Raw genomic sequence first — 55,915 nt, forward strand, 5'->3', positions numbered from 1 at the left:
ATCCTCACCAGCAAGGCTGAAAGCGCCGGCAGGGAAGTGATCGCCGTGGACCCCCGCAACACCTCCCGGACCTGCCCCGCATGCGGGCACACCGCGAAGGAGAACCGGCCCACACAGGAGAAGTTCCACTGCGTTTCGTGCGGCCACCAGGCGCACGCGGACACGGTGGGCGCCCTCAACGTTCTACGGGCCGGGCTGGTCCATCGCGAAGCCGCACCGGCATAGCGAGAAACCCCCTACGAGGGGGAGGAGTCACGGACGTGACCTCATCGGTGGCGGTGGTGCTGCCGGCTGCCCCGCCGTCGAGCGGCTGGTGGGGTTGTTCCGGGAGGATGACACATGGACTACGCCGCGTCCTTCGGAGCCGGTCTGGTCGTCGGCATCATGTACGCGCTGCTCAGGGTGCCCTCTCCCGCTCCGCCGTTCATCTGTCTCGTCGGTCTGGCCGGCATGCTGATCGGCTTCGCCCTGCCGGGGTGGCTGGCATGAGGAGCGAGTCGAAGATCTGGCTGCGGAGCTTCTTCCTGTCCCTCGCCGTGGGTGTGCTGGCCGGTCTCCTGTACTGGGCCATGGGTGTCAGATCCCCGGCCCCGCCGTGGATCGCCTTCATCGGGCTGCTCGGCATCCTCATCGGACAGGGCGCGACCCGCCGACTCCTGGGGCACCTGCGCAAACGTCGCTCCGCCACCGCGGAACACTCTGAGGCCGGCCCGTAGGGATGCCGCCCCGGCGAGACCACGGCGGAGACCGGGAGGCCGGTGACGCGAGGCCCGCGCGGCGACGAGGAGTCACCGTCCCTCGGCGAGCGGGCGGCACGGCAGGGCTCGCTCCGTCGATCCGCGCTCCCCGTCCGGCTCGACCCGGTACAGGCGGGCTCGTGGCGTGCGGCTCACCGCCTCGGTCAGGAGGCCGTCCGTGAAGAGAGCGCCGACGCCGTCCTCCAGCGCCCACCCGGCGGCGAGGGTGCTGGTGGCCACGGCCGCCCGGTAGGAGGAGCGGCGGCCCGGTTCGGTGTCGTAGTGCGGGCAGACTGAGCCGGGCAGCAGACCCAGCCCGTCGGGCAGGAACGTGAGCGGTCCGAAGGAATCGGTGTGCGAGCCCTCGGCCCAGCAGTTGGCGCCGGCGCTGATGCCGCACAGGAGCGTGCCACGGTCGTAGGCCTCACGCAGTAACCGGTCCACTTCGTGCACGCGCCATGCCGCCAGCAGGTTCGCGGTGTTCCCGCCGCCGACGTACACGACGTCCCGGGACAGCAGGAACGTACGCAGGGCGTCGTCGTCGAGTTCTCTTCGGAACAACGGCAGGACACCGGCCTCGCACTCGCGTGAGCGGAACGCGGCGAGAAACCGCTCGACGTAGGCCGAGGCGTCCCCACTGGCGGTGGGGACGAAACACACCTTGGGTCGGGGGGTGCGTGCCTGACCGAGCACCCAGTCGTCCAGCAGGCCGTCGTCGTCCGTGGAGAAGCCGCCGCCGAGGAGAGCCAGCCGACGCGGGGGAACGACAGTCACGGGAACGCCTCCTCAGGCTCACGAGCCCACGAGAGTGTACGGCGCCGCGAACAATGCCGGGCCGTCGGCCGCCTCCGCGATCGCGGGGCACGGACGGCCCCGGACTCATGCTGAGGACGAGTGATGGCTCCGTGGGCTTCGTGGGTGAACCCTGATCCCCCGTCCGCGCGGCTGACGGCAGGGGCGGCGCCGGCTCAATACCGTGACGAACGTGCTGCTGAGCTGTGCATTCGTCAATCTGAAGCCCGGAGTCGGGAAGACCACCAGTGCTGTCTGGCTGGCTCACGCCCTGTACGAACTGGGGATGCCCCCGCTGCTCGTCGACGGCGACCCGGCCGGTTCCGCGCTGCGCTGGAGTGAACTCGCCGGCGGCTTCCCCTTTCCCGTGATCGCCCTTCCGGTGGGCGACGTGCATCACCGCGTCGACGACTTCCTCGGTGGGCGCCGAACGGTGGTGCACGACGCCCCGCAGCTGGAGGACCACGCCCGCATCTCCCGCAGCGTCATGCGCCACGCCAACGAGTGGATCGTGCCCGTCACCCCGGCGCCGATCGAACTGGACCGGATGGCGCCGATCCAGACCGAGATGGCCGACGTACAGTCGCTGCGCACCCGGCCGGCGCGTACCGCCGTGCTGCTCAACCGCACCAACCGCCCCGACGCCACCCGCACCGGTCCCGACGCCGACGCCCGGGAAGTACTCGCGGAACGCGGCTTCGACGTGCTCGACACCCAGATCGCCCGGCTGGACCTGTACTCCCAGTCGTTCGGCGGCCCGGTCCGTGTTCAGGGAACGGCATACATGGACCTCGCCAACGAACTCCTCAAGCGTCAGGAGGCCGAGGCCGCATGAACCAGCGCAAGAACAACTACCGCGCGGCCCTGCAACGCGACCAGGCGGAACCGGCGCCGCGCACCGCCAAGGTGACCACGCTCAACGCGGGATTCGTCCGTGTCACCATCGAGGTCGAACCGGACGCGCTGCGCAACCTGGACCGCTGGACGGCACCGGCGATCGCCCTGCTGGCCACCACCTGCACGACAGCCCTGCACCTGCTGACCGCGTTCACCCCCAGGACACCGTCACCCGGCGCGAACCGCCGCACCTGACGCCGCGTGGCGGTTCCGGACCTACGCGCGGGCCGTGACTGATGTCGCCGAGCGAGGGCGAGGCAGCCGCGATGACCTGTGCTACCGGGACCGCGCGTGCAGGTGCTGTCGTTCCTCCCACCGCCGAGGGTCGGTCTCCAGATCGGCCCGGTCCCAGTCGCCGCACTGCGCGGCGGCCGCGTAGGTGGACTGGAGGAACTCCATCAGGACGGAGTCGGGGTCAGCGCTCGCGCGTACGGCCTCGTAGGGCAGGATGAACTGGCCGTACTCCCCGCTGTAGAACGCGTCGGCCGGGGATACCGGTGACTTCGCGAAGCCGTCCGGTTCCGGATAGCCGTAGGAGTAGAACGCGCCCTCCTCGCCACCGCCCGGCCAGAAACCACAGCTGCTCAGCTCTCGCGAGTAACTCTCGATCATCACCCAGTCGCCACAGCTCGGTATGCCGCCGGGGTGCTGGGGGGCCGGACGTCCGGAGAACCGTGTGCACGCCAGATCCATGGCTCCCCAGAAGAAGTGCACCGGGCTGACCTTGCCGGTGAAGTACGCGCGGAACTCACCCATGACACGGTCGGCCTGGAGCAGTTGTCGCCAGAACAGATGGGCGGCGGTGGCGTCGTAGGAGGCGTGGCGGTGATCCTCGGCGAAGGGGATCGCTCCCTCGACTTCGTTCGGGTGCGGCTGGATGACCGCGTCTATGCCCAGTTCACGCAGCGCACGCATGGTCTCGTCGTAGAACCTGGCCACCGACTTGGGCTCCATGCGCACGGTGCGGGTGGCGCCGCCACTGTCGCGTATCCGCATCTGGTGGTCGACGAAGTCGAACTCGATGTCGAAGGCGCCGAACCGGTGCGGGATCGCGGAGGTCCCCAGTCCGCGCGGAGTGACGTAGAGCGTCGCCTGCCACCAGTGGTTGACGAGGGGAGCGTAGGCGAGACGTACCTTGCCCACGATCTGCGTCCACATGTGCAGGGTGTCCCGGGTTTCGACCCAGTCACTCACCCGCAAGGGCGGCCACGCCTGATCCTTCGACCGTTGAATTGCCATGTCCGTGTCTCCCAGGCCGCTGTCCGGTCTCCGCCTGCCGCAGGGCACCGTCTCCATCATGCGCTCCCGCCTTCGTTCGCGCGCGGTGACTCGGGGCGCCCGGCCTCGGGCGAATGGCGAAGCGTCAGGGTGCCCTTTAGCGTGGAGCTGTCGATCGGCGCCACGGGAGGCTCAGTGGATGATCTCCAGTACAAGATGGTCATGGCGTTGAACGCCGCCGACATCGGCACACCCCTGTGTGAGCAGGTGGCCGGGATCTGCGCCGAGATCGCGGATCAGCACTGCGCTCAGCTCCATGTCGACGCCCGTACGTCCGGTGACGTCGTGCCCGAGATCCCGATGCCGGTGGCGTCGAGGAGCAGGCTGTGACGGGCCACGCGGGTACGGCGAAGGCTGTGGAGGGGGAGTCGCGGTGACCTCGGCCATGCAACCGACCGTCGATGTGCGACGCGCCGACGATCGCTTCAAGACGGAGCTGTCGTGGCTCGACTCGAAGCACTCGTTCTCCTTCTCGCGCCACTTCGATCCCCAGAACACGCATCACGGTGTGCTGTTGGTGAACAACGACGACATCGTCACCGCGGGGACCGGATTCGAGACGCATCCCCACCAGGACATGGAGATCGTCACCTGGGTTTTGCAGGGGTCCTTGGTGCATCAGGACTCCACCGGACACTCCGGACTGATCTATCCCGGCCTGGCTCAACGGATGAGCGCGGGCACGGGAATTCTGCATTCGGAGAAGAACGACTCGTGGCGTCTGGAGGGCGGCAGCACCCATGCCGACCCCGTGCACTTCGTGCAGATGTGGGTGGTCCCGGACGAGGCGGGAATCACGCCCGGCTACGAGCAGGTGGAGATCGAGGACGACGTGCTGAGCGGCGGCCTGACCACGGTCGCCTCCGGCATGGACAAGCACGCCGACTCCTCCGCCATCCGCATCCGGAACAAGTACGCCGCGCTGCACGCCGCACGGATTCCCGCGACCGGTTCCGTCACGCTGCCCGAGGCGCCCTTCCTCCATCTGTTCGTGGCCCGCGGGGACGTCATGCTGGAAGGTGAGGGCGCGCTCGCCGAAGGTGACTCGGTGCGCTTCACGGCGACCGGCGGCCAGAAGGTGTTCGCCGATCAGCCCGCGGAGATCCTCGTATGGGAGATGCACGCCAGTGTCCGGGACTGGTAGCCGGGGCGCGGGACTTCCGGGCCGCAGGGCTCTGCTCGTCGGCGCGGTCGCGGGCGCCACGACCGCGCTCGCGGGCTGCTCGGCGACCGGCGCCGCCACATCGGCGACCATCGCCACGCCGGAGCCGATGGCCAGCAGCACGTCGAATGCCGGGCAGCTGACGCCCGCGGCGGCGTTCGCGAGACTGATGGAGGGCAACGAGCGCTGGGTGAGCGGAGACCTCCAGCACCCTGACCGGGACCCGACCCGGCGTGAGTTCGTGGCCCAGCGGCAGGAGCCGTTCGGGGCGATCCTCTCGTGCATCGACTCCCGGGTGCCGCCCGAGCTCCTTTTCGACACCGGGCTCGGGGACCTCTTCGTGATGCGCACGGGCGGCGAGGCGATCGAGCCGGTGGTCACCGGTTCCGTCGAGTACGGACCCATGACCGGTGGGACCCCGCTCGTCGTCGTTCTCGGTCATCAGCGCTGTGGCGCCGTCGAGGCCGCGTACAAGTCCCTGCGTGACGACAAGCCGCTGCCCGGCAACCTGCAGGCGATCGTCAAGGCTCTGCGGCCGGCCTACGAGGAGACGGTCCGCCGGGGCGGGGACGACCCGGTGGAGACGATGGCCCGGGCCCAGGTCGAGCTGGCCGCGAACGAGCTGCGCTCCAACCAGGATCTCGCCCCGCTCGTGAGCAAGGGCGCCCTCGCCGTGGTCGGTGCCTACTACTCACTCGACACCGGCAAGGTGGAGATCCTGGCCGGCGCCCCGTCCTGACCGACCCCGTTCCCCATCGAGCCTCGTTCCCGATCAACCATCGCTCCCGATCGAGCCGAATCAGGCAAAGAGGGCAATAGGGTCGAAGGGTTGATATCTTCTCCGTGGTCCATCAGGAACGGGAGCAAACTGTGAGTGTTCGTGTCGCGGTGATCTACTACAGCGCCACCGGAAACGTCCACCAGCTCGCCCAATCGGTGGCGAACGGTGCCGCGAGCACCGGAGCGGAGGTGCGGCTGCGGCGCGTTCGCGAGCTCGCGCCCGACACCGCGATCGACGGGAACCCCGCCTGGCGTGCGCACGTGGACGCGACCAAGGACTCCGTGCAGGAGGCGACCCTGGACGACCTCGCCTGGGCGACCGCCTACGCCTTCGGCACGCCGACCCGTTTCGGCAACGCGTCGGCGCAGCTGAAGGAGTTCATCGACAGGACCGGCGGCCAGTGGCAGGCCGGCGTCTTCCACAACAAGCCGGCCACGAGCTTCACCTCGGCCATGAACCGCCATGGCGGGCAGGAGTCGACGGTGCTGTCCTTGAACAACGTCTTCTACCACTGGGGCTGCGTCATCGTGCCGCCCGGTTACACGGATCCGCTGCTCTTCGCGGCGGGCGGCAACCCCTACGGAACCAGCTGGCCGAGCGGTGGCGGGGAAGGCCCCGATGAGGCGACGCTCGCCGCGGCCGAGTACCAGGGCAGGCACCTGGCGGACATCGCGCGACGACTGAGCGACTGAACCGACGACGTCCCGCGCCGGTCACGGTACGGCCGCCCACCGTCCGATGGGGGTCGGCGGACGTGAGACCGAAGCCCCAGCTCACCGGCCCTCTGGGTGCTTCACGGTGCACAGTTAACGTGACCTGAATGGATGCGGTCCGGCGGCGCATCTGATGGTCATCTGTGCCACGCGGAATGGAAACGTGCGGTCCGCCCTGCGGGTGTGCGGTGTTCGTGCACGTCGGTGACCCACCGGCGTGTATGCCCGTAGGAAAGCACGTAATGACACCTCAGACGAAGAAAACGAAGAGAACCATGGGGGTCGGCCTCCGCCGTACCGCCGTGGCGACCGCGGCGGCGATGACGCTCGCCGGTGCCGTGGCCGGAGCGGGAACCGCGTTCGGTTCCGCCGAGGACCCGGCCGCAGACAGCCAGGCGGCGGGGCGGAACTGGCTCCCGGACACCCCGGAGAACTGGCCGCTGGTGGTGGACCACACCCGCACGCCGGCCGAGACCGTCACCCGCGGCCTGAAGCACTACAGCGAGACGTACGACACCGTCGGTGGCCGCCAGCACATGCAGGTGCTCACGGCGGACCTGCGCGACCCGAACCTGCGGGTCGGCATGGTCGAGGCCGGTGACACCATCACCAACCCGGCGGACGAGACCCCGTCGTCGATGGCCCACCGCACCCACGCGGTGGCGGGCGTGAACGGCGACTACTTCGAGATCCACGCCAGTGGCCGTCCGCTCGGCGGCGTCATGGTCGACGGGCACCTGCTGAAGAGCCCGAAGCCGGGCTTCGCCTCCCAGCTCGGCGTCAAGCCCGACGGCAGCCTGGTGATGGGCCCCGAGACCTTCTCGGGCACGATCACCGCGGGCTCCGCGACCCACGCGCTCACCTCGGTGAACACGGTCAACGACCTGACCTCCGGCGGCATCACCGAGGTCACGCCCGACCTCGGCGAGACTCCGGGGCTGGCCAAGCCCTCCACCCTGGTGCTCGGCCACACCACCGACGGCGGCTTCGTCGTCGACAGCGTGCAGAGCGCGGTCACCACCGTGCAGCGCCTCGCCACCGGCCGGCTCGGCCTGCTCGGCGCCGGCGAGGGCGGTCAGTGGCTCGCCGACAACCTGCACGTCGGCGACACGATTGGCCTGACCACTCAACTGTCTCCGGATAACGATGTCACCCAGCTCATCAGCGGTGTCGACACCCTGGTGAAGGACGGCAAGGTCTACAAGGACCCGACCGGCACCCCGCCGGGCGGCGCCAACCCGGAGACGGCCGTCGGCATCACCAAGGACGGCAAGCACGCCATCGTCGTCGCCATCGACGGCCACGGCGGCGCCTCCACCGCCTTCGGCGTGACGGCGGACCAGGCCGCGGGCTACATGGTCGCCCACGGCGCCTACACCGCCATGCTCTTCGACGGCGGCGGCTCCACCGGCATGGTCAGCCGCGCCCCCGGCGCCGACCAGGCCGAGGTCGTCAACACGCCGTCCGACCTGCCCGGCAACACCGAGCGCCCGGTCGCCAACGGCATCTTCTTCTACTCCACCGCCAAGGAAGCCGGCCCCGCCGTCAAGGTCGTGGTCAACGGCGGCAAGACGGTCACCACCGTCGCCGGCGGCTCCATCCCGCTGCCCGTGCACTCCCTCGACCGGTTCGCCAACCCGGCGGCCGGCCAGGTGCACGTCGAGATCTCGCCCGCGTCGCTGGCCTCGTACGAGGACGGCAAGCTCACCCCGCACCGCACGGGTGAGGGCCGGATCAACGCCTTCAACGGCAAGAGCTGGACCTCCGAGAAGCTCGAGGTCGTCAGCAAGCTCCAGACCCTCACGGTCTCGCCCGACAAGGCCGACCTCGACAACGGCGCCACCCAGCAGCTCGCTCTGACCGGCACGGTCAAGGGCGGCGACGAGGTGCAGATCCCCGCCGAGGCCGCCAAGTGGCAGGTCACGCCGGACAAGCTGGGCACCGTCGACTCGCACGGCCTGTTCACCGCGAGCGCCGACAACGGCGGTCTCGCCGAGGTGAGCGCGCAGGTCGCCGGAGCCACCGGCACCACCTCCATCGCCGTGGGCAGCGTCAGCAAGGTCATCGACCCGGTGAGCAGCCTCGACAACTGGCGGCTCAGCAATAACACCACCGGCAAGCCCGCCGCGCTGGTCGCCGACCCCGGCGTCGTCCCGCCGGGCTCCACCGAGTCCGGCTCGCTGCGGCTCGACTACTCGATGCCGGCCGCGTCCGGCGTCAAGCAGCTGGTGCTCTCGCCCCGGGTCACCCTGAAGACCGACACCAACAACGGTCAGGTCCCCACCGCCATCGGCGTGTGGATCAAGGGCGACGGCAACGGCATCGAGCTCGCCGAGAAGTACATCGGCGTCAACGGCTCGTCCACCACGCTCTACCCGACGTTCGTCACCTGGAAGGACTGGCACCTGGCGGTCGCGCAGCTGCCGGCGGGCATGCAGTTCCCGCTGACCATCAGCTTCATCGACTTCCTGGCGATCAGCCCGAGCACCGCCTACAGCGGCTCGCTCAACGTCGCGGGCCTGCAGGCGCTGTACTCGCCGCGACCGGTCACGGCGCCGGAGTACCAGGCGATCCCGCAGAACCCGAAGTGGCTCTCCTTCGAGCAGGACTCCGCGGACTTCGCCAAGCGCGGCACCACGATCCTCACCGGTGACGACGCGCACATGCTCGCCAGTGACCCGGGTTCGGTCAGCAGCAACGTGATGGACTCCATCGCCAAGCGGCTGCCCACCCTGACCCCGCAGGCGCGCCCGGACTCCGCCCAGTTCCTCGGCGACATGCCCGACGACGGCAAGCTGGCGGACCTGCAGTTCGCCAAGTCCAAGATGGACGCCCTCGGCATCCCCGAGCGCGACATCGTCGGCAACCACGAGATCACCCAGGGCGCCGACTCCGAGAACGGCAACTTCAGCGACACGTTCGGTGAGACCCACTACGCCTACACCCAGGGTGCGGCGCGGATGATCGTCACCGACAACTCGCACGGCAGCCTGCAGTCCTCGGACCCGTTCCAGAACCCCGAGGGCGTGCAGTACCCGTGGCTGGTCCAGCAGTTGACGGACACCACGGCCAAGGACGTGCTGGTCATCACCCACATGCCGGCCTACGACCCGCACCCGGCCGCGAACAGCCAGTTCACGGACCGCTGGGAGGCGCGGATGTACCTGCGCCTGGTGCAGCGCTTCCAGGAGACGCACCCGAAGCAGCACGTGATCATGATGTACGGTCACGCCCGCGGTTTCGCCGAGCAGATCCTCAATCCCGAGGGCGAGCACGTGACCACCGCCGAGGGCGGCATCCCGCAGTTCACCTTCGCGGACCTCGGCATGCCCGCCTACGCCCCGGCCGACCAGGGTGGCATCTACCACTTCGGTCTGGTCCGGATCGGCGACGACGGTGACCTGCAGTACACCGTCGAGCCCGCTCTCGCCTCGATCAAGGTCAAGGGCCCCAAGGACCCGATCACCCGAGGCGACCGCGTCACCCTGACCGCGACCGGTGACCAGATCGCCGGCGACAACATCGCACCGCTCACCATCCCGATCGCGAACCCGGCGTCCCACGTCTGGAGTTCCAGCAACCCCAAGGTCGCCTCGGTGGATCCCTCCACCGGCGACCTGACCGCCCACCGCTCCGGCACCGTCACGATCTCGGTGACGTCCGGCGGCGTCACGGGCGGCGCCCAGGTCATCGTGCAGTGATCTGACCCGATCAGGCGGGGTGTCCGGATGATCCGGGCACCCCGTCGGTGCTTCGCGGGACGACCGGCGGCACCGGCTCGCACGCGGTCCGCCCGGAGTTCACGGCAGCCGTCCGTCGGCAGCGTCAGCGGAATCCGCCTGCTCCGGCGCCTTCTTGCCGAGTTCGGCGGTGAACTGGGCGCCGGTGAGCAGCGCCAGGTTGGACAGCCACAGCCAGATCAGGAAGACCACGACGCCCGCGAGGGATCCGTAGAGCCTGCTGTAGGTGCTCAGGGCGGAGGCGTAGACGGCGAAACCCGCGGAGACGGCGAGCCACAGACTGGCCGCCAGGGCGCCGCCCGGCAGACTGCGCCGGCGCGCCGGTACCGGCCCGGTGTGGAAGACGATCACGACCAACAGCCCCACCAGGCACAGCAGAAGGGGCCAGCGCAGCACTCCCCAGACCCACGCGGCCACCACGTCGAGCCCCATCAGGCGGCCCACGGCCTCGGCGACCGGACCGGTCAGCAGCAGCAACAGGGCGCTGAACAGGAGCAGTCCCAGCAGCGCGAGAGCGGTGAGCACGATGCGGTGGGCCTTGCGCCAGGGGGAGCGGTGGTCGCTCACGTGGTGCATCCGGTGCAGGGCGCGGCGGAAGACGGCGAGATAACTGCACGCGGACCACAACGCGCTCACGGTGCAGGCGGACAGCAGCGTCCAGGCGGCGGAGCCGTCGTGCAGTGTGCGGGTCAGTACGTTGTGCAGCTCGATCCCCGACTGTCCGGGGGCGTAGGTGGTCACCTGCGTGATGAATTCCACGGCCGTGTCCGGGCTTATCAGGCTGAAGGCGATGACGACGACCAGCAGGGAGGGCAGCACGGCCAGGATGGAGTAGTAGGTGAGGGCGGCCGCGTAGTCGGTGATGTCGTCGCGCCACATCGACACCGCCGTACGGCGCAGCACGGGCCACCAGGTGGCGGGTCGTCGGATGCGGCCGCGGGCCGGCGCGAGCGCGGCCAGGGCGGGCGGACGGTCGGCCGAGGCGGACTGGGACTCAGCGGACATGCGACCTACCGTGCTGACTCGTACCGATCTGGACATGGGTGTGCATCGTACGGGCGCTCGTCGCGGTTTCGGCCTGTGTGGCGAGCGTGGCGAGCACGGGCGGGGTGGTCGGCGCGAAGGCGGGCCGTTCGGGGGCCTGTCCGGCTGAAACGACCACGGTTCGCTCCTTCCGGTGGACCCCACGCCGTGTCTGTCCCACCCTCCGGCGTCGCAGTGGTGCCGACCGGAGTGCGCGGAGCCTCGCCGCCGCGGGGATAGGGGTGACGAGGCTCCTTCGTGCGTGTGCCCCGCCTGAGGTCGCTCAGTCCCGCTCCGGCGGTCGCGTCGCGCCTGCGTCCGCCGGTGTGCGTACGCCTCACAGATCGATCATGCGGGCCACGAAGAACGCGGCGATGAGTGCGCAGCCGATCACGATCAGCGACAGCCAGACAAACGGGTGTTCCCACAGGCCGCCGTCCGGTCGCTCGGTGTGGGCCTCGGCGGTCGATCCTTCGACGGGCGGTGTCTCACCGGGAGGGTGCAGTTGTTCCGTCATCGTTCCACCTCTGACGCTGGGTCGATTCCTGGACGTGCTCGGTCCTCCGCCCTGCACGGTTCCGTGGATTCACTTCAATCTACTCATACCGCACTATTCGGCTCCGGGGTCGCGATCGGATGCGGCGGAACGCTCCGGCTGTCGGGGCGCCCCTGTGTGACGCCTGATCGATACGGTGACTTATTGCTGTTAGCGTGCAGCTGCACATCATTCGCAATTAAGTCGGAGGACGTTGGACATGCCGGTGTACACGCTCCCGGAGCTTCCGTACGACTACTCGGCGCTCGCCCCGGTCATCAGCCCCGAGATCATCGAGCTGCATCACGACAAGCACCACGCGGCCTATGTGAAGGGCGCGAACGACACGCTGGAGCAGCTCGCGGAAGCGCGGGACAAGGAGTCGTGGGGCTCGGTCAACGGCCTGGAGAAGAACCTGGCCTTCCACCTCTCCGGACACATCCTGCACAGCATCTACTGGCACAACATGACCGGCGACGGCGGCGGCGAACCGCTGGCGGCGGACGGGGTGGGTGAACTCGCCGACGCCATCGCCGAGTCGTTCGGCTCCTACGCGGGATTCAGGGCGCAGCTGACCAAGGCCGCCGCGACCACCCAGGGCTCGGGCTGGGGTGTGCTCGCCTACGAGCCGCTCAGCGGGCGGCTGATCGTCGAGCAGGTCTACGACCACCAGGGCAACGTCGGCCAGGGTTCCACCCCGATCCTGGTCTTCGACGCCTGGGAACACGCCTTCTACCTCCAGTACAGGAACCAGAAGGTCGACTTCATCGACGCCATGTGGGCAGTCGTCAACTGGCAGGACGTGGCCAGGCGTTACGCCGCCGCCAAGGAGCGCGGCGACAGCCTGCTCCTCGCGCCGTGACGCCGTAGCCGCGCCTTCTCGGACGACCGATGTGGGGCTCCTCCAGGCCATGTGCCCGGAGGAGCCCTTCCGTCGTTGCCGCCGGTCTGCCGGTCTGCCGGTCTGTTGTGGGGCAGGCGGGGGCTCGCGGCTTCGGCAAGTGGGGTGGTCCGCGTGTGAGCGAATGGCGCGCCGGACCAATCCGCGGGGGCGATCGGCTTCGGACCATGAGTGAGCGGGTCGCAACGGCCGGACGTCACTTCGGAGGCGCATCGCATGATCACCCTGATTCCGCGTCGGGCTGCTCGGCGGGCTGATCACCGCCGTGCCCCCTTGCCGGCGGAAGGCATTCGCGTTCACGTTCGGACAGGCCGGTCGGACGCGGCCGGGTCGGGTGCCACCGGTCAGGTGCCGCTGGTCAGGCGCCGCGCGATGCCCAGCCGCGCGTCCCGCTGGTGTCCCGCTCCTGTCCACTCCCGCCGCGCGTCGGTGGTGAGTGCCCCTGCCCGTGGTGATGTCTGACATCGTCATGCACAGCAGTGCCGGGGCGCGGCCGAGCCGTCGCCGCAGCGGCGACGGCTCCCCCCCCGGGGGTCCGTCGGTGTGAGGGCCTGCGCGCGTCGAAAGAGAACGAGGGATGACATGCCCGGATACCCGGTCGCCGGCTCGGAGCCGAGAACCGCCCTCGTGGTGCGGCATCGCCCGGAGACGGTGCGCGCGGCGGTGTTCACGCTGCACGGGGGACGCCCGGACAGCCGGCAGGTCTCCCGGCCCTGGCATCCCGAGGCGCTGCGGATGCGTCCGGTGCTGCGCGCGGCGGCGGAGGGGCTTCCTCTGAACCATGTGCTGCTGGGCCAGGTGCGCTACCGCTACCGCGGCTGGAACGGCGGCGACCCGGTCGAGGACGCCTTCGCCGCCCTGTCGTCCCTCGGCGTGCTGAGCGGGGACGTCCCCGTCGTCCTGGTGGGGCATTCGATGGGCGCCCGTGCCGCGCTGCGGGCGGCGGCCCATCCCGCGGTCCGTGGCGTCCTCGCGCTCGCTCCTTGGGTGCCGCCCGGTGAACCGGTGCACCATCTCCGGGGCAAGAGCGTCGTCGTCCTCCACGGCGACCGGGACCGGGTCACCCGGGCCGCCGATTCGACGGACTTCGTGTTCCGCGCACGGGACGCGGGAGCCCGGTCCGGCGTCGTCCTCATCCGCGACGGCGATCACGCGATGCTGCGCCGCTCGCGCACCTGGCACCGGTTGACCGCGCAGGTGGTGGGCGATCTGATGCGTTCCGACGCCAGGTTCGGGGGTGTCGCCGCGACGAGCTTCGCGGCCACCGTTCCCCTCGTCCTCGACCAGTGGAACCGCCGTGGTGCTGCCCCGGCGGTACCACGGTGAGCCTTCCGGCACTGGATCGTCCGTCGAGCTGACAACTGGCCGGCCACAACAACTTCGTTCACCGGTTGGGCCAAAGGCGTCACAAGGTGACCACCGCTGCCTACACTCAGTGCCTATGACTGACCTCGTAATCGATTACCTCCACCCCGGACCGTTCACCACCATCGACCCAGGTCAGTTCTGGCTCCTCCAGGGCATGACCCACGACCCCTTGGCGATATGCGCAGCCGCGCAGGCCCTGGTCGTCGCGCCGGGCGAGGCGACGGCGTTCGGGGTTTCCGAGCGCCGGACGGAGGATCAGGGCGTCCGGCCGGTCCGCGATCTCCTGGCGATCCTGGCCCAGCGCCTGCCCGAACCCCTTCACCACCCGCGTTCGCCCGCCGCGCGAGTGGTCGGAACGAGCAGGCACTCGGCCACGCTCGCCTGCGCGTTGTTGCAGTCCAAGGGCTATGCCGCCCGGGTCAGATGCGGCTTCGGCACCCGACTCGGCCGGGGAACGCTCGACGACCTATGGAGTACGGAGTTCTGGAATGCCGGTGAGCGACGCTGGATCCGCGTGACTCCGGGCCGGCCGCGAACCGACACGGCTGTCGAAGTAGCCTCTGAGCAAGGGTTCTTGACGGGTGGTGAGGCATGGCAGCGCTTCCGCGGCGGAGGCCTCGACGCGACGGAGTTCGGCGCCGAAGGGGACGGCTCCGCGCGCGACTCCGCCAGGATCAGCGAGAGTACGGTTCGTGATCTGGCGGCGCTCTGCCAGGTGGAGATGTTGCCCGGGGACACCTGGGGCCGGATGGCGGAAGCCCGCCAAGGCCGCATGTCCGTGGCCTACGACAACCTGATCGACGTCGTCGCCGCCGTGTGCGCCCGGGGAGAAGCGGCGGACCTGGCACGCCTCTTCCGCGCTCCGGACCTCGCTGTTCCCCCGCATCTGATCGGCTGATCGAGCCGATCAGCCGCGCGCGAGGGCGGTTCGGTGGCGAAGGGACTTTGCGCCGTGTGCCGCCGAGGACGGTTGCGCGCGCACCACACAGGGGCCGGGGCGATCGCCCCGACCCCTGGCCGTCCCCGTCGCGGGAGTCGGTCCGCCGGGCAGGGCGTCAGCGCAACACTGGCCGCCCGGCGAACCGGTGGCGCGTCAGCTGGCGGGCATGAGCACGCTGTCGATGATGTAGACGTTGGCGTTGGCGGTCTTGACGTTGCCGCAGACCACCTTCGCCGAGTCGTTGACCATGTAGGACTCGTCGGCCCCGGAGGTGGTGAGCTTCGACTTCTCCAGCGTGTCGAAGGAGCCGTTCTCCAGGTCCTTCGGAGCCAGTTGCTCGCCCACCACGTGGTAGGTGAGGATCTTGGTGAGCTGGGCCTTGTCGTTGAGGACCTTGTCCAGGGTGGCCTTCGGGATCTTCGCGAAGGCGTCGTTGGTCGGTGCGAAGACCGTGATGTTCTGGGCGTTGTTGAGGGTGTCGACCAGACCGGCCTTCTTCACCGCGGCGACCAGGGTCGACAGGGCGGGGTTGTTGGAGGCGGCGGTGGCCACGGGGTCCTGGGCCATGCCGTCGAACGAACCGGCACCGTCCTTGGGCACGGCCGAACAGGCCGAACCGAACGGCTGGTCCGCCGAGGCGGCTCCGGTCGAACCGTCCATGCCCTCGTCCGTCGCCGACGCGGTCGCCTTGCCGGAGGAGTCGGACTTGGCGGAGTCACTGCTGTTGTCCGAGCAGGCGCTCAGAGCCAGCGGCAGGACGGCGACCGCGGCGAGGGTGATGGCGGTACGACGGATGCGGGTGTTCATGGTGTTTCTCCTGTTGATCGATGCGGCAATGGTCGCCGGTGCACGGGAAGGTCGGAGGACGGAAATTCCTGGGACCTGTAGGAAAAGACGCCGACACCACGGGAATTCCGCACGGGAGTCCGGTTCGTCAGCGGTGTCGAAAGCGTGAGGAGAGCGATCGGCGACGCGGAGCGCGGCGCATTTCGCCGGTACGCCGTGCGCGGCGCCCAGGTGGCGGGGCGTCCGGCGGCCCGGGAGGCGCGGCGTGTTCTCGTCGTCTGTCACGTGGGGAATCCGGTTCCGGAAGGCCACCGGATTGGTCGATCACCACATCGGATGAACTTGTTTCCCAGACCAATCCGCACCCGCTTCGGCTACGGATATCTGTCCAAAGAGGTATTCCGGCCGGGCCTTCCGCGCGGATAGATGTGGTGGCACGGTCTTTTCGGATTCCGGCAAGACAGGGGGGTGCCCGGCGGCGCGGAATTCCCATCGCCGCACGCGACCGATGTCGCGAGCGGGTGGCAGGGCCGGGGACGGCGTGGACGCGCGCAGGACGGTGACCGCCGGCCAAGGCCGGCGGTCACCGTCCTGCGTCCGCTGTCGTAGCAGCCGACGTACTGGGGTGGTTCAGCTCAGGCGGCAGTTGGTGAGGAGCGTCGCGGGGTCCGCCTCCGCCGGGCGCTCGACGGTGTGGTTCGCCGGAGGGAGGCCGTTGCCGCTCAGCCACCGTTCCAACGCGGTGAACGCCGAGCGATGGCAGGGGACCATCGGCCGGAGCCTGTCGGGGAAGACGTCGACGAGGGAGTCCGTATGCGTACCGTCCGCGATGCGGTAGTAGCGCGACAGGGCGCCCCGTCCGGACCGGCGCACCATACGGGCGTAGACGTCGGAGTCCTGACTGATCGGCAGCAGCACGTCGAGTGTGCCTTGCAGCGTGATGAGAGGCTTCCCGATCCGCCCGGTCAGGGCGATGCGGTCGACGGCACGGTGGACCGAGGGCGGCCGGGTCGCGTAGTCGTAGTCGGCGTCGCAGGACGGGGTGCCCGGGGCACAGAACGGGGTGCCCGCCTCGGTCGTACCGTCGAAACCGGGGTCGATCTCCTCCCGGTAGACGCGTTGCGTCAGATCCCAGTAGACCTGGTGGTGGTACGGCCACAGGAACTCGGAGCCCGCCGGGTAACCGGCCTTGTGCAGGGCCGCCAGGGCCTCGTCGGCGCCGGGACCGCCGGCGGCGTAGACGGGATAGTCGCGCAGCGCGGGCGGCAGGAAGGTGAGCAGGCCGGGGCCGTCGGAACGCCAGAGGGTGCCTTCCCAGTCCACTCCGCCGTCGTACAGCTCGGGATGGTTCTCCAACTGCCATCGGACCAGGTAGCCGCCGTTGGACAGGCCCGTGGCGAGGGTGCGGGCAGGCGGCCGGTGGTACCGCTGCGTGACGGCGGCGCGGGCGGCCCGGGTGAGCTGGGTGAGGCGCGTGTTCCACTCGGCGATGGCATCACCGGGCCGGCGGCCGTCGCGGTAGAAGGCGAGGCCGGTGTTGCCCTTGTCGGTGGCGGCGAAGGCGTAGCCGCGCGAGAGCACCCAGTCGGAGATCGCCCGGTCGTTGGCGTACTGCTCGCGGTTGCCCGGTGTCCCGGAGACCACGAGACCGCCGTTCCAGTGGTCGGGCAATCGGATGACGAACTGCGCGTCGTGGTTCCAGCCGTGGTTGGTGTTGGTGGTCGACGAGTCCGGGAAGTAGCCGTCGATCTGGATTCCCGGCACACCGCTCGGCGTGGCCAGGTCCCGGGGGGTGAGACCCGCGAAGTCGGCAGGGTCGGTGTGGCCGGAGGTCACCGTGCCGGCCGTGGTCAGCTCATCCAGACAGGCGGCCTGCTGGTGGGCCGCGCCCGGTACGCGCACCGGGGCGCGGCCGCCGCAGTGGCCGTCGTCCGGCGTTCCCTGCGCACCCGCGGTCGGTGATGCCACGGGGAGCAGTGAACAGGCGGCCGCGAGCGACAGTGCTCCGAGGGCGGCACGCCGCCTGAGCCGTCTGCGCGGTGGAGTGGTGGCCGTGCGCGGTGGGAGCATCCGATGCCTCCGAGTCGAGTCTGGGTCGGGTTCGAGTTGTGGGCCGGGTTCGGGTCGGGTTCCGGTCGTTCTGGGGCGGGTGCGAGTGCCCGGTCGGGTTCTGGCTCGGGAGCCGGGTCGGCTTCCGGGACGAACGGCGGCCAGGCCGGAGGCTGGAGGCACGGTGACCGCGGGGACCATGTGTGGGCCCACCATGGCCGCGGTCCGGACGGAAGGGGCGCACACCATGGCGGGCCGTGTCACCTCACCGAACGCGACGGATGCGGGCGCGCGATCAGGGGCAGCCGCTGTCGGCGATGGTGTAGTAGCCGGTGGGCGACTCTTTCAGGGTGTGGGTGACGAAGGTGTTGTACAGACCCATGTTCTGGTTGGACCCCTTGGCGTAGGTGTAGCCGCCACTGGTGGTGGCTCGTCCCGCCTGCACATGGGCGTAGTTGCTGCCGCCGTAGCAGGCGGCCGCGCTGCCGCTGGTGGTCGCCGTGACCGTCCCGGAGCGTGTTCCCGCCGTGCCGCCGGTGTCCCGGGCGGCGACCGCGTACGAGTGCGAGGTTCCCGCGCCGAGGCCGGTGTCCGTGTACGACGTGCCGGTCGGCGTCGCGACGGCGCTGCCGTCGCGGTAGACGACGTAGTCCGCCGCACCGCTCACCGCGTTCCAGCTCAGGCCGATGCTGGTGTCCGTGACCGTGGTCGCTCTCAGCCCGGTGGGCGCGGGCAGCGTACCCGGCCCGGGGCCGGAGCCGTCGAGACCGAAGAACCGGGCGATCCAGTGGCTGGAGCAGATCGAGTCCAGGAAGTACGGAGCTCCGGTGGCGCCGCACTGTTCGCTGCCGGTGCCGGGATCGACCGGGGTGCCGTGGTTGATGCCGGGGACCCGGTTCACCTCGACGGCGACCGTGCCGTCGGAGGCCACGTACTCGTCGTGCCGGGTCGCGTCGGGCCCGATGGCGGAGGTGCGGGTGGGGGTCTGGGACAGCCCGTGCAGTGCCGTCCACTGGTCGCGCAGTTCGGTGGCGTTGCGCGGCACGACCGTCGTGTCCTGGTCTCCGTACCAGATGGCGGTACGTGGCCACGGCCCCGTGTACGAGGGGTACGCGTCGCGCACCCGTTGGGCCCACTGGCTCGGGCTGAGGTCCACCCCCGGGCTCATGCAGGTGTAGGGACTGTTGTCCTTCGTGCAGTTGTAGGGCAGGCCCGCGACGACCGCACCGGCGGAGAAGACGTCGGGGTAGGTGGCCAGCATGACCGCGGTCATGGCGCCGCCCGCGGACAGACCGGTGACGAAGACACGTCGAGGATCCGCCCCGTACGTGGAGACGGCGTAGCCGGCCATCTGCCGGATCGAGAGCGTCTCGCCCTGGCCCCGCTGGTTGTCGGTGCTCTGGAACCAGTTGAAGCACGAGTTGAGGTTGTTCGAGGAGGTGGTCTCCGCGAGCACCAGCACGAACTTGTCACGGTCGGCGAGCTGGACCAGCCCGGAGTTGTCCGCGTAGACCTGAGCGTTCTGTGTGCACCCGTGCAGGGCGACGATCACGGGCGGGTTCGCGGGCAGCGACGCCGGCCGGTACACGTACATGTTCAGCGCGCCCGGATTCGACCCGAAGCCGGTCACACGGGTGAGCGTGACCGCGGCGTCCGCGGTGGTCACCGGACCGGCGAGAGCGGCACCGAGTACGAGCGCGACGACAGCGAGGAGGCGAGGCACGAGGCGGCCCCACCGGCGCGGTGGCCGTTTCCGAGAGTGCGGCGGGTACATGGGCGGCTCCTTCACCGGATGGGTGCCCGGTGCTCCTGAGGTCGCCTGCGCATCGCTGTGCGCCGGCGACACCGGGCGTGGCGGAACCGTAGGGTCTGGTGTGCGACGACGGCATGGCGCGGGCAACCACAGTCGCACGCCCACCAGTTGGCATCAGGAGGGTTGTGGGGCCGCCGACGCCTCTGCTACGAGCCGTGGGTCTTCTGTGATGCCGCGGGTCATGAGCTGTCGCTCGTCGGAGAGGAGCGTGGATCCGGCTCGGACGGCTCCCCGTTCGCACGCATCTCGTCGGTCGAGGAGCGAAGGAGTTCAGTCGCCCGCGTCAGCCAGTCGGAGAGCACCGCGATCTCGTCGGGTGTGTACCGCGCGAACAGCTCCGCGAACTTGCGGTAGTTGGGCTCGTACACCTCGTAGAGCCGCTGGAGAGCGGTGGGGTCGACGACGACACGGACACGCCTGCGGTCGGCGGGGTCGTTCTGGCGGTGTGCGTAGCCGGCCCGTTCGAGGCGCGTGATGACGCCCGTGATGGCACCGGTCGTGAGGTTGGCGCGTTCGGCGAGAGCGCCCGCGGTGAGCGGCTGGTCGGCGGCTTCGATGATGAATCCGAGGCAGGTCAGGTCGGTGACGTTGACGCCCAGGCGCTGGGCGACGTCGTGCTGCGCGAGGATGCCGAGTGCGATGAGGCGATCCATCTGGGCGTGCGCCTGCTCCGCCGTGGCGCCGGGGCGCACCTTGCCATGCATCAAGACCCCTTATGATCCGAAATCTTCACCGTGAAACACCAAGCCTGCGGCATCCTGAGGCTATCCCCAGCCGGAGTCCGCGACCGCGAACCCGCCCCGCGGGAGTGCGGGCGCGAGCGACGGCGCCCATCGGGTCGCCACGGTGGCGACGAGGCCACGGTTCCGGGAGTGCGGAGTGCGGAGTGCCGGAGTGGCGGGGCACTGGGGTGCCGGAGCGTCGGAGACAGGCTTGTCGGCGGGTGAAGTGGTGGTCTTGTCCTGGTGATCGATGGAACCCGGCGGCTGTCTGCCGGCCCGGGAGGGTCTGATTGCCTCTGCTGGAGGACGCGAAAGGGGTGACCCGGCTCGCGAGCGGAGCCGGATCACCCGTGTCGTGCGGTGGCGGTGGCGGTGGCAGTGGCTGTGTCGGGGGTAGCCGTAGCGGCGCTTGATGCCCCTACGGTCGTCGCGGTTCCAGAGCGGTGAGCACGGGCGCGGGTGCGGATGCCGGTGTGGCGGCGACAGCGGTGGAGGCGGCCCCGCCGGTGCGGCCTGCCAGTCGGCAGCCCATGCAACCGGGATGACCCTGACGAGCACTGAGATCCCGTACGCGCCACGACCACTGGCTCTGCGGGCGGGGGCCGCTGGGTTTCCCCCAACCGGTCAGGTGGAGAAGCCAGGTGACGAGCACGGCCGCGGCGATCACCAGCAGACCGCTCAGGGCGATCGCGAGCGAGACGGTGACGACGGCGAGACCCAGGACCGTGCATCCGATCACCGCGACGGCCGTGCCGGTCCACCCGGCCACGGTGTGGCCGAGATCTACATCTCCGTGTGCGCTCATGAGTGATCCTTCGGTGCGAGAGTTACCTTAGCTTCTAAGTTATTTAGATGCTAAGAGATTTCGATCGTTGATCGCAAGACGCATCGGAGCCGCGCCTCGGTGGCCGGGTCACCGCGGCCAGGGCGCTGCTGCCGGATCACTGGGGCCAGGTCGCTGCGGCTGGGGTATCGCGCAGGGGAGGAGCCCCGGGAGCCGGTCGCCGAGAGCCGGGAACCCTCGTGGTTCCCGGTGGCCGGGCGCTCATCCTGCCGGGGAGCCTCCGCGCACATGATTCGTTGGCGGACCGCGGCGGACTGCGGCGGACTGCGGCGGACTGCGGCGGACTGCGGCGGACCGCGGCCGACAGCGGCGGACTGCCGCGGTCGCTGCTTCGATCCGCTCCGGCCGTGCTGATCCTGACGGCCCGCAACAACGTCCTGCCCGAGGGGTAGGCCCGGCTGGTGGCCCGGGGCCCGGCGGACCGCGCCCGTACGGCTACGCGGTGGCCTCCATCGACGCCGCCGGGTGCGGTGACCGGCCCCGTTCCGCCGCCGTCGCTGCCCGAGATCGGCGGCCCGGTCGGGCACTCGGGGTGTACCGCCCTCGGTATTCGGCGGCGGGCGGTGGCCGAGCCGCGCATCGCGGCCGCCGACTTCCTCGCCGAGGGTCACGTGCCCCGCGCCCAGCGCGAGGAGGCCCGGCGGCCGCACCATCGCCCCGATCGCGGCGGTACCGGCCATCGGCGGTACCCGTCATCGGCCGTACCGGCCGGTCGGCGCGGCGCTCGGACCGTGGTCGCCCGGCCGGCCTTGTGCGACAGGACCTCGGTGGCGGCCGGGCGGGTACGCGGCGGCGAAACAGCCGTCCTCGGTCTTCAGCCGTCCAAGGGATCCAAGGGAGCCGTCGTCCACGACACGACCCGAACTCCGCCAGCCCCCGGCCAGGGCTGCGCTCAGGTGGACTGCGGCAGCCTGCTCGTCAGGTCGCGGGCGTCGGACTTGTACGCGGGTGGGAACGTGAGCTTCAGTCCGTGGTCGCCACCGGCGACGCCCAGCACGGTCTTGAGGCCCAGGCCGAGCAGGGCGCTGCTCGGTGGCTCGACCGTCAGCAGTTGCCGCGGCAGGTCCATCACGGGCTGCCTGCCCGGCTTGCCCCCGAGCGGGTCCGGGGCGAAGAACAGCAGGCGCTGCCGGGTCAGGGCGAAGTACAGCGGACGCGGCTGAGCGACGGCGATGAGGGAGCCGCCGCTGAGAGCCGCGGCCAACGTCGTGGTCAGCAGGCGCCGTTGCACCGAGACCGAGCCGACCTTGGCGAGACCGACACAGTCGATCTCGTCGCCGGACGCGAGGAGCGGTGCCGTCACGTCGGACACCTGACGTGTGCGTCTGCTGTTCATGCTCTTCGCGCTTCCCATGAGTCGGTGATCCGGCCGGATTCGGTCTTGCGTTCCGGACGGTTCATCAACGCATGACGGGACACGGCGGAAACAGAGGCCATACGCATCCATTGCGCAGACTTGGACTGTCGATGACCGGCCGTCCGGCCACCCCCGACCCGGTAAGAACGCATCCAGTGCCGGACCTTCGGTGTCGGTCGTCCGGGAGGTGCGGTGACCGGCTCTGCCGGTCAACTGGGCCCATCTGGCGGCCCGTTCGGCCCAGTGGCACCGCCTCGAACACGCCACCCCGCGGGCACACCGAACCTATTGACCACTCCTGGCAACTCTCGTACGGTGCGACCGTACCCAGGGATTGAAACGTTTCAACCCATTCCGCCCCCATCCCGTTCCCATCCGTTCCCCTCCCTCCGTGTCCCTCCGCCGCCCGTCCCTGTGCCCCAACCGGCCGCCCGCGTCCGCGTCCACCGCGCGGTCGAGCCGTCCTGCTTCGCCCGACCCGTGTGAAGGAGTACTCCGTTGGCCAGTCAGACCACCCCCCACGGCGCCGACTCACCCACGCCCCAGGACCGACCCCCGTTCAGTCGACGTCACTTCCTCGGTACCGGATCGGCACTGGCCGCGGGCGTCCTCGCCGCGGGGGCCGTCGGAGCGTTCTCGGGCCGCGCGCAGGCCGCCACCGGCGCACCGCGCGTGCGGCCCGTCGGCCTCTCCCCGGCCCACTGGATCTGGTATCCGGAAGGTGCTCCGGGCGCCGACGCCCCCTCCGGATACCGCTACTTCCGTACGGGATTCACCGTCGCCCCGGGCGACGTGAGCGATGCGCAACTCGTCGTCACGGGCGACGACTCGGTCGACGTATGGCTCAACGGGAAGCCGCTGGCGGGATCGCCCAGGGACGCCGACTCGTGGCGCAGGGCCCTGTATGTGGACCTCGGGTCCGCTGTGAGGGCGGGGGCCAACACCCTCGCGCTGGCGTGCCGCAACACAGGTGGCCGCGCCGGTGTCATCGGGCGGCTGCGCGTCGTGACCGCCGGTGGCACGACGGACCTCGTCACCGACGGCAGTTGGTCGGCGGGCAAGGACGTGCCCGAAGGATGGGAGCGGTCCGGCTTCGGCGACGGCGGCTGGCCCGCCGCCCGGGACCTCGGCGCCTACGGGATCGCCCCCTGGTACACCGCTGTCGCCGCTCCCGACCTCGCGGCCGCGTCGCCGCTGAGCGTGGCCGGCTGCACCGTGGAACACCACGCGGCCCCGCTGGGGGTCGACACCGCGCGGCCGCGGTTCGGCTGGCGGCTCGACTCGACCCAGCGGCAGCAACTACAGGCCGGCTACCAGGTCCAGGTCTCGTCCACGGCCACCGGTGGCGGCGACATGTGGGACAGCGGGCGCGTCCCGTCCGACCGGCAGATCGACATCGCCTACGCCGGCCGGGAACTGACGAGCCTGACCCGCTACTTCTGGCGCGTGCGCGTCTGGGACACCCAGGGCCGGCTGGGCTCGTGGAGCGAGCCGCAGTGGTTCGAGACCGGGCTGCTGACACCCGCCGACGAGTGGCGTGCCGCGTTCATCGGCCTGCCGTCGGGCCCGGATCTGTCGGGCGCCGGCTGGATCTGGTACCCCGAGGGCGATCCCGCGGCGGGGCGTCCCGTCGAGACCCGCTACTTCCGGCGCACCTTCACGCTGACGAACGCGCCCGCCGCCGCGACCCTGGTCGTCACCGGCGACGACACCGTGGACGTATGGATCAACGGCACTCTGGTGAGTGCCTCGCCACGCGTGACCGACTCATGGAAGAGCGCCGCCCTGGTCGACATCACCGCCCACCTCACGACCGGCGGCAACACGATCGCGATCGCGAGCGGCAACACGACCGAGTCCCCGGCCGGACTCATCGCCAAGCTGACGATGACCGGTGGCCCGACCCTCGTCACCGACGCGTCGTGGAAGTCGTACCAGAGCGCGCCGACCGGCTGGCAGACGTCCGGCTACGACGACGGTGACTGGCCCGCGGCGCGGGTGGCCGCCTCGTACGGCGGTGGTCCGTGGGGATCCGGGGTGCGGATCGTCCGGCCGGCGCCGCTCCTGCGCAGGAGTTTCACGGTGACCAAGCCGGTGGCCTCCGCCCGGCTGCTGACCACCGCGCTGGGCCTGCACGAGACGTCGCTCAACGGGACGAAGGTCGGCCAGGACGTGCTGGCCCCCGGATGGACCGACTACACCAAACGCGTGCAGTACAAGGTCTTCGACGTCACCGCCCGGATCCTGCGGGGATCCAACGTGCTCGGCGCCTGGCTGGGCAACGGCTGGTACTCCGGCAGCCTGGGCTTCGCCGGCAGCCAGCGGTACGGCACTCAGCCGTGGTACGCAGCGCAGCTGCTCATCACCTTCACCGACGGCACCACCCAGTGGGTGACGACGGACGACAGCTGGAAGGCGAGCACGGGCGCGATCACCGCGGACGACCTGTACCACGGGGAGAGTTATGACGCGCGTCTGCACATCGACGGCTGGGACGGTGTCGGCTTCGACGACAGCGGCTGGGCCGGCGCCGTCGTCCACGACGGGACCGCACCGCATCTGATCGCGCAGGTCGACGACGGCGTCACCGTCCAGCACGAGTTCCGTGCCGGGTCGATCACGCAGCCGCGGCCAGGTGTGTGGATCTTCGACCTGGGACAGAACTTCGCGGGCTGGAACCGCGTCGCACTGCGCGGCGAGGCCGGTACCACGGTCAGCATCCGGCACGGTGAGGTACTCAACCCCGACGGCACGCTCTACACCACCAACCTGCGAGCGGCCCAGGCCACCGACCGGTTCACCCTCGCCGGCACCGGCGGGGTCGAGACGTACGAGCCCAGGTTCACGGTTCACGGCTACCGGTACGTCGAGCTCAGCGGCGTGCCGAGCGGCTTCAGCCCAGACGACGGCACCGTGACGGGGCGCGCGGTGTGGACCCATGCCGCGCAGCCGGGGACGTTCCGCACCTCGGACGCGCTGCTCAACCAGCTCCAGCACAACATCGTCTGGGGCGAACGCAGCAACATGCTCTCGATCCCGACCGACTGCCCCCAGCGGGACGAGCGCCTGGGCTGGACCGGAGACATCGCCGCCTTCTGCGCGACGTCCACCTTCAACCTGAACACCCACGCCCTCCTCGCCAAGTTCGCCGACGACCTGACGGACGCCCAGCAGGCCGACGGCGCCTTCACCGATGTCGCGCCCGCGGTGATCGGGGGCTCCGGCACGGCCGGCTGGGGAGACGCGGGGACGATCGTCCCGTACACGCTGTGGCAGCGGTACGGCGACCTTGGCGTCGTCGACCGGCACTTCCCGGCCATGGCGAGATGGGTCGACTATCTGCGCGGCACCGCCGGCAGCGACCTGATACGCGACCGGCAGACCTTCGGCGACTGGCTCAACGTCAACGACAACACGGCGCAGAACCTCATCTGCACGGCCTACTTCTCCTGGTCGGCGCGCCTGGTCTCGCGCATGGCGGCGGCCACCGGCCGCGCGGCCGAGGCCACGAGCTACGGGCGGCTGGCCGACCAGGTGGCGGCGGCCTTCACCGCGCGGTTCGTCACCGGCGACGGAAGCGTCCGCGGCGACACCCAGACCGGCTACGTGCTGGCCCTGGCCTTCGAGTTGCTGCCCGCGTCCCTGGTCCAGCCGGCCGCGGACAAGCTGGCCGCCAAGGTCGCGGCGTCGAACGGGCACCTCAGCGTCGGCTTCCTCGGCGTCGAGAACCTGCTGCCCGTGCTGGCCGACCACGGGCACGTCGACACCGCGTACCAGATCCTGTCGCAGCGCGGCTTCCCCGGCTGGGGCTACATGATCGAGCGGGGAGCCACCACGATCTGGGAGCGCTGGGACGGTATCCGTACCGACGGCTCCTTCAACGACCCGGGCATGAACTCGTTCAACCACTATGGTCTGGGCTCGGTCGGCGACTTCCTCTACCGCAGCGTCGGGGGTCTCGGCCCCGGGAGTCCGGGCTACGCTTCCCTGCGCGTCGCACCCCGGCCCGGCGGCGGCCTGACATCCGCCGAGAGCACCTACGACACGCCGTTCGGCAGCGCGGCGAGCAGGTGGTCGATCTCCGGCGGACGCCTCGAACTGCGCGTCACCGTACCCGTGAACACCTTCGCCACCGTGACCGTGCCCACCTCACGGCCGGAGTCGATCGTCGCCCCGGCCCAGGCCGTCCCGGCGGGCGTGGCGAGCTACCACCTGCCGGCGGGAAGCTACACCTTCGCCGCGGCGAACTGACGGGGGCGGGGCGGGGACGACGAGGGGGCGGCGGAGCGAAGGCGGTTGCGGGGGTGGGGCGTTCGTGCCCCGCCCCGGAGCCCGTCGCCACCCGTCGTCACCCGTCCGTGCCGGCGGCCACCCCCGTGCCCGCCCGTCCGTGCCGGCGGCCACCCCCGTGCCCGCCCGTCCGTGCCGGTCGTCACCCCCTCGCCGCCCGTCCGTGCCGCTCGCCCCCGCCGGCTCGTGCTCCGGCGCTTCACGGCACCTGCGTGGTCAGCCGGTCGACGAGTTCGACCGGCCGCGACAGCAGGGCGAGGTGACCGCCGGGGATCTCGTCCACGTCGAGCCCGAGGCGGTCGCGGGCCACTCGGCGCTGGAACTCCAGGGGGAAGAAGCGGTCCTCGACCGCGGCCAGCACCTGTGTGGTCACCTCGGGCCACTTCTCGATGTCGCAGGGCTGGCCGAACGCGATGTCGGCCTCAGGCCCCTGATGCGCCTCACCGGCGGCGGCGACCTCGGCCGGTACGTCGTGGAGGAAGTAGATGTCCAGGTCGACCTCCGTGGTGTACCCACCCGCCTCCGCCGCGGAGATGCGGGCCGCAGACGATCCGGTGTTGTCCCACCACTGTCCGGGCGTCTCGCCCGGGAGCGGGATCATCGCGTTGACCAGCACCAGCCGGACCACCGGCACGCGAGCGCACACCATCGGCGCGACGAAGCCGCCCATCGACTGGGCCACCAGTACGACGTCATCGTGACCGCCGATCGCGTCGGTCACCACGTCGGTGTACTCGGGCAGCCCCGCGGACGCGTCCGCGCCGGGCAGATCGACAGCGACCACCTCGTGACCCCTGGCCCGCAGCCCGGACACCACGCGATGCCAGTACCAGGCCGCACCCCCGGCCCCTGGAATCAAGACGAACCGACTCATTCCTCGCCCTCCGCTTCCTGTTCCGTTTCACGCTACGGACCCTGAGACCGTGGGGAACGGCGAGAATCATCGGTGGCCCCTGCTGGCACGCAGCCCCGATGCGGGGGGAGAAGGCCTACGGCACCGACCGCGACGGAATCGCTTCGCCCCGCACGATGGTCATGTGACCACCCCCGAGTCGGCCGGATCCGCCACCGTGCGCGCCTTGGTGAGGGAACTGCGGGCCCGGTCCCTGCGAGAGTGGCCGGGGCAACCACCCTGTGAGGCAGCTGAGTTCGGCCGTGTAGATTCCCTCTCTCCGGGCCCGGGGCGACTGAGTGAGCTGCCCTTCTGCGGGTCCGTCATGTCTTGATCCGACGGTGCATGGGGTGGGCTGCGTGAAGCGGCGTGTGGTGTGGGGGGCGGTCGCTGTGGCGACCGCGGTGTCAGCGGGAGTGTTCGTCGTCCAGACCCGGGACGATGCCGGTTCCGGCGCGGACGCGAAGGCGGCGGAGGGGCCGGTCGCCACGCATGTGCGGTCGACCGCTCTGCGCGCCGATGACGCCGGCGGTGTCTCGCTGAGCCGGCCCGACGTGGAGCCGTTCAGCATGCTGAGGCTGTCGTGGGACGATCCGCGCAAGCGTGTCCGGGGCACGGTCGAGGCCCGGGTCCGCAGCGTGGGGACGCGGAAGTGGTCCTCGTGGGCGACGCTGGGCCCTGATGGCGGCGGCGGGGAGGACACCCCGCGCACGGGTATGCGGGGAGCCACGGAAGCGGCCTGGTTCGGTCCGTCGGACGGGGTGGAGATCAAGGTCGCCGCCGGCGGTACGCTGCCCGGCGGCCTGCGGCTGGACGTGGTCGATCCCGGCGTCTCCCCCCGGACGGGGATGGAGCAGGCGGCCTACGTCGTGGAGGGCGAGAGCCCCGAGCCGGACGACACCCCGAGCGTTCCGGTCGACTCGCCGACGCCCTCCGTCGGGACGACCGAGTCCGCCGGTACGCCGACCACGACTCCGAGCGCGACCTCGGCCGCTCCCACGGCCACCGCCACGGCGTCGACGGCTTCACCGTCGTCCGGTGCGACCTCCGCGACGTCGGGGCCGCCCACGGCGTCGGCGAGTGCGACGGCCGGACCGACTTCCACCGTCCCCCAGCCGCCCGTCGTGAGCCGGGCGGGCTGGGGAGCGGACGAGTCCCTGAACAACGAGGCTCCCCAGTACGGGACGACCATCAACGCCGTCTTCGTCCATCACACCGCCCAGACCAACACCTATTCGTGTGCCGACTCTCCGGCCATCGTCCGGGGCATGCGCGCGCTGCACCTGAACCAGAACTGGAAGGACATCGGCTACAACTTCGTCGTCGACAAGTGCGGCACGATCTTCGAGGGGCGCAAGGGCGGCATCGACCGGCCCGTCATCGGTGCGCAGGCCGAGGGGTTCAACACCAACACCACGGGCATCGCCGTGATCGGCACGTACACGAGTGAGGACGCGCCCCTCGCCGCGAAGATCTCCATAGCGCGTCTCGCGGCCTGGAAGCTCGGCCAGTACAAGAGGGATCCCCTGGGGAAGGTGACGCTGACCGCGGGGATGGCCAACGGCAAGTTCGCCCTCGGGGAGTCCGCGGTCTTCAATCGGATCTCCGGCCATCGTGACGCCTACGCCACCGAGTGCCCGGGTACGACGCTGTACAACCAGCTGCCGACCCTGCGCACATGGGCAGCGGGCCCCGTGGCCGGACTCGCCATCAAGTCGGTCACCGGCGCGAGCCTGTCGGGGAGCACCTACCTGACCAAGGGAGCGCTCACCGTCAACTGGTCCGCCACGACACCGGCTTCCCTCATCACGAAGTTCGAGGTCCTCGTCGACGGCAGGAGCACGGTCACCAAGACCGGCACCACGACCTCCGCGGCCGTCACCCTCGCCGCCGGCAGCCACACGGTGCAGGTCCGCGCGACCCACCAGTCCGGCAGGACCAGCACCTCGCCGAGCGTGGCGGTGACGGCGGAGACCACCCCGCCCGTGTTCACCACCAAGCCGACGCTGTCCCTGCGGACCGGAACCGTCGACACCACCGCCGTCCCGGTCACCCTCGCCTGGAAGGCCACCGACAGCGCCGGCCTGAAGGAGGTCCGCCTGACCGCTCCTTCGGCGAAGACCTACGGGCCCACCACGACCAGCGCGCAGCTGACCGCCAAGTCCGGCGTCGCCACCACCTTCGGTCTCACCGCGCAGGACCTGGCGGGCAACACCGCCACCGCCACGGCGTCGGCCGGTCCGGTCATCGTCCAGGAGACGTCCGCCACCAGGACCGGCACCTGGACCAAGAAGACGTCCACCAGCTACCTCGGCGGCGCCTCACTGAGCAGTTCGGCGAAGAACGCGTCGATGAGCTGGACGTTTACCGGCCGTTCGGTGGCCTGGATCGTCTCGCGGGCCGCCACCTCGGGGCAGGCCGTCGTCTACGTCGACGGAACCAAGACCGCGACCGTCGACCTGAAGTCGACCACCACGGCCTACCGCAACGCCATCTGGACGAAGAACTGGTCCGCCGCGGGCAAACACACCATCAAGATCGTGGTCAGCGCGACGACCGGGCGCCCCGCCGTCACCACCGACGGCATCGCCTACCTGCGGTAGAAGCCGGAGGGCAGCGCCGCACCCACTGGCTGGGCAAGCCAACTGGGGCTCGTACCCGTCTCGCCTGGGTACGAGCCCCTTCGGGTCCCGCGCCCGGGCGGACCTGTCTCAAGGGCAGGACGTGAGGAACTCGATCAGGGCCGCGTTCACCTCGGCCGGGCGTTCCTGCTGGGTCCAGTGTCCGCAGCCCTTCAGCACGAGGGGCTCGCGCCGCAGGCCGGGCATCCGCTCGGGGAGGCTCGCGATGAGCTCAGGTGTGCCGGGGAAGGCGGGAACGGGATCGCGGTCGCCGTAGACGTACAGGGCGGGAGAGGTGATGACGGCACCGTCCCACGGGGCGGTCAGCTCCCAGTTGCGGTCGAGGTTGCGGTACCAGTTGAGGGCCCCGGTGAAGCCCTTGGAGAAGCTCTCGGTGACGGCGTCGAGATCGGCCTCGGTGAACCATTCCGGCAGTACCTCGGGGTCCGTCATGGTCGCGAGCCAGCCCCGTTCGAGATCGACCAAAGGCTGCTCGACCTCACCGGGAGCCTCGCCGGCGGCGGAGTAGAAGAACTTCCGCAACGTGGTGCGCGTGTCCTTCGCGAACTCGGCGTCGGCGACCCCGGGGCGGTTGAAGTAGTTCCAGTAGAAGCGGCCGCCGAACCTCTCCTGCATGACGGCCAGTGGAGGCTCCACGCCCCGGAAGGGGGGCGGCACGCTCAGGCCGGCCACCCCGAGCACCATGTCCGGCCGCAGCAGAGCCGTGTGCCAGGCCACCGGCGCGCCCCAGTCGTGCCCGACGACGTACGCCTTGTCCTCGCCCAGCGCCCGGATCAGGCCGACGACATCGCCCACCAGGTGCATGATGCTGTACGCGTCGACGTCGTCGGGATGGTCGCTGCGCCCGTATCCCCGCTGGTCGGGAGCGACCACCCGGAAGCCCGCCGCGGCCAGGGGAGCGAACTGGTGGTGCCAGGAGTGCCACGACTCGGGGAAGCCGTGCAGGAGCACCACCAGAGGGCCTTGGCCTTCCTCGGCGAGGTGCAGCCGGATCCCGTTCGCTTCGACCATGCGGTGCCGGACCATGCACACGAGCGTACGCGTCATGATCGGCACCGGCAGCTTCGCCGCTCGGCGCCTTCCGGCGCGGAGTCGGTGCGTGGCGGAACCGGTCCTCGGCCGTCAGCTCGTTCCGCGACCGGGGTTCGGGTCGTACGGCGGGGAGCGTCGGTTCCAGACGGCGTCCGACCGGGCGACGATGCGGCGGAGTTCGCGGGCGCTTCGGGGTGAGAGGGCTCGCGTCATGGTGTCGAGGAGGGCGCGGGCCTCGAAGGGGTCACCGCAGCAGTCCCAGTGAAGGTCGCCGTAGTCGTGGTCGTCCCAGAGCCGGCGCTCCGGACGGTGGACGTAGTCCTTCCACAGGCGCAGGGCGGTGCGGACGTCTCCTGGGTCCAGGCCGGAGCGGGCGCGTTCGAGATGGCTGATCTCGGACTGCGCGCGTGCGGACAGGCCGTCGATGACCGGCTTCGCGTCGCGCGACCGGTGCCGGGCGAGACCGGACCGGACGTGTCCTGGCCGACTACGCGGCATGGACCTTTCGGTTCGTTGTCATGCCGTGGATGCTGCCACGATCCCGATCGTCGGCACCAGCGGATTCTTTTGCGGCGGGGGACTCGCCGGACCGCCGGGACCCGGTTGGCCCGGGTCCCGGACGGCCGGTGAGGTGGTGGAACCGTCCGCCGTGAGCGGAGGAGGTCAGCAGTATCCGGCGTACAGGAAGTCCCGTCGGCCGGGTCGGCCGAGGTCCAGCGGGAGGTTGACGTGGCTCGGGAGCTCGTCGAGTTCGGAGTTGGGGAGGATGAACTCCCTGCCGGTGTATTTCTGCAGTACCGACTGCTTGGCGGCGGGTTCGCAGACGAAGGGATTGGCGTAGGTGTTGTAGCCGAGTCCGGTACCGGTGTTGAGGAAGCCGGCGTCCTGGCACTGGAACAGCGCACCGCGCAGGGCGGAGGCGTTCCGGGGGCCCTTGTACCGGGTGTCGAAGTTGTGGAAGCAGGACTTCGACTCGCCCGTCGTGTACGGGGAGGGGCCGGCGGCCGCGAGCGCGTCGAGGAAGGATCTGTCGCAGCCGATGGCCGCCGAGGGGTCCTCTCCCTTGAGCAGGGCGTTTCGTTCGCACCCGGTCACGGCCTGGAACGAGTGGACGACGTCCTGACGCGGACCGAGCCGGGAGTAGGTGTGGACGAGGCTGGTCTGGGCCGCGAGCGGGTAGGCGCGGGAGTCGCCGAACTCCTCGTCCAGCAGCCGGAACCATGTCTCGAAGCTCGGCACCTGCGCGCGGACACCCGGCGGCACGGTGTACACGGCGAGGTCCGTGGGGGTGGACCAGGTGTCGAGGCCCGGGTAGCCGACGTACGACAGGATCCCGATGCCCACCTTCGACGGGGTGTCGCCGTAGCTCCTGCGCAGTTCGAGGTAACGCTCGAGGTTGGTGTTCGAGCCGGCCCAGGCGTACCAGAAGCCGCTGGGGTAGAGCGACGTGCTGCCGCGGGCGTGGGTGGTACCGAACAGCCTGGGCGAGACGCAGCGGACCTTCCGCGCCAGCCAGGCGGCCTTGTACTGGGCGGGCGTGGAAATACAGTCCGTCCCGCGGCCGCGCGGTGCGGGGTCGTCGGAGTCGGAGAGCGCGGCGGGCGCGGTCACGAGCACCAAGGCAGCGGCGGCGAAGGCGAGAAACGGTCTCCTGCCCCTGCCGGCTCTGGAACGCTTGAGGTCCATGATTCCTCCTGGGGATCGGCTCGGCTGTTCCTGCGGGGCGGCCCCCGACGGCACGGTGCTTCACCGGCGGCCCTCGTGCCGAGGCGGCGGTGCCGGCCGAGCGCCGCGACGGGGTCCGGGCGGGAAGGCCGGGGGGTCTCGCCCGGGCCGCCCGCTCCGACGCGCCTCCGGTGGACATGTCACTCGGCCGGACGGGCGATCGATGCACGCCGGGGTGGTTCGCGACGGTGCAGGCCTGAGCTTCGCGCCGGTGATCGCCGTGGTGGCGCACCGACCGAGGTGACGAGGGCGAAGATCACTCGTTTGACCGTATGAACGGATCTCACCCGTACACCGGAAGAACGAAGCGATCATGTTGATGCGTCGGCGGACGACCCCGGACAGCGCGCTGCGCGTGCTCGATGTCGAGCGGGCGGAGGCCGCTCTGGTGGAGCACTACGCCAGACTGGTCCGCCTCGTCTACGTCACACTGCCCCGGCGCCCGGGCCGTCACCGGCGGGTACTGGCCGCACATGGCCTCGTGCAACGGGCCCTGCCGCGCCGCGGACTGGTCGTGCCGGGCCAGCGGCAGGCGGTCGACGGGCGGACGGACGGAGCGCACGAGTACGACGCGTTACGGACCCGCGTCCTGCGGGCGGCGCTGTCGGAGGACGCGCGGCGTGGCCGGCGGTCCCGCGCGTGGGTACGGCGGCCGGGGCGCCCGGTGCTGCCGAGGGTCTGGGGCCTGCGTGTCTTCCCGCAGGCGGGAGGCGCCGACGAGCTGGCTCTGGACCACGCCCTGGCGGAGGCCGGGTGGCCGGTGCGCGCGGCGTGCGCGCTGCTCGTGCTGGAGGGACTGCCGTCCAGCGAGGCGACCGGCGTCCTGCGGGACGTCGGTGTCGTGGAACCCGAGCGGGCCTTGCGGGCCGCGCGCCGGCTGGTCGCCGAGGCCGCGCCACGGGACACGCGTGCGGACGAAGGCGCGTCCCCTGCCCGGTCGAAGGACGCCGGCCCGAACGCGGTGGGGCCGCCCGGCATCGCCCGGGGCGAAGCGGTTCCCGGGAATGCCACGCCCGTCGCGGCCACCGCGGCGCCCGCCCTGCTCGCGCCGGAGTTCGACCCGTGCCTGCTGCACGCTCGCCCGACCGATCTGCTGCGGCGCAGGCACCGTGTACGCGCCACGGGGGCAGCGCTGTTGGCGGGTGCCGTCGCGCTCGGCCTGCTCTGCCTCTCGGTCGGCGGCGACGACGGGGGCAGGACCACGACACGGCGGTCCGGACCCTCCCGCGCGACGGACGTCGGCCTGCTGACCCGCACGCCGGCCGACGCCTGGGCCGACACGGCACGGGTCGACTTCACCGCCTGGCCGGCCCGTGGCGGGCGCACCGGCGACCGGGTACTGCTGGACCGCGCCCTGCGGGCCTGGTCCGACCCGGCGTGGCAGGGCCGGCGGGTCACCGAGCCGGGCGCGGCGCCCGTCGGCTCCGGCCGGGCGCCGCGGCTGCTGTTCGCGGGCGACGTCGACGACCGCGCGGTCGTCGTCCTCCTCGACGGCCTGAACACGGTGCGCTACAGCGAACCGCTGCGCGGCGACGGGCCCCCTCCCGAGCTGTCGTCCGCGCTCACCGAGGGAGCCGACGTGACGACGGCCGCGGCGATCGTCGTCGCGCGCACCCCCCGGTCCGTACGGCTGCTGCTGGCGCCCTGGATCGCCGAGGCGGACGTCCGTGACCTGCTGGCGCCGGACACTGCGGCCCGCGCCGTGCACCGTTTCGCCGACGGCCTCACGGAACCCGTACCCCTGCCGCCGGCCGCGGGCGACTGCCGTGAGCGGTTTGTCGTGCAACTGCGGTCCTCACCGCGCATCGTGGAGAACCACGCGTTCCTGCTCGCCGACCTCGGAGGGATGTCACCCGCCCATCTGACGTACATGCCTCCCCCGGAGCCCGGGGTACGCCCTCGGTCCCCGCGCGAGGCCACCGGCCCGGCGGCGCTGCGGGGCTGGGCACGAGCGGCCTGCCGGCTGGACGGCCTGCGCGGTCAGGGCGTACGCGCGGTGAACCACTGGGTGTTCGCCACCCAGACCCTGCCGGAGAGGGCCGGCAAGACGACCTGGGTATGCGCGCGGGCCGACACCTGGCAGGGCCCGGGCCGCGTGGAATACCTCTTCCTCGGCCCGGACACGAGGTCGGCGGCACGCGCCGTCGGCGGCCGCCGGAACACCGCCGAGTGCAGCCGGTTCGGGCAGGACGTGCTGGCCCACACCGACTGGCGGGCTCCGTCCGGCACCCGGTACCTGCTCGCCGCCGGAAGCAGGTCCGTCACCCGCGTCGAGGCGTCGGGGTCGGTGCGGGCGGCCGCGCAGGGCCCCCTGCTCGCCGTACGCGGCACCGGCGGCGCCGACGCGAAGGTCACGGGGCGGCTCCGGGACGGGAACGCGATCCCGTCCGCCGAGTGAGCTCACCACGGCGGTCCGTGGTGCCGCTGTCCGGCCGCCCGACGGACAGGTGCTGCCGCGGTCCTGACCGAACGGATGGCAGCCGAGCGGAACGACGGTCGCTCGACGCCGTCGACGCTCCGAGCACCGGATCGGTGCCCGGGCCGGTCAGGGCTCCGACCTATGTCCGCCACGCGTAGGTCGCCGGAGGCGCCGTACGGCCCGGAGCCGAGACGGGTCGGTCGGCGGCGCGACACGGCGTCCCCGCCGCCGCGCGCCCAGTCGTCAGGAGTCGGGTCGGTCGTCGTGGTCAGGCGCGGGGTGGGGCGTCGGCGGCCCGGCGGCGAGTTGGGGGAGCAGGTCGCCGAGCGGGGTTCCCTGGGCCCAGCGTCGGAGCGCCGGGCCGTCGAGGAGCAGCGTGTTCTCCTGGCGGTGCGCCCAGCGGATGTCCCGGGTCTGGAAGCTGCCCCGGTGCACGACGAGTTGACGCAGTGGCTTGGAGCTGTCCCGGTGCGCGTGCGGGGGTGGTGGGTCCTCATCGGGCAGGGGCTCGGCCACGGGCCGGAAAGCGACGTGGAGTTGGTGGCCGTCCGGGGTGCGGGCGCGCAGCCGTGGCCGGTCCGGAGCGGGCAGCAGCCGTACCCGCCAGCCGTCGCGCCGGAGCATCCGCGCCACCGCCAGCGCGAGGCCCTGGGTGTCGAGTGCGAGGAGTTCCTCGGGGGTGTAGTGCCCACGGCGGCGGCGGGCGTTGGGGCGTCGTCGCCGGATCCCGATCGAGACGGCGACGACCATGAGGACGATCGCGGTGACAGGGACGCCGATGCCGGCGGTGCGGTAGCCCGCGGTGAGTGCGGCGGTCACCGCGCACACCGCTATGACCACCCCGATGAGGGCGGGCAGCACGTCGCGGAACCTGGGGCCGTTGAGGTCCTGAACTCGCGCGGGGCGTGCGGCGAGCCGTTTGGGCGGGTGCGGTGATGACGGGCGGATCGTCCACGACAGGCGTGCCACCGTGTCAGCCCCCCATGCTTCGCCACTACCGGTGCTGGACGCATACCCAACGCGCGGCCGGGCCGTGCGGCCGGCGGAGGTATTCCGGCCACACGTACCGGCGCACGGGAGCGTCGGACGGCGCGTGGAACGCCGGTGACGGTGGCTGGAGGGTTTGCCGGGGACCGAGTGCCGTAGGCAGCAGGGGAATTCACGTACTCCGCGGTGGTCCGATCACCGGAAGACGGCCTCCAGATGGGCCTGATGACGACGGGGTGGCACGGATGGCCTCCCAGGCGCGGATGCGGCGGTCGAGGAGGGGCCTCCGCGCGTGGTCAAGCGTGCTCGGCCGTCCTGGTCTTCCACTCGGCCGCCGTCATTCGCCAGATGACCACGGTCCCCGTTTCGCCCGGAGCGGTGGGCTGCCCCTCAGGTGCTCGTACGCGTTCGACCTCGGTGAAGCCCAGGCGGCGGGCGATGGCCCCGCTGGCGGGGTTGGCGGCATCGTGATGGATCTCGATGCGGTCGATGCCCGGCAGCCGGAAGCCCTGGCGGACCAGCGCCAGCGCGGCCATCGTGGCCAGACCACGGCCGGTCCACCGGGGATGGAGCCAGTAGCCGATGTCGAGCCCGCCCGCACCGATGCGGCGCATGAGGCCACAACTGCCGATCACCGCGGTGCCTGAGGTGATGGCGAAACCGAAGGCTTGTCCGGTCTCCCACTCTTCCTGGTTCCGGGCCAGGAAATCGGAGGTGTTCTGCCGGCTGTGCTGGGCCGCCCAGGGCATCCACGGCACCAGGTGGTCCAGCGACTCGTGGATCGCCCGTTCGAGGGCGTCGACGTCGCCCATGCGCCAGCGGCGCAGTTCGACCTGGTCAGAACGGAGATTTTCGGCAGGCTCGTCCATGCACCGGATGCTCTCTCGTTCCACAGGGGCTGACAAACGTATAAACGGCTGCTCGTGGCCCCGGCTCGGGAGATCCTGGCGCGGCCCGGATCGGTCAGTGCCCGGCGGACGCCGCCGCGGCGACCCGCTCGACGGCCGGCCGCCAGTGGGCCAGTCCCGGCACCCGTAGACCGATGACCTTGCCCGCGTCGTCGGCGCGGCGCAGTGCCACCGCGGCCTCGAAGTCGGGGTCGGCCTCGAAGGCTGCGACCTCGGCCTCGGTCATCGCACCGCCCTGGCAGCCGAGGGTGCGGGCGCTCTCCGGGGAGAGTGTGAGCCGCGGGTCGGTGGCCGCCAGGTACCGCTTCGCCGGGATGTGCAGGGCGACGAGTCGCGCGGTGCGCGGTCCCAGCAGGGCCGCGACGGCCGCCCCCGCGTGCTCTCCGTGGCCGGCCTCGTCGCCGGGCAGCAGGTGGTGGCCGATGTCGTGGACCAGCCCGGCCACCTGGAGCTCTTCGTCGTCCGGGTGCCGCTGTGCCAGGACGGCCGCGACCTGGAGCCCGTGGTCGAGGATGTCCACCGGATCACCGGACCTGTCCGGCGTGTCCCAACTGTCCTCGCAGTCGGCGAGCAGAGCCATGAGCCCGTCCACGGAGTCGACAGGGTCCACGCGGTGCACGGGGTCCATGGCGTGCGCGGGGTCCACAGGGCCCTCGGGGGCCGTGGGGTAGTCGTTCATGTCGCCAGGCTGATGCACTCGACGGTACGGAAGGTGGAGCCGAGGTGACATGTGGGGGCGGTGGCTGTGGGCGGGCGACGGGCGCACGCACCGCGAGGCCCGCGGGGAGCCGGGCGGTACCGGGAGAAATTCGTTGAGTGATCACCGCCGAGGCTCTCTAGGATCACGTCCGGGGCGTCCATGGCGAAAGCGGGGGAGGGTTCGATGCGTCGGGGTCGCGTTCTCGCGACGAGGACGGTGACGCCGGCCGAAGCTCCAGAGCGACGTCATGCGCTCAAGCCATAGCCACGAGGGGAGACCCGGACACGTCCTGACAGTGAGCACTCGCGCCGACGTCAGGCGACCCGCGGGTCTCGGAGAACCGATGAAACTGCACCTCACCATTCACCAAGCCCGCCTCGGCGCACGGGAGTTCAACGTCATCCGGCCCGCCCGGCCGCTGGCCCACGCCGTGCTCGTCGACCACGATCGACACCTGGACGCCTACGCCGACCAGGACGAGGCGCGGCGGATCGGCGGCCTGTGGACGCTCGCCGCCTCCTCGCCTCGTTCACTGATCCACCTGCCCCTGCGAGCCAATCGGCCCCCTTCCCACGAACTGCCCCACGACGGCACCAGGCGGCTCGATCTCGTCCTGTCGCATCACTCGCTCCAGTTCGCGCCCGCACGCTGGAAGGAACTTCGCGGGCGACTCGGTCCGGGCCGTCCGCGGAGCGTGACGCTGCCCGACCCGGGACACACGGACACCGCGGCCATCGACCCCGGGACCCGGCATCACCGCGAGAACAGAGACCTGTTCCACCAGCACCTCCACGCCGAGACGCTGTTCATGACCGGCAGCGAGAAGGTTTTCCGCGATACCGCCCGGCACTTCCTCGACGTCGCGCGGAACGGACCTGGCTACGTCCCCCTCCATCCGAACTACCCCCGCTATTGCACGGAGTTGCACTCCGGCGACGGCATTCTCGGCAACGCGCGCGAGATCCATATCGAGTACTGCGACCAGTGGGACTCATGACACGGCACAACGGCCGCCCGCGGTCCGGCCGAGGCCGCGGCCGTGGCCCCGGTTCCGCGACGGAAACCGGTGGGCGCGCCTTCTCGCCTGTGCCAGTCTGCGGTGAGACCGGTCTGCGGTCTGCGGCAGGGGGTTGCGGTGGGTGTCGGTGACTTGGTGCGCGCGGAGTTGGAACGACACCCGTGGGATGTCCTGAGGTGCGGCTGCGGTGAGAGGGCCGAGCACGTGCCGATGATGTTCGAGGTGATCATCGAGGCCGAGACGGCCCGCGACATGATCGGATACACCCTCGACGATCACCTGGAGCGCGGTACGAATCTCTTCGAGGCTTCCGTTCCGGCGGTCGGTGTGATCCTCGCCGCGCTGGCGGGGGAGCTGTCGCCCATGGCCCGACGGCACTTCTTGGACACCTTGTGGCGCATGGTGAGTGGCGAGTCCTGCGCGTCGGAGGCGTCTCTCGGGCGTACACGGCTGGGCGATGAGTGCCGTACCCGGTGCCGTGAAGGTCTGTGGGTCGTCGTACAGGTCGGCCTCACCGGCGGCGCCGACGAGGCCGGGACGGCCGCGGACATCTTTGAGTTCGTGGACCCGGACGAGGCGAGGTCGGCGGCCTACCAGTCGCTCCTGCGGCGCCGTACGGAGGCCAGAACGAAGCGCCGGAAGGCCGCCGACAGGTGATCCGGCGTCGATGCCGCGCGCGGCCGAGTGCGGACCGCGTGCCGTAGGAAGCCGAAGGGGGCGCGCGCATGCGTCGCCTCGGTCCATGTCCCGCGTGCGGTGGTCACGTGGTGGCGAGTCGGTGGTGGCGAGCTCTTTGCGCAGTCCAGCCTGCGCAAGTTAACCTGTAAGTATGAGCGAGATCGCTGACACCTCCGGCGTGTCCGAATCGGCCCTGCGGGCGGCGCGTGACGTGCGTGTGGTGTTCAGCAGGCTCCGCCGCCGCATGCGCGAAACCTATGACCCCGGCGACCTCACGCCGTCGCAGACGTCCGTCCTCAGCCGGCTGGACAAGGACGGCGAGGCGTCGGTCAGCGACCTCGCGGCCGCCGAACGCGTGCGGCACCAGTCGGTGGCCTCCACCGTCGCCGTACTGGAGGAACGCGGCCTGGTCTCCCGGCGTCCGGACCCCGGCGACGGCCGGCGGCAGTTGGTCTTCGTCACGCACGACGGTCACACCTTCCTCGAGGACCGCCGTCGCGCCGGCGAGGGCTGGCTCACCCGCGCCCTGGAGGACCGGTGCACGGAAGCCGAACGGCAGACCCTCATCCAGGCGGCGGCCGTACTGGAACGGATCGTGCGGTAGTGAGCGGCAAGGTGACCCGCGGCCTGCGCCGGCTGCGCCCCCGCTCGGCCAAGACGTCGGGCGGGACCTTCGACCGGCGGCTGCTGGCTCCGATGATGCTGGGCTCGGCACTCAACCCGATCAACTCCTCCATCATCTCCGTCTCACTGGTACCGATCGGTGCCGCCTTCGGCGCACCTCCCTCCCGAACGGCATGGCTGATCTCCGCCCTCTATCTGGCCACCTCCATAGGCCAGCCGGTCGTGGGCCGGCTGATCGACCTCTTCGGGCCGCGCCGCCTGTTCCTGGCCGGGACGGCGCTGACGGGTGTCGCCGGTGTCGTCGGCATGCTCGCTCCCGGCCTCGGCGTGCTCATCGCCGCGCGCGTACTCCTCGGCTTCGGCACCTGCTCCGGCTATCCCGCCGCCATGTACCTCATCCGCAGCGAGGCCCGACGCACCGGACAGGAGAGCCCCGCCGGGGTCCTCACCGCGCTCGCCGTCACCACCCAGACCATCGCCGTCATCGGACCGAGCCTCGGCGGCCTGCTGATCGGTGTCGGCGGATGGCGCGCCACCCTGGCCGTCAACATCCCCCTCGCTCTCGCCGGCCTCTACCTCGGCGTCCGCCGACTGCCCGCGACCCCCGCCGCCCGCCGCGGCGCGGACCGCCATCCCGTCGCCGCCCTGGACCTGCCCGGCATGGCGCTCTTCGCCACGGCCCTGGTCTGCCTGCTGCTGTTCCTCATGAACCCCGGCGGCGGCCACTGGTACCTCCCGGCGCTGACCGTCGCCGCGGCAGCCGCCTTCACCTGGCGCGAGCTGCGTACCCGGCAGCCCTTCATCGACCTACGCGTCCTCGGCGGCAACCTGCCGCTCCTCGCCACCTACGCCCGGGCCCTGCTCGCCTACATCGTCAGCTACGCGTTCCTGTACGGATACACCCAGTGGATGGAGGAGGGCCGAGGGCTGTCCGCCTCTCAGGCCGGACTGGTCCAACTCCCGCTCTTCGCCACGGCCCTGGTGGTGTCCACCCTGACCGGACGCCACCAGGCGATCCGCGGCAAGCTGCTGGTCGGTGCCGTCGGTCAGACAGCCGCGTGCTCCCTGCTGCTGGCCCTGCACGCCGACAGCGCCCTGTGGCTGCTTGTGGGCGTCGCCGTCGTGCTCGGCGTCCCGCAGGGTCTGAACAGCCTCGCCCTGCAGAACTCCGTCTTCCACCAGGCCGACCCCGACCGTATGGGTTCCTCCGCCGGTCTCCTGCGCACCTTCGGCTACCTCGGTGCCATCGTCGCCTCCGCCGCCGACGGGGCCTTCTTCGGACCGCGTGCCGACACCGGCGGCCTGCACGAACTCGCCTGGCTCCTGCTCGCCGTCAGCGTCCTCTTCCTCGGCGTGACCGTCGCCGACCGCTCCCTGCGCCGCGTCGGAGCCGCGCGGGACGACGACACCACCACTACCGGCCCCCGACCCAAGGAGGCCGGCCGGTGACGTGACCGATGCCGCCGCCGCGAGGGACATGATCCGACGTCACCACGTCACCACGTCGACACATCGACGCGTCACCATGTCGATGCGCGGGCGGGGCGCGCCGCGGTCACCTCTCCGTGCACCGGGCGGTCGAACCGGTCAGCTCACCTGGTCGTACCGGCCGAGGAAGCCGAACTTCCCGTCCTTGACCTGGAACAGGAAGGTCGTGTTGTCGGGCGTGAGGCTGTGGGTGAGGTCCTGGGTGAAGCTGATGGGCTTGGCCACGCCGTCGTAGCTGAGCTTGAAGAGGCGTTCGGCGACCTGCCCCGGGGTGATGTCGTCGCCGCCCAGGGCGGTCAGGGAGGCGGCGATCAGGCCCACGGCGTCGTAGGCCTCGGCGGCCCAGCGCGCGGGCGGCGCGCCATAGCGTGCGCGGTACGCGGCGGTGAAGTCCTTGGCGGCCTTGGCGCCGGACGCCTGCGGTACGCAGTAGGGCGCCTCGAACACCCAGCCCTCGGCCGCCTCGCGGGCGGCTTCCGGGAAGGCCGGGCGCATGACGGGTTCGAAGCTCACGCGGGGCCCGGTGAAACCGGCGGCGGCCAGAGCGCGGGCGCAGGCCGCGGCACGGGACGGCGAGATGCCGGCGTAGACGACGGCCTGCGGGTGCGCCGCCAGCGCGGCGGCGACGACCGGCCGGACGTCGTGCGCGTCGGACGCCAGGGGGTGGACGGTGCTGGTGCCCTCGCTGGGCGGTGTCTCGCGCAGGCTGCGCGCGATGTCGGCGGCCCGGTCGCCCGCGGCCAGGTCCTGGATGACGGCGGTGCGCTCGACCTTGTGGACCCAGGTCAGGTAGGCGAGCACCGGAATCGTCCGGTAGGTGGTCGGGGCCGTGGTCACGCCGAGGGTGCGGATCGTGGCCGAGGACAGGCCCATCGCCTCGTAGTCGACCGAGAGGGGCAGGACCGGCATGGACGCGGTCCCGTACAGGGGGACCGCGGCGCGGGCGGCGGCGACCGTGGTGGGGCCGATCACCCCGCACAGGGACCTGTCGGCGAGCAGCCGGCGGGCTCCGTCCTCGGCCCGTGCGGCTTCCCCGCGATCGTCGTACGTGGTGAGGGCGAGCCGGAAGCGGGTGTCGTCGCGGGCGTTGTGGGCCGCCACGGCGAGCCGGGCGCCGTGTTCCTGCGCCAGCCCCGCCTCGCGCTGATCACCCGTCAACGCGGCCTGTAGAGCGATGACATGGGTGGGCGGGTCCGGGGCCGCGCCGTCCTGGGAACCGCCCTTGCCCTTGGCCAGCAGGACCGCGGCGCCGGTGCCGGACGCGGCGAGTACCGCGACGGCCGAGCCGCCGATGGCGAGGATCCGGCGACGGGAGGGCCGACGCTCCGCGCCGACGGGGCTCCGTTGCACGGCGGTAGGGGTGGTCTGCCGGGGCGGGGGGTCCAGCGCGCGGGTGGAGTGTTCGGTCACCAGGCGCAGCGCCACGGACGGCAGCCAGTCGGCCGTTCGGTCGGCGGCGCCGGTGAACTCCGGTTCCCAGGCGCGGTGTTCCCCAGGCCCGGTCGTCGTTCCGCCCGCATGCTCGACCGCGCCCAGGATGTGGGCGAGTTCGGCCGCACCGGGCCGCTCGGCGGGGTCCTTGGCCAGGCAGCGGGCGATGGCCGCCCGCAGTACGGGCGGGAGTCGGTCGAGGCCGGTCGCGTCGGGCGCCTCGTGCACGGTGCGGTACAGGACGGCGGCCGGGTCACCGGTGCCGAAGGGCCGCCGCCCGGTGGCCGCGTAGGCCAGCACACAGCCGAACGCGAACAGGTCGCTCGCGGGAACGGCCTCGCCACCCGTACGGATCTGCTCGGGAGCGAGGTAGCCGGGGGTGCCGATCAGCGCGCCGGGTTCGGTCAACGCCGTGGCGCCGTGGGCCTGGGCGATGCCGAAGTCGATCAGCCGGGGACCGTCGAGGGCGAGCAGGACGTTGCCGGGCTTGACGTCCCGGTGCACCAGCCCGGCGGCGTGCACCTCGTCCAGCGCCTCCGCCAGTCGGGCGCCGAGCGCGGCGACGGCGTGCGGCGGCAGCGGGCCGTGTCCGTCGACCAGTTCGGCCAGCGAGGGGCCGGGCACGAACGCCGTGGCCAGCCACGGCTCGCGGGCCTCGGCATCGGCGGCGGTCACCGGAACCAGCCAGCGGCCGGTGAACCCTCGCGCGAGCCGCGCCTCGCGACGGAACCGCTCCCGGAAGGCCCGCTCGGCGGCGTACTCGGCACGGATGACCTTCAGGGCGACCAGGTTTCCGGCAGGGGTGCGCGCCAGGTAGACCACACCCATGCCGCCCGCACCGAGCCGGGCGAGCATTCGGTGCCCGCCCAGTTCGTCCGGGTCCTGTGCGTGCAACGACCGCATCGGCGCCCTCTCCGGTGTCAGGTTCCGGAGATGTCCAGCGCGCCACCGTAGGCGAACCGGCCGTCCGTGACGCGGAATCGGTGCAGTCGCCGCGCCTTCATCTGCTTGTCCGCGTCGAAGGCGTACGTCGCCGCCACCCCGGTGAACCGGGCCCCGGCGACAGCCTGGGTGAGCCGCTCGTGAGAGGGCCGTCCGCCGCCCTTCGGCGCGAGGGCGGTGAGCCGGTCGGCGAGCAGGCGCGTCACGTCGTACGCCTCGGCCGACCAGGGACCCGGCGCGTCGCCGTACCGCTTGCGGTAGGCGGCGGCGAAGTCGCGCACCGGGGCGGCGTCCGGACCGATGTACGACGTCAGCGTCTGCCAGCCCTCGGCCGCCTGCCCCGCCCGGGAGACGAAGGCCGCGGTGGCCGAGGCGGGATCGAGGAAGCGGGGCCCGGCGAAGTTCCGCTCCGCGAGCGTGCGGGCGACGGCGGCGGCGCGTTCAGGGGTGCCGACGTAGAAGAATCCGTCGACGCCGTGACCGATCATGTCGTCGACGACGGGTTCCAGTGCGCTCGTGCTCGCCAGGGCGGGCACCACGCGCAGATAGAGCGACAGCCGGCCGCGCGCGGCGGTGTGGGCCACGATCACGGACTCCATCCCGGCGAGCCTGCCCGCCCGGTCGCCCAGCATGCCCAGGCTCTTCACGCCCGCCACGCCGAGTGAGGTCACGGTGGTGAAGGCGCCGTACGCGGACAGGCAGGCGGCACGGAAGTAGGCGTGCGGGACGGTGCTGGCGAGGGCCGTCCGCGCGGCACTGGTCGACAGCTCCGACACGGTCAACAGCGGCATCCTGGCACCGTCGTAGACCTCCAGCGCGGCCTGCGTCGAGGTGTAGTCGGTGGGACCGAGCACGGCCACCACGTCGGCGGCGCCGGTCAGCCGCCGAGCCGCCCGCACCGCTCGGACGGCCTCACCCCGGTCGTCCTCGGTGCGCAGGGCGAGCGTGAAGGGCCTGGTCCTGCGGGCGTTGAACCGCTCCACCGCCAGCCGCGCTCCACGCTCCTGCGCACGCCCGGTCTCCCGCTGCGGGCCGGTGAGATCCGCGTGCAGTCCGATGACCCAGGAACTTCCCGCGCTCCGCGCCGGCGGGGAGTCCGGGTCGTCGCGCAGTGCAGCCCACAGCGCCGCGCCGCCGCCCGCCGCGAGCAGGGCAGCGCCGCCGCCCAGGGCCAGGATCCTGCGACGGCCCGGCGCCCGCGACGCGGGCGGCTCCGACAGGACGGTGGGCTCGATGCCCGGCAGGGCGAGCATCTCCGCCGACCGTTCGGCGATCATCCTCACCACCGGGTCGGGCAGCCAGTCGACGGTGCCGGCGGGGGCGTCCTCCACCAGTTCGGCGTCCACCTGGGCGGCCGTCGGCCGCCGCTCGGGGTCCTTGGCCAGGCAGCGGTCCAGCAGCGCCCGCAACTCGGGGTCCGCGACACCGTCCAGTACGGGGGTGTCGTGCACGGTGCGATAGAGCAGCGCGTCCGCCGCGCCGGTGCCGAACGGCGGGCGGCCGGTCGCCGCGTACGCCAGGACGCACCCCAGCGAGAAGACGTCGCTCGCCGCCCCCACCTGCCGCGCCTGAGCCTGCTCGGGGGCGAGGTAGCCGGGGGTGCCGACCACCATGTCCTGCGAGGTCAGCTCCGTCTCGTCGGCCGCTGTCGGGCGCGCGATGCCGAAGTCGATCAGCCGGGGACCGTCGAGGGCGAGCAGGACGTTGCCCGGTTTGACGTCCCGGTGCACCAGATCCGCCTCGTGCACGGCGGTCAGGGCGCGTGCCAGGACCTTGCCCAGCACCCGTACCGCACGGTCCGGCAGCGGGCCGCAGGCCGCGACCGCCTCGCCCAGGGAAGGCCCGGGCACGAACGCGGTGGCCAGCCACGGCGCCCCCGCCGCCGTGTCGGCGCCGAGCACCCGCACCACCCAGGGGCTGTCGACCTGCCCGGCGGAGGTGGCCTCGCGGCGGAACCGGGCCCGGAACTCCGCCTCTTCGGCGTACTCGGGCTGGATCACCTTCACCGCGGCCAGCTCGCCGGTCTCGGTGCGGGCGAGGTAGACCACGCCCATGCCGCCGGCGCCCAGCCGCCCCAGCAGCCGGTTCCCGCCCAGACGCGAGGGGTCGGTGGCAAGCAGCCGTTCCATCACGCGCCTCCCTCGGCGTCCTTGGCTTCCGGACTCTCGGCGGAGGACGACGGATCCGGTTCCGGCGAGGCCGAACCCGCTCCGGTGGGGCTTCCGATCGCCGCCTGCACCCGCAGCAGCATCCTGCTCGCCACCTCCACCTCGCGCAGGGTCTGCCGGTGCCCTCCGCACACGGAGGCGCTGATCACGACCGAGCCGAAGAGCGCCTGTGTCCACGAGTAGACGTACGGCCCGCCCCGGGTGTCGCTGACGCACTCGCCCGACTCCGACAGGGAGTCGTCACTGGTCACATTGCCGCTCTCACCCCATGCGACGGCCGTCGAGGCGAGACCGGTCAGCCGTTCGCCGGGCCGCAGGGTCTGCTCGGGGCAGCCGACCGCCTCCTCCAGCATCCCGGCCTCCTCCCAGGCCGCGTCCAGTGCCGTGCGGTGCACCGTGACCGTCGTCGACAGCCGCACCGCCTCCTCGGCACCGTCGGCGGGCACTTCGAAGTGGCGGGTCAGAGTCGCCAGGATGTCCCGCGGCAGTTCCTGCCGCTGCCATGCGCAGTCCGCGCCCAGCACCGCCCAGGTGCGCGGGTCGCTCTCGTACGGCGTCGCCCGCGTCGCCCCCGACCCGACCAGTTCCGGATCGGCGATCATCTTCCGTACGAACGCCTCGGCCTCGTCCACGGTGTGCGGCTGCTTCGCCGGATCCGCCTGCTCCGTCGGCGACACCGCGGGTAACGCACCGGCCCCGGTACCCGCGTCCGTGCCGGTGCCCGCTCCTGTGGACGCCCCGGTCCGCGCGCCACCGGCGCTGCGGCCCGCACCAGGGCTCGACTCCCGCGACGTTTCCCCGCCCGGTGCGCCGCCTCCGTCCGTACAGCCGGCCAGCAGCGCCGCGCACACCGTCACGATCCCGCAGACCGACCGGGCTCTCGCATACGTCACGGTCCCTCCTCCCACGTCGAGTTCTCACCTTGCGCAGTGCTTCGCTCGCGGTGCTCCGGCCACGGGGCTCCGGTCACAGCCGCTCCATGTGACCGCCGCCGTGTACGCCGTGGACGCGTGTGGTTCGGATACGCGGTGTACGGGTGTCGTCCGGGCGCGGTGGACACGTCGTGTCATCGGCGGGCTCGTGCCTGTACCGATGCCACGCCGGCATCGCGCGGTTCCTCCAACATCCTTAATTTTCAAGGTAGTTCATCATGCACCAGGGACAGGGCACTTCGCATGGTGTGATCCCGCGGGACGCGATGCCCGGCGCGGCGGCGGGGCGCCGAAACCGCGGTGGCGGCTGTCGGCCGACGGCTGTCGGCTGTCGGTGTCAGCGGCGCCGGGGCGCGGCCGTTGCGCGACCTCCTCGCCGTCCGTGACTCATCCCGACGGGAGTTCGTCACCTCGACCGGAGTTGCCGCGTGCCCACTGTGCGGCCTGGACGGTGCCCGCCTGGATGTCCCGCTGGGGCAGCCGAAGGCCGAGTGCGCTATCCAGGGCGTGGAAATACAGCTCGAACTCGTCGGTCAGTTCCGGGTGATCCAGTTCGGCGCGGCGTAGGGCCCGGTTGAGGAAGTCGAGTTGACCGCCCCGGTAGTAGGGGGCGTGACCCCGCTTGTACCAGATCAGTTCCAGGGCACCCCAGTCGTCGTCGACGCGGCGGCCCTCGCGTGTGTAGCCGAACGTGTAGATGGCCTTCGCGGCGCAGGCGCTGAGCCGCACGGTCTCCGTGACCCCGAGCCGGGCAAGAGCCGCGCTGTCGGCTCTGATGCCGGGTGGCGTCTCGTGGTACATCAGGAAGGCCCAGTCGCCCGCCTGCCCGAAGCAGCAGCTCTCCCACTCGATCTCCCATTGGTCACGGCCGGTGCCGTCCATGGCGCGCAGGTCCGACAGGCGTGTCCCGGCGGCCGTCTGGCCGGGATCGGCGCCGTGGAGCAGGGCGATCCGCTCGGCGCTGATGTCCTCGCCGCGGAAGAACGCGAGGTTGGTGTAGGGGTCCTGATCGCGCCATGTGCCCGCGATCCAGGCGAGGTGCTCCAGCGGATCGCGGCGGCACGGCCGCGCCGTCCGCGTGCCGTCCACGCCGCCGTCGCGGAACCTGCTTCCCCAAGCGGGGTCGATCTCGTCCAGCATCCCGGCCTGTCCGGTGACGAGATCGGTGACCGCGCCCTGGCCGGGGGAGTGGGCCACGATGTGCTCGGCGAGTCTGCCGACCGCCTCCTCTGCGGCGAAGTACAGCACCTGGTCGAGATCCCTGGTCGCGAAGATCTCCCGGTGCGGGCCCCGGTAGCCGCGCACGGTGCCGTCCTCGTCCACGACGAGGTAGAGGCCCCCGGGATCACCCGCCCGCTGTGCGTACTGGCCGGGTGCGGAGCCGATGGGCGGCAGCATGACGTCGTCGAGCAGGTCGGAGTCCGCGACTGTCCGATGCCATGCCCGCCTGATCGCGTTCTCCGTCATTCGCATGGGCGTCAGTATGCGGCGGGCCACTGACACGACCTGGTCCGCGACTGAACGCCCAGGAGCGCATGGGGGTTCTGCGATCTGGACTCGTGACGAAGCGCCGAGCGCGGGCACTTGAACGGCAGCCGTGTGGATGCGGGATGCCGGGGCGATGAGTCACTCGGGGTCTCGCCGGGCACGATGCTCACCGCGCCGCCGCCGCCCACGCGCCGCCGCCCACGCGGTGGCGGCCGCGACGACCGGGTGACCGACCTCCAGGCCGGTCGGGCGATCCGCTCACGGCTCCGGGTCGTTCACCGAGCGGACCCGTCGGAGGGTTTCGTCCGTCAGACGGCGAACCCCCGGAAGACGCCCTGCGGATCACCTTCGGCCGCTTCCTTGAAATCGCCGAAGGACAGATTGGCGATCATCAGGTTCGCGTGGATCTCGTGGACCCCGACGGCTACGGTACGGAACTCACCGCCGTCCGCCTCGAACTCCTCGTCGCTGTCGCACTCTTCCCTGCTCAGTACGGCCACCGCCAGCAATGTGCCGGGCCGGTCACGCATGGAGTCACGGTCGGCGAGGAACACGACGCCCGACTCCTCGTCGGCGGACGCCGTGGCGAGGAGCTGAGCCGGTGTCCATCCCGCCCACTCCGGGCCGTCGGCGATGTGCACGTACGGTTCGAAGTCCCCGTCTCCCCAGGGTGTCATCAGTTCCGCCCGCAGAGCGGCCCATGCCGCTTCGTCGCTGTGATCGGTCCTGATGATCAGCGCCGCGTCCCGATCGCGCTCTGTCGGCCACTCCTTGTGGTCACTCACGTCGCCGCCCCCATCCGCGCGGGTCACGGCCCACGCCTCCGCGCGGAGGCTACGCGAGACCAGTGACACCCCCGAGCGCCCGGCTCCCGCGTCCGTCGGCCAGGTCGCGGCCGAGTTCCGGGAGGAGGGGCGCTGGGCGCGGGCGAAAGGTGGGATGACGGGCAGGATCGTGCAAGAACGAGAGAGGATGAGTCTACTGTTTTCGCAGCTCAGGGCGATTCAATGGGATGACGAACTCCTCTACGGAGCAGGAACGTGCCTGTCGGTCCGTAGATCCCACCACCTCACCCGGAGCACACACCATGAAGACCATCCTGATCACCGGCGCCTCTTCCGGCTACGGACGCGAGACCGCCCGCTACTTCCACTCGCAGGGGTGGAACGTCATCGCCACGATGCGGACGCCGCGCGCCGGAGTCCTGCCCGAGTCGGACCGGCTGCGCGTCATCGAGCTCGACGTGACGAGCGCCGAGTCCATCGCCGCCGCGCTGGAGACCGCCGGGAGCGTCGACGCCCTGGTCAACAACGCGGGCGTCCCCTCGATCAGCGTGTTCGAGGACATCCCGATGAGCAGGGTGCGGGACGTCTTCGAGACCAACACGTTCGGCGCGATGGCGATGACACAGGCGGTGCTGCCCCGGTTCCGCGAGCGCGGATCGGGCGTGGTGGTCAACGTGACCTCCAGCGTGGTGCTGGGCCACATGCCGCTCTCGGCCGTCTACAAGGCGAGCAAGATGGCGGTCGAGGGGTTCACCGCGTCCCTCGCGCTCGAACTCGCTCCCTTCGGCGTGCGGGCGAAGACGGTTCAGCCGGGCGCCTGCCTGACGACGAACTTCGCGGGCAAGGCGACGAACGGCGTACCGATGGAGGAGCTGGTCTCGGCGCCGTATGCGCCGTTCGTGGAGAAGGCGATGGGTGACTTCATGGGCCAGGACGTGTTCACGACGGAGAGCGATGTCGCCGAGACGGTCTGGCGGGCCGTCCACGACACGACCGGGCAGCTGCGTTTCCCGGCCGGCCCCGACGCCGTCCGGCTCGCGCAGGCGAAGTGAGCCGACGCCGTCGGGCCGCGCGCGTCGAGCCCGTCCCCGGCGCGGAGTCAGGGTGTGGCATCGCATCCGTCACGTCCGGTCGGGTTCGCTCGTTGTGCCGGACATGAGCGAACCTTCATTCCAGGACGACGTGCTAGACGAGCTCGGCGATGACAGGCTGACGGAGATCGCCGCTCTGCTCGGCACCGACGCCACCGGCGCACGCCAGACGATCGAGGTCACGGTGGGCACCATGACCGCCGACCTCCAACAAAAGGCCGACGTGGAGGACGACGAGGTCCGCCAGGCGGTCGCGGAGGTCGCCGCGCCGCCGCTGCAAGGCGTGGCCACCCTCGGTGGAGGCCTGTTGGGCGGCGGCCTGATGGCCGGGGTGCTCGCCAAACTGAGCAAGCCCGTCGCCGCCGCCGTGTCCAGGAAGACCGGCATCCCCGCCGCCACCGTCAGCCGGGTCATCGAACTGCTGATCCCGGTGCTGATGGCCGTCTTCGCCAAGCGCGCGGCCGGGGGCAAGGCCACCGCCGCGGGAGCGGGTGGCACACCGGGTGCGGGCGGCGGGCTCGGCGATCTGCTGGGCCAGATCCTCGGCGGTGGGAAGAGGCAGTAGACGGCCGGTCCTGAGCCGGCGGAGGGTTCCGGTGACGTGAGCGCCGGAACCCTCCGTACCGGCGCGCGGTCATACCGGGAAGCGGGAGGGTCGGCAGCATGGGTTAAGCTTGATCCTGAGCTGGTCGCCGGAACGCAAGGCGACAGGCGCTGCGTTGGTGGTCCAAGGAAAGACGCCCCGCTTCCTGCGGGGAAATGCAGGTGCAAGGCCTGCCCGGCGCTCGATCACGGGGCCCGTTCCGCACGATGTGCGGGGCGGGCCCCGTGCGTTGCCGAAGCTCACCGGGATCCGGACGGTGTCGTGGAGCCTTCGAAGGTGACTACTCGGGCAGTGGCCGGTCCTGGACGACGTTCTTCATGACGAGGGTGGACGTCAGACGCTGGACGCCGGGGAGCTTGGCCAGCCGCTCGTCGTAGAGGTGCTGATAGGCCGTGAGGTCGGCGGTCGCGACACGCAGGAGGTAGTCGGGTTCGCCGAACAGGCGCTGGGCCTGGATGACGTGGGGGATGGCGGCCACGGCCTTTTCGAAGGCCTCGACGGTGTCGCGGTCCTCCCAGCGCAGGGTGGCGAAGACGAGTGCCTCGAAGTCCAGGCCGACGGCGCTGGGGTCGACGACGGCGCGGTAGCCGCGGATCGCCTTCTCCCGTTCGAGGTCACGCACGCGGCGGTGGCAGGGCGAGACACTCAGCCCCACGCGGGCGGCGAGCTCGGTCACCGTGAGGCGGCCGTCCATCTGCAGCTCGGTGAGAATCTTGTGGTCCATGGCGTCCATGAAGAAGATTCTTCCCTGATGACACGGTCATGGTGGACACGCGCAAACACCTTCGGGCATATCACCCTGATCTTCCCTGACGAGTCGGCCCCGCCACTCGCCCACGCCGTGCTGCCTGTCGAAGGAGAACACATGGAAGACCGGACGCGGCAGGAAGAGGCGAGCCCCGAGGTGCGCCGACGCATCCAGGACAGCTTCGGCAGCCAGGGGCTCATGAGTCACCTCGGTGCGCGCCTCTCGCACATCGCGCCCGGCCGCGTGCACATCGTGCTGCCCGGCAGGCCCGAAGTCACCCAGCAGCACGGCTACTTCCACGCGGGCGCCACCAGCGCCGTCGCGGACAGCGCCGGCGGCTACGCGGCCTACACGCTGTTCCCGGAGGACGCCGAGGTCCTCACCGTCGAGTACAAGATCAACCTCCTCGCGCCCGCCGTCGGCGACCACATCGAGGCGATCGGCACCGTCCTGAAGTGCGGCCGTACCCTCACCATCTGCCGACTGGAGGTGTTCGCCGTCCAGGACGGACGGCAAGAACTCGTCGCCACAGGGCAGCAGACACTGATCCGCGTGAACAGGCCCGGGCAGTGAGCGCGCAGCCGCTGCCGTCCTGGGTGACCTGGCGGCAAAGGCCCTTTCCCGACGCCAACTTGCTCCTGCTGCACGGGCGACAGCCGGCCCTGGTCGACAGCGGGTTCGTCGGCCACGCCGCACAGACCGCCGCCTGGGCGCACGCACACGCCGGCCACATCGACCTGGTCGTGAACACTCACTGGCACTCCGACCACGTCGGCGGCAACGCGGCGCTGCAGGCGAGCGGTTCGGGTGTCGCGGCCCACGTCGTGGAGGCCGACGCGATCACCCGCAGGGACCCGGGCTGCTGCGCGGCCGAGCATCTCGACCAGCCGGTCGCCCCGTACACGGTCGACATGGCGCTCGACGACGGCCAGGTCCTGCGCCTCGGGGACGCCGACTGGGAAGTCGTCCACACCCCCGGGCACACCCCAGGACACCTGGCGCTGTGGCAGCCGGACGAGCGCCTGCTCGTGGTCGGTGACGCCCTGTCGGACTACGACGTCGGCTGGGTCGACCTCGCCCTCGACGGCCCCCGAGCGGCCACCACGGCACTCGGCTCGCTGAAACGTCTGGCCGCCCTCACTCCCCGCGTCATCCTGCCCTCCCACGGGCCGATTCCGGCCGACACCACGGCGGCGTTCACCACCGCGCTGCGCCGGGCCCAGCGACTCGTCGACGACCCGGACGGCGCCGTCTGGTACGGCGCACGGCGCGTCTTCGCCTTCGCCCTGATGATCCGTGACGGGATCCCGGCAGCCGAGGCCGAACCGTACCTGCACGCGCGGGCCTGGCTGACGGACGCGGCACGGCTGCTGGGCCGCTCGAGGGAGGTGCTCGCCGCCGAGTTGATCGACACGATGCTGGGCAGCGGCGCCGTCGTCCTGCGCGACGGACGCCTCCACGCGGCAGCCGAACACACGGCGCTCGCACCGGAATCCCTGCGCGTGCCCTACCCCCGCGCGTGGCCGGCCGCGCGGGGAACGGGTGTTGCCGAGGGACGGTGACCGGCGCCCGCCTCTTCGACAGGGGCAGACCGGACAGCAGGGGGCTGCCAGGTGACGCCGGTGTTCCGATGCCTGGCCGCGCTGCCCTCCAGGCCGCCGACCGGTACCCTGGTGGCAGGCGGCCCGACGTGACCGTTGAGCGGTGGTGGGGCTCGCCGTACCCGAACCGCGGCACCGGTGCCGCCGACAGTCCCTACTTGTGACACAGCGCGCCCGCGTGCCGAGGCGCCGCACGAGTAGGAGGCGTACGCCGATGACAGCCCCGCGCGACCGGAGGACCGGGCCGCCGCACCCCGAGGCCGCTCCACCGGCACCCGTCCGACGCCGCGAGCCGGCCCGCGGTCAGGCACCCGTGATCGCCGTCGTCGCCGTGGGCGGTGCGCTCGGAGCCACGGCCCGCTACGGGGGGTCGCTCCTCTGGCCCACCCCCACCGATGCCTTTCCCTGGACCACTCTGCTGGTCAACACGGTCGGCTGCGCGGTGATCGGCGTGTTCATGGTGATCATCTCGGAGGCGTGGGCCGCGCACCGGCTGGTGAGGCCCTTCTTCGGCACCGGTGTGCTGGGCGGCTTCACCACGTTCTCCACCTACGCCGTCGACATCCAGCAACTGGTGCGGAGCGGCCATGCCCGCACCGGCCTCGCCTATCTGGTGGTCACCTTGCTCACCGCACTCGCGGCGGTGTGGCTGGCGGCCGCGGCGACCCGCCGCCTGATCTCCTGGAGGACGACATGACGCGGTCGCACGGCTCCGCACTCCGGATGACGATCTTCATCGGGGAGTGCGACACCTTCCACCACAAGCCGCTCTACAGCGAGATCGTCCACCGCGCCCACCGGGCCGGGCTGGCCGGCGCGAGCGTGTTCAAGGGGATCGAGGGCTTCGGTGCCTCCTCTCTGGTCCACACCAGCCGCCTGCTGTCGCTGAGCGAGGCCCTGCCGGTCGCGATCGTCGTCGTCGACGAGGAGACCCGGATCCGCGCTTTTCTGCCCCAGCTCGACGACCTGGTGACAGAGGGCCTGGTGACCCTGGACGAGTGTGAGGTCATCCGCTACGCCGGACGACACACGGACAAGCGGAGCAAGAAGGGCAAGAAGGGCGACGTGAGCAGTGGGGAAGAGGGGGAGGCCAAGTGACATGGCTTCTCGTGGTGGTCGGCGCGATGGTGGGGGCACCACTGCGCTACCTGACCGACCGCGCCGTACAGGCCCGGTACGACACCGTCTTCCCCTGGGGCACCTTCATCGTCAACGTCACCGGCTGCCTGATCCTGGGGCTGCTGACCGGCGCGGTCACCTACGGGGCGGCCTCCGACTCCCTGCGGCTGCTGCTGGGCACCGGCTTCTGCGGCGCTCTGACCACCTACTCGACGTTCTCGTACGAGACGTTGCGTCTGGCCGAGGGCGGGGCGCGGGTTCTCGCCGCCGCCAACGTGATCACCAGCGTGGTCGCCGGGCTCGGCGCCGCCTTCGCGGGCGCGGCCCTGGCCCAGGCCGTGTGGGGATGAAGCGGACGGGCTGGTGTCAGCGCTATGGAGCGGGGACGCGTCCGGGGGGCTCGGGTTCCGCCGAGGGCAGGAACCGGCTGATCACACTCTTGTACAGGGCCCCGCCGATGAGACCGCCGACCAGCGGGCCGAGGATCGGCACCCAGAAGTAGAGATTGCCGTACTGATCCCGCCACGCTCCCCGGTAGCCGGTGATGAAGCTGGCCAGCCGCGGGCCGAAGTCGCGGGCCGGGTTGATCGCGTAGCCCGCGTTGGTGCCCCAGGCCATGCCGATGCCCACCACGACCAGACCGGTGATGAACGGGGCCAGGTTCGCACCGGGCGGTGTGTTGAGCAGGTCGGTGATGGCCAGGATGAGCAGCAGCAGGAGAGCGGTGCCGATGACCTGGTCGCGGAACGCGCCCCACTCGTGGACCGGAAGGTTCGGGTTGCCGTTGGCGGGCAGCGTGGAGAACACGCCCTGCGTCTTGATGGTGTGGCCGGGGTCGGCCTTCGCCAGCGCCTCGGTGTAGTTCCAGCGCACGAGGAGTGCGGCGACGAACGCGCCGACCGTCTGGGCGACCACGTACGGCGCCACCTTGCGCCACGAGAAGCCCTTGAACACGGCCAGCGTCACCGTCACGGCGGGGTTGAGGTGTGCGCCGCTGAGACGTGCCGCGACGTAGACACCCATGGTGACGCCGATCCCCCACGCCCAGGAGATGCTGTCGTGGTCTCCGAGGCCGCCGGGCGGAGTGGTGAGCGCACCGCCGGCGGCCACCTGGGCCACCACGCCGGCGCCGAAGAGAATCAGCACCATGGTGCCGAGGAACTCG

At 71.2% G+C, this 55,915-nt stretch carries 53 protein-coding genes and 1 pseudogene (1 of these 54 cut by a window edge); 29 read left to right on the plus strand and 25 right to left on the minus strand.

Translation table 11 applies throughout. From position 1 onward, the window contains the following. The 3 genes from ACWCQK_RS33730 to ACWCQK_RS33740 all read left to right on the plus strand — a co-directional run. Window positions 1-225, plus strand: a 225-nt coding sequence (locus tag ACWCQK_RS33730) for a zinc ribbon domain-containing protein (RefSeq protein WP_451161612.1), incomplete at its 5' end; no start/stop codon positions are given. A 114-nt stretch (window positions 226-339) separates the two neighbouring features. Continuing rightward, window positions 340-489, plus strand: a complete 150-nt coding sequence (locus tag ACWCQK_RS33735; RefSeq protein ID WP_451161614.1) for a DUF1427 family protein — start codon at window positions 340-342, stop codon at window positions 487-489. Next, window positions 486-716: a DUF1427 family protein gene (locus tag ACWCQK_RS33740; RefSeq protein ID WP_451161616.1), complete on the plus strand. Its 231-nt coding sequence runs from the start codon at window positions 486-488 to the stop codon at window positions 714-716. The genes ACWCQK_RS33735 and ACWCQK_RS33740 overlap by 4 nt, the downstream gene beginning before the upstream one ends. Before the next feature lie 72 nt (window positions 717-788). Here ACWCQK_RS33740 and ACWCQK_RS33745 read toward each other — a convergent pair whose 3' ends face one another. Then, window positions 789-1,511 carry a Type 1 glutamine amidotransferase-like domain-containing protein gene (locus ACWCQK_RS33745; protein WP_451161618.1) on the minus strand — a complete coding sequence of 241 codons (723 nt, stop codon included), beginning with the start codon at window positions 1,509-1,511 and terminating at the stop codon, window positions 789-791. Window positions 1,512-1,722: 211 nt separating this feature from the next. On the opposite strand from ACWCQK_RS33745, the gene ACWCQK_RS33750 reads away from it, so the two are divergent. Next, window positions 1,723-2,364 carry an AAA family ATPase gene (locus ACWCQK_RS33750; RefSeq protein ID WP_451161620.1) on the plus strand — a complete coding sequence of 214 codons (642 nt, stop codon included), beginning with the start codon at window positions 1,723-1,725 and terminating at the stop codon, window positions 2,362-2,364. Next, window positions 2,361-2,621, plus strand: a complete 261-nt coding sequence (locus tag ACWCQK_RS33755; RefSeq protein WP_451161622.1) for a hypothetical protein — start codon at window positions 2,361-2,363, stop codon at window positions 2,619-2,621. Before ACWCQK_RS33750 ends, ACWCQK_RS33755 begins: the two co-directional genes overlap by 4 nt. A gap of 81 nt (window positions 2,622-2,702) precedes the next feature. On the opposite strand, the gene ACWCQK_RS33760 is transcribed toward ACWCQK_RS33755, so the two are convergent. Continuing rightward, window positions 2,703-3,665 carry a DUF5996 family protein gene (locus ACWCQK_RS33760; protein ID WP_451161624.1) on the minus strand — a complete coding sequence of 321 codons (963 nt, stop codon included), beginning with the start codon at window positions 3,663-3,665 and terminating at the stop codon, window positions 2,703-2,705. A 174-nt stretch (window positions 3,666-3,839) separates the two neighbouring features. Between ACWCQK_RS33760 and ACWCQK_RS33765 the strand changes: the two genes are divergently transcribed. From ACWCQK_RS33765 to ACWCQK_RS33785, 5 genes are all read left to right on the plus strand, one after another. Continuing rightward, window positions 3,840-4,034 carry a hypothetical protein gene (locus ACWCQK_RS33765; protein WP_451161626.1) on the plus strand — a complete coding sequence of 65 codons (195 nt, stop codon included), beginning with the start codon at window positions 3,840-3,842 and terminating at the stop codon, window positions 4,032-4,034. A 55-nt stretch (window positions 4,035-4,089) separates the two neighbouring features. Next, entirely contained in the window at window positions 4,090-4,848 is a 759-nt protein-coding gene (locus tag ACWCQK_RS33770) for a pirin family protein (protein WP_451161718.1), read from the plus strand. Then, the gene (locus tag ACWCQK_RS33775; RefSeq protein WP_451161628.1) at window positions 4,832-5,605 is read left to right on the plus strand and encodes a carbonic anhydrase; all 774 of its coding nucleotides are present in this window, start codon (window positions 4,832-4,834) and stop codon (window positions 5,603-5,605) included. Before ACWCQK_RS33770 ends, ACWCQK_RS33775 begins: the two co-directional genes overlap by 17 nt. Window positions 5,606-5,736: 131 nt before the next feature. Beyond that, window positions 5,737-6,339, plus strand: a complete 603-nt coding sequence (gene wrbA / locus ACWCQK_RS33780; RefSeq protein WP_451161630.1) for an NAD(P)H:quinone oxidoreductase — start codon at window positions 5,737-5,739, stop codon at window positions 6,337-6,339. 296 nt (window positions 6,340-6,635) lie between these two features. After that, the gene (locus ACWCQK_RS33785; RefSeq protein WP_451161632.1) at window positions 6,636-10,061 is read left to right on the plus strand and encodes a phosphodiester glycosidase family protein; all 3,426 of its coding nucleotides are present in this window, start codon (window positions 6,636-6,638) and stop codon (window positions 10,059-10,061) included. Window positions 10,062-10,160: 99 nt separating this feature from the next. Here the strand turns inward: ACWCQK_RS33785 and ACWCQK_RS33790 are convergent, their stop codons facing one another. From ACWCQK_RS33790 to ACWCQK_RS33800, 3 genes are all read right to left on the minus strand, one after another. Further along, complete coding sequence (locus ACWCQK_RS33790; protein ID WP_451161634.1) at window positions 10,161-11,105, minus strand: YihY/virulence factor BrkB family protein; 945 nt, start codon at window positions 11,103-11,105, stop codon at window positions 10,161-10,163. Beyond that, window positions 11,095-11,262 carry a hypothetical protein gene (locus ACWCQK_RS33795; RefSeq protein WP_451161636.1) on the minus strand — a complete coding sequence of 56 codons (168 nt, stop codon included), beginning with the start codon at window positions 11,260-11,262 and terminating at the stop codon, window positions 11,095-11,097. Before ACWCQK_RS33795 ends, ACWCQK_RS33790 begins: the two co-directional genes overlap by 11 nt. Window positions 11,263-11,460: 198 nt before the next feature. After that, entirely contained in the window at window positions 11,461-11,640 is a 180-nt protein-coding gene (locus tag ACWCQK_RS33800) for a DUF6480 family protein (RefSeq protein WP_451161638.1), read from the minus strand. Between the two features lie 238 nt (window positions 11,641-11,878). Here ACWCQK_RS33800 and ACWCQK_RS33805 point away from each other — a divergent pair, with 238 nt between their 5' ends. The 3 genes from ACWCQK_RS33805 to ACWCQK_RS33815 all read left to right on the plus strand — a co-directional run bounded on the left by ACWCQK_RS33805 (window position 11,879) and on the right by ACWCQK_RS33815 (window position 14,825). Further along, complete coding sequence (locus ACWCQK_RS33805) at window positions 11,879-12,520, plus strand: superoxide dismutase (RefSeq protein ID WP_451161640.1); 642 nt, start codon at window positions 11,879-11,881, stop codon at window positions 12,518-12,520. A gap of 621 nt (window positions 12,521-13,141) precedes the next feature. Further along, window positions 13,142-13,885, plus strand: a complete 744-nt coding sequence (locus ACWCQK_RS33810) for an alpha/beta family hydrolase (RefSeq protein ID WP_451161642.1) — start codon at window positions 13,142-13,144, stop codon at window positions 13,883-13,885. Between the two features lie 196 nt (window positions 13,886-14,081). Then, on the plus strand, window positions 14,082-14,825 hold the full coding sequence (locus ACWCQK_RS33815) for a transglutaminase (protein ID WP_451161644.1): 744 nt from the start codon (window positions 14,082-14,084) through the stop codon (window positions 14,823-14,825). Between the two features lie 195 nt (window positions 14,826-15,020). Here the strand turns inward: ACWCQK_RS33815 and ACWCQK_RS33820 are convergent, their stop codons facing one another. The 5 genes from ACWCQK_RS33820 to ACWCQK_RS33840 form a co-directional block, all read right to left on the minus strand. Beyond that, window positions 15,021-15,674, minus strand: coding sequence for a fasciclin domain-containing protein (locus tag ACWCQK_RS33820; RefSeq protein WP_451161646.1), 654 nt, complete (start codon window positions 15,672-15,674; stop codon window positions 15,021-15,023). A 609-nt stretch (window positions 15,675-16,283) separates the two neighbouring features. Then, a complete protein-coding gene (locus tag ACWCQK_RS33825) occupies window positions 16,284-17,723 on the minus strand; it encodes a 3-hydroxybutyrate oligomer hydrolase family protein (RefSeq protein WP_451161648.1) in 1,440 nt (479 codons plus the stop codon). Between the two features lie 274 nt (window positions 17,724-17,997). Continuing rightward, a complete protein-coding gene (locus tag ACWCQK_RS33830; protein ID WP_451161650.1) occupies window positions 17,998-19,476 on the minus strand; it encodes an extracellular catalytic domain type 1 short-chain-length polyhydroxyalkanoate depolymerase in 1,479 nt (492 codons plus the stop codon). Window positions 19,477-19,694: 218 nt separating this feature from the next. Then, a complete protein-coding gene (locus ACWCQK_RS33835) occupies window positions 19,695-20,219 on the minus strand; it encodes a MarR family winged helix-turn-helix transcriptional regulator (protein ID WP_451161652.1) in 525 nt (174 codons plus the stop codon). 436 nt (window positions 20,220-20,655) lie between these two features. Next, complete coding sequence (locus ACWCQK_RS33840; RefSeq protein ID WP_451161654.1) at window positions 20,656-21,042, minus strand: HGxxPAAW family protein; 387 nt, start codon at window positions 21,040-21,042, stop codon at window positions 20,656-20,658. A 275-nt stretch (window positions 21,043-21,317) separates the two neighbouring features. Here ACWCQK_RS33840 and ACWCQK_RS33845 point away from each other — a divergent pair, with 275 nt between their 5' ends. Both ACWCQK_RS33845 and ACWCQK_RS33850 read left to right on the plus strand, forming a co-directional pair. After that, entirely contained in the window at window positions 21,318-21,473 is a 156-nt protein-coding gene (locus ACWCQK_RS33845) for a hypothetical protein (RefSeq protein ID WP_451161656.1), read from the plus strand. 6 nt (window positions 21,474-21,479) lie between these two features. Continuing rightward, window positions 21,480-21,725, plus strand: a pseudogene (locus tag ACWCQK_RS33850) (alpha/beta hydrolase); the annotation flags it as partial. A gap of 248 nt (window positions 21,726-21,973) precedes the next feature. Here ACWCQK_RS33850 and ACWCQK_RS33855 read toward each other — a convergent pair. After that, window positions 21,974-22,384 (minus strand): hypothetical protein, encoded by a 411-nt coding sequence (locus ACWCQK_RS33855; protein ID WP_451161658.1) that lies wholly within the window; start codon window positions 22,382-22,384, stop codon window positions 21,974-21,976. A gap of 552 nt (window positions 22,385-22,936) precedes the next feature. Here ACWCQK_RS33855 and ACWCQK_RS33860 point away from each other — a divergent pair. Continuing rightward, complete coding sequence (locus tag ACWCQK_RS33860; protein WP_451161660.1) at window positions 22,937-26,689, plus strand: family 78 glycoside hydrolase catalytic domain; 3,753 nt, start codon at window positions 22,937-22,939, stop codon at window positions 26,687-26,689. A 238-nt stretch (window positions 26,690-26,927) separates the two neighbouring features. Here ACWCQK_RS33860 and ACWCQK_RS33865 read toward each other — a convergent pair whose 3' ends face one another. Further along, a complete protein-coding gene (locus ACWCQK_RS33865; RefSeq protein WP_451161662.1) occupies window positions 26,928-27,602 on the minus strand; it encodes an alpha/beta hydrolase in 675 nt (224 codons plus the stop codon). A gap of 377 nt (window positions 27,603-27,979) precedes the next feature. Between ACWCQK_RS33865 and ACWCQK_RS33870 the strand changes: the two genes are divergently transcribed. Beyond that, window positions 27,980-30,223 (plus strand): N-acetylmuramoyl-L-alanine amidase, encoded by a 2,244-nt coding sequence (locus ACWCQK_RS33870; RefSeq protein ID WP_451161664.1) that lies wholly within the window; start codon window positions 27,980-27,982, stop codon window positions 30,221-30,223. Window positions 30,224-30,331: 108 nt separating this feature from the next. Here ACWCQK_RS33870 and ACWCQK_RS33875 read toward each other — a convergent pair whose 3' ends face one another. The 3 genes from ACWCQK_RS33875 to ACWCQK_RS33885 all read right to left on the minus strand — a co-directional run bounded on the left by ACWCQK_RS33875 (window position 30,332) and on the right by ACWCQK_RS33885 (window position 32,980). Then, the gene (locus ACWCQK_RS33875) at window positions 30,332-31,288 is read right to left on the minus strand and encodes an alpha/beta fold hydrolase (protein ID WP_451161720.1); all 957 of its coding nucleotides are present in this window, start codon (window positions 31,286-31,288) and stop codon (window positions 30,332-30,334) included. 96 nt (window positions 31,289-31,384) lie between these two features. Further along, a complete protein-coding gene (locus tag ACWCQK_RS33880) occupies window positions 31,385-31,792 on the minus strand; it encodes a hypothetical protein (RefSeq protein WP_451161666.1) in 408 nt (135 codons plus the stop codon). A gap of 165 nt (window positions 31,793-31,957) precedes the next feature. Then, window positions 31,958-32,980: a hypothetical protein gene (locus ACWCQK_RS33885; protein ID WP_451161668.1), complete on the minus strand. Its 1,023-nt coding sequence runs from the start codon at window positions 32,978-32,980 to the stop codon at window positions 31,958-31,960. Window positions 32,981-33,332: 352 nt separating this feature from the next. Here ACWCQK_RS33885 and ACWCQK_RS33890 point away from each other — a divergent pair, with 352 nt between their 5' ends. Beyond that, window positions 33,333-35,417, plus strand: a complete 2,085-nt coding sequence (locus ACWCQK_RS33890) for a hypothetical protein (RefSeq protein ID WP_451161670.1) — start codon at window positions 33,333-33,335, stop codon at window positions 35,415-35,417. 264 nt (window positions 35,418-35,681) lie between these two features. Here the strand turns inward: ACWCQK_RS33890 and ACWCQK_RS33895 are convergent, their stop codons facing one another. The 3 genes from ACWCQK_RS33895 to ACWCQK_RS33905 form a co-directional block, all read right to left on the minus strand. After that, window positions 35,682-36,407, minus strand: a complete 726-nt coding sequence (locus ACWCQK_RS33895; protein ID WP_451161672.1) for a hypothetical protein — start codon at window positions 36,405-36,407, stop codon at window positions 35,682-35,684. A gap of 314 nt (window positions 36,408-36,721) precedes the next feature. Continuing rightward, complete coding sequence (locus tag ACWCQK_RS33900) at window positions 36,722-37,294, minus strand: GNAT family N-acetyltransferase (RefSeq protein WP_451161674.1); 573 nt, start codon at window positions 37,292-37,294, stop codon at window positions 36,722-36,724. 94 nt (window positions 37,295-37,388) lie between these two features. Then, complete coding sequence (locus tag ACWCQK_RS33905) at window positions 37,389-38,012, minus strand: HD domain-containing protein (RefSeq protein ID WP_451161676.1); 624 nt, start codon at window positions 38,010-38,012, stop codon at window positions 37,389-37,391. 364 nt (window positions 38,013-38,376) lie between these two features. On the opposite strand from ACWCQK_RS33905, the gene ACWCQK_RS33910 reads away from it, so the two are divergent. From ACWCQK_RS33910 to ACWCQK_RS33925, 4 genes are all read left to right on the plus strand, one after another. Continuing rightward, a complete protein-coding gene (locus ACWCQK_RS33910; protein ID WP_451161678.1) occupies window positions 38,377-39,030 on the plus strand; it encodes a hypothetical protein in 654 nt (217 codons plus the stop codon). Between the two features lie 225 nt (window positions 39,031-39,255). Next, the gene (locus tag ACWCQK_RS33915; protein WP_451161680.1) at window positions 39,256-39,708 is read left to right on the plus strand and encodes a hypothetical protein; all 453 of its coding nucleotides are present in this window, start codon (window positions 39,256-39,258) and stop codon (window positions 39,706-39,708) included. Window positions 39,709-39,880: 172 nt separating this feature from the next. Beyond that, window positions 39,881-40,333, plus strand: coding sequence for a MarR family winged helix-turn-helix transcriptional regulator (locus ACWCQK_RS33920; protein WP_451161682.1), 453 nt, complete (start codon window positions 39,881-39,883; stop codon window positions 40,331-40,333). 11 nt (window positions 40,334-40,344) lie between these two features. Next, entirely contained in the window at window positions 40,345-41,802 is a 1,458-nt protein-coding gene (locus tag ACWCQK_RS33925; protein WP_451161722.1) for an MFS transporter, read from the plus strand. A 138-nt stretch (window positions 41,803-41,940) separates the two neighbouring features. On the opposite strand, the gene ACWCQK_RS33930 is transcribed toward ACWCQK_RS33925, so the two are convergent. The 5 genes from ACWCQK_RS33930 to ACWCQK_RS33950 form a co-directional block, all read right to left on the minus strand. Further along, entirely contained in the window at window positions 41,941-44,175 is a 2,235-nt protein-coding gene (locus ACWCQK_RS33930; RefSeq protein WP_451161684.1) for a bifunctional serine/threonine-protein kinase/ABC transporter substrate-binding protein, read from the minus strand. A 17-nt stretch (window positions 44,176-44,192) separates the two neighbouring features. Then, on the minus strand, window positions 44,193-46,343 hold the full coding sequence (locus ACWCQK_RS33935; RefSeq protein ID WP_451161686.1) for a bifunctional serine/threonine-protein kinase/ABC transporter substrate-binding protein: 2,151 nt from the start codon (window positions 46,341-46,343) through the stop codon (window positions 44,193-44,195). Further along, window positions 46,343-47,275: a hypothetical protein gene (locus ACWCQK_RS33940; protein WP_451161688.1), complete on the minus strand. Its 933-nt coding sequence runs from the start codon at window positions 47,273-47,275 to the stop codon at window positions 46,343-46,345. Before ACWCQK_RS33940 ends, ACWCQK_RS33935 begins: the two co-directional genes overlap by 1 nt. A gap of 426 nt (window positions 47,276-47,701) precedes the next feature. Further along, complete coding sequence (locus ACWCQK_RS33945; RefSeq protein WP_451161690.1) at window positions 47,702-48,787, minus strand: hypothetical protein; 1,086 nt, start codon at window positions 48,785-48,787, stop codon at window positions 47,702-47,704. 323 nt (window positions 48,788-49,110) lie between these two features. Then, window positions 49,111-49,587, minus strand: a complete 477-nt coding sequence (locus ACWCQK_RS33950; protein WP_451161692.1) for a DUF6924 domain-containing protein — start codon at window positions 49,585-49,587, stop codon at window positions 49,111-49,113. A gap of 302 nt (window positions 49,588-49,889) precedes the next feature. On the opposite strand from ACWCQK_RS33950, the gene ACWCQK_RS33955 reads away from it, so the two are divergent. Both ACWCQK_RS33955 and ACWCQK_RS33960 read left to right on the plus strand, forming a co-directional pair. Then, window positions 49,890-50,639, plus strand: a complete 750-nt coding sequence (locus ACWCQK_RS33955) for an SDR family oxidoreductase (RefSeq protein WP_451161694.1) — start codon at window positions 49,890-49,892, stop codon at window positions 50,637-50,639. 103 nt (window positions 50,640-50,742) lie between these two features. Beyond that, window positions 50,743-51,243, plus strand: a complete 501-nt coding sequence (locus ACWCQK_RS33960) for a DUF937 domain-containing protein (RefSeq protein WP_451161696.1) — start codon at window positions 50,743-50,745, stop codon at window positions 51,241-51,243. 319 nt (window positions 51,244-51,562) lie between these two features. On the opposite strand, the gene ACWCQK_RS33965 is transcribed toward ACWCQK_RS33960, so the two are convergent. After that, window positions 51,563-52,015, minus strand: coding sequence for an Lrp/AsnC family transcriptional regulator (locus ACWCQK_RS33965; protein WP_451161698.1), 453 nt, complete (start codon window positions 52,013-52,015; stop codon window positions 51,563-51,565). 132 nt (window positions 52,016-52,147) lie between these two features. Here ACWCQK_RS33965 and ACWCQK_RS33970 point away from each other — a divergent pair, with 132 nt between their 5' ends. The 5 genes from ACWCQK_RS33970 (at window position 52,148) to crcB (ACWCQK_RS33990) (ending at window position 55,100) form a co-directional block, all read left to right on the plus strand. Beyond that, window positions 52,148-52,603, plus strand: a complete 456-nt coding sequence (locus ACWCQK_RS33970; RefSeq protein ID WP_451161700.1) for a PaaI family thioesterase — start codon at window positions 52,148-52,150, stop codon at window positions 52,601-52,603. Beyond that, window positions 52,600-53,592: an MBL fold metallo-hydrolase gene (locus ACWCQK_RS33975; RefSeq protein WP_451161702.1), complete on the plus strand. Its 993-nt coding sequence runs from the start codon at window positions 52,600-52,602 to the stop codon at window positions 53,590-53,592. Before ACWCQK_RS33970 ends, ACWCQK_RS33975 begins: the two co-directional genes overlap by 4 nt. 253 nt (window positions 53,593-53,845) lie before the next feature. Continuing rightward, a complete protein-coding gene (crcB, locus tag ACWCQK_RS33980; RefSeq protein WP_451161704.1) occupies window positions 53,846-54,328 on the plus strand; it encodes a fluoride efflux transporter CrcB in 483 nt (160 codons plus the stop codon). Next, on the plus strand, window positions 54,325-54,729 hold the full coding sequence (locus ACWCQK_RS33985) for a DUF190 domain-containing protein (RefSeq protein WP_451161706.1): 405 nt from the start codon (window positions 54,325-54,327) through the stop codon (window positions 54,727-54,729). Before crcB (ACWCQK_RS33980) ends, ACWCQK_RS33985 begins: the two co-directional genes overlap by 4 nt. Continuing rightward, complete coding sequence (gene crcB, locus ACWCQK_RS33990) at window positions 54,726-55,100, plus strand: fluoride efflux transporter CrcB (protein WP_451161708.1); 375 nt, start codon at window positions 54,726-54,728, stop codon at window positions 55,098-55,100. The genes ACWCQK_RS33985 and crcB (ACWCQK_RS33990) overlap by 4 nt, the downstream gene beginning before the upstream one ends. A gap of 22 nt (window positions 55,101-55,122) precedes the next feature. Here crcB (ACWCQK_RS33990) and ACWCQK_RS33995 read toward each other — a convergent pair whose 3' ends face one another. Beyond that, on the minus strand, window positions 55,123-55,915 hold the 3' portion of the coding sequence (locus ACWCQK_RS33995) for an MIP/aquaporin family protein (protein WP_451161710.1). 47 nt of this gene lie beyond the right edge of the window; 793 of the gene's 840 nt are visible here — the last part of the coding sequence; the start codon falls outside the window, past its right edge; its stop codon occupies window positions 55,123-55,125.

The sequence above is a fragment of the Streptomyces sp. NPDC002306 genome (assembly GCF_053593435.1).

Excerpts from the sequence above, each read along its gene's own strand:
- ACWCQK_RS33920 (WP_451161682.1), top strand. The coding sequence starts at position 39,881 with ATGAGCGAGATCGCTGACACCTCCGGCGTGTCCGAATCGGCCCTGCGG.
- ACWCQK_RS33885 (WP_451161668.1), bottom strand. The coding sequence starts at position 32,980 with ATGGACCTCAAGCGTTCCAGAGCCGGCAGGGGCAGGAGACCGTTTCTC.
- ACWCQK_RS33910 (WP_451161678.1), top strand. The coding sequence starts at position 38,377 with ATGAAACTGCACCTCACCATTCACCAAGCCCGCCTCGGCGCACGGGAG.
- ACWCQK_RS33810 (WP_451161642.1), top strand. The coding sequence starts at position 13,142 with ATGCCCGGATACCCGGTCGCCGGCTCGGAGCCGAGAACCGCCCTCGTG.
- ACWCQK_RS33770 (WP_451161718.1), top strand. The coding sequence starts at position 4,090 with ATGCAACCGACCGTCGATGTGCGACGCGCCGACGATCGCTTCAAGACG.
- ACWCQK_RS33805 (WP_451161640.1), top strand. The coding sequence starts at position 11,879 with ATGCCGGTGTACACGCTCCCGGAGCTTCCGTACGACTACTCGGCGCTC.
- ACWCQK_RS33840 (WP_451161654.1), bottom strand. The coding sequence starts at position 21,042 with ATGAGCGCACACGGAGATGTAGATCTCGGCCACACCGTGGCCGGGTGG.
- ACWCQK_RS33800 (WP_451161638.1), bottom strand. The coding sequence starts at position 11,640 with ATGACGGAACAACTGCACCCTCCCGGTGAGACACCGCCCGTCGAAGGA.
- ACWCQK_RS33970 (WP_451161700.1), top strand. The coding sequence starts at position 52,148 with ATGGAAGACCGGACGCGGCAGGAAGAGGCGAGCCCCGAGGTGCGCCGA.
- ACWCQK_RS33900 (WP_451161674.1), bottom strand. The coding sequence starts at position 37,294 with ATGGACGAGCCTGCCGAAAATCTCCGTTCTGACCAGGTCGAACTGCGC.
- ACWCQK_RS33735 (WP_451161614.1), top strand. The coding sequence starts at position 340 with ATGGACTACGCCGCGTCCTTCGGAGCCGGTCTGGTCGTCGGCATCATG.
- ACWCQK_RS33890 (WP_451161670.1), top strand. The coding sequence starts at position 33,333 with ATGTTGATGCGTCGGCGGACGACCCCGGACAGCGCGCTGCGCGTGCTC.
- ACWCQK_RS33935 (WP_451161686.1), bottom strand. The coding sequence starts at position 46,343 with ATGGAACGGCTGCTTGCCACCGACCCCTCGCGTCTGGGCGGGAACCGG.
- ACWCQK_RS33820 (WP_451161646.1), bottom strand. The coding sequence starts at position 15,674 with ATGAACACCCGCATCCGTCGTACCGCCATCACCCTCGCCGCGGTCGCC.
- ACWCQK_RS33875 (WP_451161720.1), bottom strand. The coding sequence starts at position 31,288 with ATGGTCCGGCACCGCATGGTCGAAGCGAACGGGATCCGGCTGCACCTC.
- crcB (WP_451161704.1), top strand. The coding sequence starts at position 53,846 with ATGACAGCCCCGCGCGACCGGAGGACCGGGCCGCCGCACCCCGAGGCC.
- ACWCQK_RS33830 (WP_451161650.1), bottom strand. The coding sequence starts at position 19,476 with ATGTACCCGCCGCACTCTCGGAAACGGCCACCGCGCCGGTGGGGCCGC.
- ACWCQK_RS33905 (WP_451161676.1), bottom strand. The coding sequence starts at position 38,012 with ATGAACGACTACCCCACGGCCCCCGAGGGCCCTGTGGACCCCGCGCAC.
- ACWCQK_RS33825 (WP_451161648.1), bottom strand. The coding sequence starts at position 17,723 with ATGCTCCCACCGCGCACGGCCACCACTCCACCGCGCAGACGGCTCAGG.
- ACWCQK_RS33880 (WP_451161666.1), bottom strand. The coding sequence starts at position 31,792 with ATGCCGCGTAGTCGGCCAGGACACGTCCGGTCCGGTCTCGCCCGGCAC.
- ACWCQK_RS33985 (WP_451161706.1), top strand. The coding sequence starts at position 54,325 with ATGACGCGGTCGCACGGCTCCGCACTCCGGATGACGATCTTCATCGGG.
- ACWCQK_RS33785 (WP_451161632.1), top strand. The coding sequence starts at position 6,636 with ATGGGGGTCGGCCTCCGCCGTACCGCCGTGGCGACCGCGGCGGCGATG.
- ACWCQK_RS33960 (WP_451161696.1), top strand. The coding sequence starts at position 50,743 with ATGAGCGAACCTTCATTCCAGGACGACGTGCTAGACGAGCTCGGCGAT.
- ACWCQK_RS33835 (WP_451161652.1), bottom strand. The coding sequence starts at position 20,219 with ATGCATGGCAAGGTGCGCCCCGGCGCCACGGCGGAGCAGGCGCACGCC.
- ACWCQK_RS33955 (WP_451161694.1), top strand. The coding sequence starts at position 49,890 with ATGAAGACCATCCTGATCACCGGCGCCTCTTCCGGCTACGGACGCGAG.
- ACWCQK_RS33755 (WP_451161622.1), top strand. The coding sequence starts at position 2,361 with ATGAACCAGCGCAAGAACAACTACCGCGCGGCCCTGCAACGCGACCAG.
- ACWCQK_RS33790 (WP_451161634.1), bottom strand. The coding sequence starts at position 11,105 with ATGTCCGCTGAGTCCCAGTCCGCCTCGGCCGACCGTCCGCCCGCCCTG.
- ACWCQK_RS33930 (WP_451161684.1), bottom strand. The coding sequence starts at position 44,175 with ATGCGGTCGTTGCACGCACAGGACCCGGACGAACTGGGCGGGCACCGA.
- ACWCQK_RS33865 (WP_451161662.1), bottom strand. The coding sequence starts at position 27,602 with ATGAGTCGGTTCGTCTTGATTCCAGGGGCCGGGGGTGCGGCCTGGTAC.
- ACWCQK_RS33945 (WP_451161690.1), bottom strand. The coding sequence starts at position 48,787 with ATGCGAATGACGGAGAACGCGATCAGGCGGGCATGGCATCGGACAGTC.
- ACWCQK_RS33965 (WP_451161698.1), bottom strand. The coding sequence starts at position 52,015 with ATGGACGCCATGGACCACAAGATTCTCACCGAGCTGCAGATGGACGGC.
- ACWCQK_RS33815 (WP_451161644.1), top strand. The coding sequence starts at position 14,082 with ATGACCCACGACCCCTTGGCGATATGCGCAGCCGCGCAGGCCCTGGTC.
- ACWCQK_RS33740 (WP_451161616.1), top strand. The coding sequence starts at position 486 with ATGAGGAGCGAGTCGAAGATCTGGCTGCGGAGCTTCTTCCTGTCCCTC.
- ACWCQK_RS33760 (WP_451161624.1), bottom strand. The coding sequence starts at position 3,665 with ATGGCAATTCAACGGTCGAAGGATCAGGCGTGGCCGCCCTTGCGGGTG.